The sequence below is a fragment of the Gordonia sp. ABSL11-1 genome (assembly GCF_030315685.1).
In the GTDB taxonomy this organism is placed as follows: domain Bacteria; phylum Actinomycetota; class Actinomycetes; order Mycobacteriales; family Mycobacteriaceae; genus Gordonia.
Map to the genome: position 1 here is coordinate 1 of NZ_JASXSI010000031.1, position 45,934 is coordinate 45,934.

The window sequence follows — 45,934 nt, forward strand, 5'->3', positions numbered from 1 at the left end:
GGAGAAGAACAACAACTGGCTCCACCACCGCGCAGCCGCCCTGAACCTGCGCCGCCTGATCACCCTGGGACTGACCAACACCGCCAACACCTGGACACTGGCACCAGCCTGACCCGGGGGCCCGGGCCCACCCGGGCCCGCACCCGATGCAACGTCAACCAACCCGGCAACCCCAACACCAAAACAACAAACCCCGACGGCCCCTATTTCAGCGGCCTCCTAGAGCTTGTCGCCGGGGAGGCCGCCCGCGGTCAGGAGTGTCACGCGCCCGACCTTGCCACCGAAGTCGAACGTGATCCGCTCGGTCGCCCCGTTGCCCTCTTTCTGAACCGCTTTGCCGAGGCCGTATTTCGGGTGGTTGATGCGGTCGCCGACGTCGTAGTTCACCTGCTTGTTGCGGCCACGCGTCGGATCGGTCGAGTACGACGATCGCCCGAGACGTTCTCGACCGAATCCCCCGCCGGAATCGCCGCGACCGAACACACCGCCCGACGACCCCAGATGGCGACTCGCCGACCGACGCGGCTCGGTGCGACGCCAGTCCACCAGGTGCTGCGGAATCTCTTGCAGAAAGCGGGATTCCGGATTCGAGACCGGCTGACCCCACGACGCGCGGGTCACCGAACGCGTGACATACAACCGTTCCTTGGCGCGGGTGATGCCGACGTAGGCGAGCCGGCGTTCCTCGCTCAGTTCGGCCGGGTCGCCGAGCGCCCGCATATGGGGGAAATGTCCGTCTTCCCAACCGGTCACGAAGACGACCGGGAACTCCAGCCCCTTCGCGGTGTGCAGCGTCATGAGGGTGACGACGCCGTCCCCCTCATCCGGCACCTGGTCGGCGTCAGCCACCAGTGACACCTTCTCCAGGAAGGCGGCCAATGAACCCGGCTCGGGTTCACCGTCGTTGTCGGGCACCTCGTCGAGGTCCTCCAGATCGTCCAGGTCGGCATCCACGGCAGCGAGTCCGGCTGCATCTGCACTGAACTCCCTTGCGACAGCCACCAATTCGTTGAGGTTGTCCAGACGGGCACCGTCTTGTGGGTCCCGGGAGGCCTCGAGTTCGGCGCGGTAGCCGGTCCGTTCGACGATGGCGTCCACCAGTTCCCCGATGTCGGCGCCCTCCTCGGTGGCGTCGACGACGGCGACATCCTCTGCCGCCTCCCCGGCCGCGCCGAATGTGGCGAGGAAATCGTTGCGCAAGCCCTCGATGAGTTCGACGAATCCACCGATCTGCTTGACCGCTCGGGTGTTCAGCAACGGCACCTTGCCCTCGGCGCCCTCCATCAGGGATTCGTAGAAGCTGATCCCGCGATTCTCCGAGTGCACCGCCACACACGCTTCGGCGCGGTCGCCGATGCCGCGTCGGGGGGTGTTCAGAATTCGGCGGAGGCTGACCGTGTCGTCTGGGTTCGCGACGACGCGCAGGTACGCGACCACATCGCGAACCTCTTTGCGCTCATAGAATTTCGTCCCGCCGACGACCTTGTACGGGATACCGTGCCGGACGAACACCTCTTCCAGCGACCGCGAGCCGGTGTTCGTGCGATAGAACACGGCGATGTCGGAGTACGAATGGCTCGACGACCCGCCGATCGAATAGTCGGCGAGGTCCTCGATCTCCTTGGCGATGAACAGCGACTCCTCACGATCGGAGTCCGCGACGTAACCGACGATCAGCTCGCCGTCGCCGGAGTCCGTCCACAACCGCTTGTCACGGCGATTCTCATTGCGCGCGATGACGGCGTTGGCCGCCGACAGGATCGTCTGAGTCGACCGGTAGTTCTGCTCGAGCAGGATCGTCTCGGCACTCGGGAAGTCGCGCTCGAACTCCTCGATGTTGCGGATCGTCGCACCACGGAACGCATAGATCGACTGATCCGCATCGCCGACGACACACAGCTCCGACGGTGAGACCGGCGACTCCGACTCCTCGTCGCCGACGAGCTCACGAATGAACACGTACTGCGCGTGATTGGTGTCCTGGTACTCGTCGACCATGACGTGGCGGAAGCGGCGGCGGTAGTACTCGGCCACCTCGGGGTGACGCTGCAGCAGCGACACCGTCTCGCCGATCAGGTCGTCGAAGTCGAATGCGTTCGCCGACTGGAGCCGACGCTGATACTCGGCGTAGATCTGCGCGACGACGAGCACCGACGGTTCGCCGTCGGTGGCGGCCGCCAACGCCTCGTCGGGGCCGATCAGTTCGTTCTTCAGATTCGAGATGCTGACCGCGACCCCGCGCGGGCTGAACTTCTTCGGGTCGAGTTCCAGATCACGGATGATCATGCCCAGCAGGCGTTTCGAATCATCCGAGTCGTAGATGGAGAAGTTCGAGTTGCGCGCACCCAGCAGCGCCGACTGGGCGCGCAGGATGCGCACGCACGTCGAGTGGAACGTCGAGACCCACATGAAGTTGGCGCGCGGACCCACCAGGTCGATCACCCGCTCACGCATCTCCGCGGCGGCCTTGTTGGTGAACGTGATCGCGAGGATCTGGCCGGGCGAGGTGTCCCGCTCGGCCAGCAGGTAGGCGATCCGGCGCGTCAGCACGGCCGTCTTCCCCGACCCCGCTCCCGCGACGATCAGCAGGGGGGACCCCGCATGCAGGACCGCGGCACGCTGCTGCGGGTTCAGTCCGTCGAGCAGGCGGGCGGTGCGGTCGTCCGACGACGCGGTCGTGGAGGCCGGCGGGGCGGGGTGAGAGGTCTCGCGGGTGGGGCTAGTCATCAGGAATCAAGGCTACTACCGCGTCACGACAGACTCCCTGCACGCTCCCGGCGCGGCCACCACCGACTCCGACGACTCGGGCGATGCCCGGGTGTCGTCCGCTGCGGTTACGATATGCCCGAATCGGGAGGATCGGCGGGGGGTCATTCAGTCGGGCCCATGTCGCCGACCGCACCGGGCATGATCTCCTGTCCGTGCACGGTCGCCGTGGTCCTCCCGCCCGGCATGTCGAGAGGGTCCGCGATGCAACGTCAGTCCGTCGCCGTTCCGGCGTTCGTGTTCGGGGCCGGGCTCCTCGCACTGGTCGTCGCCGTCATCCTGTCCTTCGTGCCGTTCCCCACCAGCGGCGCATCCGCACCGACGGCGGCGTTCACCGCCCAGCACAAGCTCGACGAGGTGGCGTTCGCACTCGGAGCCAGCCCGGGCGCACGGTACTCGGGCACGCTCACCACCACCGATGAGGGTGGCGGACAGCCACGCACGGTCGAGTTCACCGATCTGACGGTCGCGTCGACCAAGAACGCCGAGGGCACCATCACGGTCAACTCGACGCCCGCGCAGTACCTGCAGATCGGCAACTATCGCTATCTCAAGGGCCCGTCCCGGATCTGGACCGACCTGTTCGGCGGCGCCCGGATCGCCCAGCAGATCGATCTCGCCGCGATCGAGAACAAGTGGACGAACCTGCGGTACTCGGGGCTCCCCGATCTGGGATATCTGCTCTCGCCGGTCCTGCTCTCCGGCCGGATCGGCAACACCGAGCGGGTGCGGGCACCTGCCCCCGGACTCGAGCTCCCCGCTCCCAACAAGGGGCTGCCGGATGCCCGGTACTGGCCCACGAGCGATCCGGAGATCACCGCCGTCGGCGACGACAAGGTCCGGGTCGGCACCCTCGACACGACGTTCGACCCCGCGAGCAAGAAGGTCACCCACATCACGGGCGACTTCAGCCGCGAGGGTTACAAGGTCAGCGTCGACACCGACGTCGACCTGCTCGCCTCCGCGGACCTGGCGGAACTCTTCGCCGGCGAACGCGCACTCGTGCCCGAGCTGACCAGCGTCCCCGCACCGGCTGTCCCGCTCGCGTCGAACGCAGTGTCCTCCCGGCCCACCGGAAGCTGCACCACCGACGCGTGCGGGTTCACCATCACCGCCAACGGCACCATCGATCCGGATGTCGCCAACGAACTCCGCGGTGTGACCGGGCACGTCAACTTCGGCCTGACGATCCGGTTCGCCGTCGACAACCTTCCGCCGGGTGCCCGCGGCGGCACCTGTACGCGGGTCGTCACGGCTCCGTTCGGCGGTCGCGCCGACACCACCTGCACGGCGACCGCCCTCCCACCGGGGTCGCGCAACGTCCGAACCGACCTCGCCATCGAGTTCCTCCCGTTCGTCGACGAGTCGGCCGAGAACCTGAACGAGTACATCTCCAGCCAGGAGAAGTCGAGCACGCTCCCGATCACGTTGGTGCGCACCGGATCGAAGAAGGCCGAGGCGGCGCGGTACAACGATCAGGTCGCCGGCTTCCCGAGCAGTTATGGGATCCGGCAGGGTGACTACGTGTTCGACGGCGTCGGACCCGAGGGCAATCTCTTCGTCGCATTCGCGCCCGGGTACGCGAGTCACATCACCGGGGCCCGGCTCGATCCGAGTTGGTCGGGTACGCAGCTGATCACCGACCAGCTCGGACAACAGCTGGCCGCCTCCGGTGAGCGCGAGATCACCTACATGACATCCGAACCCGAGCTCGCGACGGCACTGCGCCTGCTCGCGATCTCGCAGGGAGTGAGTCCCGACAAGCTCAAGGTGTTCTCCACTCCGCTCGACCGCGCCTGACTCGGTCTCGCGCTCAGCCCACCAGTCGGGCCTCGGCCACCTCGCCGACCCGACCTTCGCCGGTGTGCATCGCCAAGCCGTCGGTGACCGGCCGGATCCGAACCGCCCGCCCGCGCCCCTCGATCTGGACATAGACGACGTGGAGTCCGGCCTGCACCGGCACCCGCACGGGGCGGCCGCCGTCGAGCGACAACTCGATCTCACCGCCCGAGTTCGCGCAATAACTCACCGCGACGGTCCAGCGCCATTGGATCAACGGCCCGTTCAGCGTCAGTCGGCCCGGGCCGTCGAGCTCGGGCCGGGCGCAACTGCCCCTGCCCGGCCGGATGGTCCGCGCCGGTGTCACGGCGCCGGGCACCATGTTCCCGCTGCTGTCGAGCACCTGCAGACGATCGGTGGTGACGCCGAACCGCGGCCGCTCGGTGACCCGTCCGAAGGTGTGGCTGATCTGGTTGTTCGGATAGGCGACCGGGAGCAGGACCTCCAGCGGCAGCGACTGGTCGAACATGGTGATGTCGCGGTTCTCCGCCAGTGCGCGTTTCGCATTCGCAAGGTAGTCGCCGGTGGGGTCGTCGCGCCAGGAGTCCGCGAACGACACCAGCGAGATCATCGCGGAAGCGATCGCGAGAGCCGCCACGAGGACGACGCCGACCGGGTGCGCGGCCGCCGTACGCCCGGATGCCCCGGCATGACGTCCGACGACGGCCTGCGTCGAGGCAGCCGGGGCGGCGACGACAAGGGCGATCGCGATGGTGAACACCACCGCCGTGTCCGGCAGGTAGCGCATCGTCTGGGCGAGTTCCAGCGCCGTGTTCGCGCTCGACCGGTTCCACATCGCCGGTATCTGCGCGGCGATCATGTAGACGACCGCACAGGCGACGACGACGGCCGCACCGCGCCGGCGGGCCACCGCCCACCAGACCAGGAGCGCAGCGACCACCCAGCCGAGGACGATCATCCACACCGGCGGAAAGCCCATGGGCGGACTGGGCACCCAGCGCTCCCACTCCCAGGGACCACCGATCAGGGACGGGATGACCGCGTCGTTGATCGAGCGCCACACGAGTCGCGCCGTCTGGGCGATGGAGTGCTGCCCGGCCGTGGCGTCGGACACCGAGAAGAAGACGACGACCCACACCGCGAAGATCACCGCCATCGACGCCCACAGCAGACGTGCCCCGGTGAACGCACGGATCAGCGGACTGTCCGGCATCGGATGGCCGACGTCATCGGTGCTCGCGCTCTGCGGGCGTGCACCGTCGAACCGAACGGCCAGCACGGCCGCGGCGAACGCGACGGGAAGGATGAACAGCGACTTCTCGAAGAAGGCCAAGGCCACCACGAAGATCACCGACGATCGGACGATGATCAGTGTCGCGTCGGGCCGTCGCCCGCGCGAGCGCGCCAGCAGAACGGCGTCTGCCACGATCCAGGCCATCGCCGCCTGCATGGGCAATGAGTTCAGCGCGGCCGCCCACCAGGTGAACGCCGGCACCGTCATCGGGGTGAAGAGGTAGAAGGCCAGTGCGGCCAACGCCCCGATCCCTGCTCGCGGGCCCACCAGGACACGGATCATCCGCCAGACCGCGAGCGAGGCCAACGCCTGCATCACGATCAGCGTGATGGCGGGGACGATCCAGTTGACCGGCGCGATCACCGTGGAGACACCGGCGACGAGAAACGCAGCGGGCATGAAGTGGCCGTCGTGGCTGTGACCCAGGTAGTCCCAGCTCAGGATCGGGTGCGATGAAGCACGACCGATGAGCACCAGGTCGTCCCAATAGAAGTTCCCGGTGACGGCCAGCCATCCGCGGATCACGAGTTGCGCGGTGATCAGCGCAAGGGCCACCGACCACAACGTCCCCCTGCTCAGCATGCGGTCCAGTCTCACGGCCGGTGGGTCCCGTGGCAAAATCGGTCGCGTGACTGACGCCAACAGCCCTGACGAGAAGTCCGGTGCCGCGCCGCCGTTCGACGTGGATGCCTACGACCTGTCCTCCGACGTGGCCGGGCTGACCGACGACATCGACGACCTGCGCAAGGAGATCGATCGGCTCGACGCGATGATCCTCGCGTCCATCAAGCGGCGGTCCGCAGTGTCGAAGAAGATCGGTGCGGCGCGCATGGCGTCGGGTGGCCCGCGCCTGGTGCACAGCCGTGAGGTGAAGGTGCTCGATCGTTTCGCCGAGCTCGGCCAGGAGGGACACACGCTCGCGATGCTGCTGCTGCGGCTGGGGCGCGGCCCGCTCGGGCGTTGAGGACCGGCACAAGCGAAAAGTATTGGTGCAGAGCATCCTTTCTCACCTGACGCAGCCCTGTCCGGTGGCCGGCGGTCGACACGATTGACCCCGCACACCCACCGGAGTTGAGTGGACCTCATGTTCACGTCACCGGCTGACGGCTACGACCGCTTCATGGGTCGCTACACGCAGACGCTCGCGCCCGAACTGGTCGACGCGGTCGGGATCGATCGGAAGGCCCGAGTCCTCGACGTCGGATGCGGTCCGGGCGGCCTCACCGGGGTGCTCGCGCGATACGTGGGCGCACCGAGCGTCGCCGCGATCGACCCGGCACCCCAGTTCGTCTCCACCTGCCGCGAGCGCCACCCGCAGGCAGACGTCCGTGAGGGCATCGCCGAGGCGCTGCCCTGGCCCGACGACACGTTCGACGCGGCATTGTCGTGCCTGGTCGTCGGGTTCATGACCGACGCCGACCAAGGCCTGCGGGAGATGGCACGGGTCACCCGATCGGGTGGTGTCGTCGCCGCGTGCATGTGGGATCTCGACGAGGGCGGGATGACGATGCTGGAGACGTTCTGGGCTGCGGCCCGCGAACTCGACCCCGGCGTCGTCGGCGAGCGTATGCGGGTGGGTGTCAGTCGCGGCGACATCGCCACCCGCCTGCGCGCGATCGGGCTGCGAGATGTGGTCGACGGCGCTCTGACAGCACGGGTCGACTACATCGACTTCGACGACTTCTGGCAGCCGTTCACCTTCGCCGTCGGGCCTGCGGGCGCTCACCTGGCGGCACTGTCCGCGGATGAGCAGGAGCAGGTGCGCGAACTCTGCCGTCCGCTCCTACCGGATGGACCGTTCACGCTGGAGGCTCGCGCCTGGTTCGGCAGCGGTGTCGTCTCGCCGACGCTCCCTGACCACTGAGGTAGCCCCACGTGTGACGCGCCGACCACATAGGGTGAACGTCATGAGTGACGTCTCCGGCAGCGACTTCGACACCAGCGATCACGACGACATCACCGCAACGCAGTCCTGGCAGGCGCTCGCCGCCCACCAGCCGCACGTCTATGCGATGCATCTCCGCGAAGTCTTCGCCGTAGACCCCGACCGCGGACGGGAGCTGAACGTCAACGTCGGCGACCTGCACATCGACTACTCGAAGCATCGGGTCCTGCGCGAGACCCTCGAACTACTCTTCAGCCTCGCCCGCGAGGTAGGCATCGAGGATCGCCGCGACGACATGTTCGCCGGTGAACACATCAACACCTCCGAGGACCGCGCCGTCCTGCACACCGCGCTGCGACTGCCCGCAGGCGCCACCCTGCACGTCGACGGACAGGACGTCGTCGCCGACGTGCACGAAGTCCTCACGGCCATGGGCGAGTTCACCGACCGGCTCCGCAGCGGAGAGTGGAAGGGTCACACCGGCAAGGCCATCACCGACGTCGTCAACATCGGGATCGGCGGATCGGACCTCGGGCCGGTCATGGTCTATCAGGCGCTGCGCCACTACGTCGACGCCGACATCCGCTGTCACTTCGTCTCCAACGTGGATCCGGCCGACATGGTCGCCACCCTCGCCGACCTCGACGCCGAGACCACCCTGTTCATCATCGCCTCCAAGACGTTCACCACGCTCGAGACGCTGACGAATGCGGCGGCCGCACGACGATGGCTCCTCGACGAACTCGCCGGCGACGGCGAGACCCCGGAGGGCGCGGTCGCCAAACACTTCGTGGCCGTGAGCACCAACGCCGACGCAGTCGCGAAGTTCGGCATCGACACCGCCAACATGTTCGGCTTCTGGGACTGGGTCGGCGGCCGGTACTCGGTGGACTCCGCCATCGGCCTGTCGGTGATGGCGGCGATCGGCAAGGAACAGTTCGCCGAGTTCCTCGCCGGATTCCACCTCGTCGACGATCACTTCCGGACCGCTCCCCTCGAGCAGAACGCACCGGTCATCCTGGGTCTGATCGGCCTCTGGTACAACAACTTCTGGGATACACAGTCCCGCGTCGTCCTGCCGTACTCGAACGACATGGCGCGATTCGCCGCGTATCTGCAGCAGCTGACGATGGAGTCCAACGGCAAGTCCGTGACCGCTCACGGGCATCACGTCACCACCGAGACCGGCGAGGTCTTCTGGGGCGAGCCCGGCACCAACGGTCAGCACGCCTTCTACCAACTCCTGCACCAGGGCACACGGATGATCCCCGCGGACTTCATCGGTTTCGCCGAGCCGACCGACGATCTGCCGACCGCGGACGGCACCGGCTCGATGCACGACCTCCTCATGAGCAACTACTTCGCGCAGACGAAGGTCCTGGCCTTCGGCAAGACCGCCGACGAGATCTCAGCCGAAGGCGTGGCACCGAACGTGGTGGCGCACAAGGTCATGCCCGGGAACCGGCCGACCACATCGATCCTCGCGCCCGAACTGACACCGTCGGTGATCGGTCAGCTGATCGCACTGTACGAGCATCAGGTCTTCGTCGAGGGCACGATCTGGGGTATCAACCCGTTCGATCAGTGGGGTGTGGAACTCGGCAAGACCCAGGCCAAAGAGCTTCTCGGTATCATCGTCGACGCACAATCACCTGCGCCGCAGGACGATTCGTCGACCGACGAGTTGGTGCGCTGGTACCGCGAGCACCGGGGACGCAAGGCCTGACCCTTCGAGACGCTCGCAAGCTCGCTCCTCAGGGATCGGGAGACGCCTATCCCCAGCGCGACTCGTCGAACACCTCGTCGGGAATCTCGTCGCCGGGTTGCACGCCGAGTTCTTCGAGGCGACCCATCAGGGCTGCGGACACTGCGATGAAGGTGACGAGATCCTGTGTCTCGGTGGATCGTTCGGCCGGGTCGCCGCCCATGAACTCGTGCAGCGCAGGCGGCACGCAGTCGCCCATGTCGATCGAACGCCGACCCGTCGCCGTCCGCCACGCGTCGAAACTCGCGGAGTCGACCGCCTCGGCGATGTCGCCGGTGCGGACCGCCTCGAGCACCTCGTCCACCGACGTCAGCGGACCACTGCTCCCGCTGGACGGGTCGAACCCGACGACGGTGTCCGCGTCGAGTTCCGGATCGTCGTCGAGCGTGAAGTAGACGATGCCGCGCCAGTCGGCGCCGAGTGCCGTCACGTCGCCGCGACCGAACACATCGATCAACAGCTCGCTGACCTCGCCCCGACGGCGCTCGGAGAACAACTGAAACGCGCCATGGGCCACAACCTGCCCTTGCTTGGTCGACACATCGGATACCTTACGCAGGGTGAGTTCCTCCGCGAGGGTGCCGGGTGCGGCCCGGCGTGTGTGTCTGCCGATCGGCGTGTTCGTCGTTCTGGCAACAGTCGCCGCGTGCACCGGTTCCACCCCGACCGACGACGTGACGCCCACGTCCGTCCCGACCAGTGCGGCGGTCACCGTGCCGGCAGGTCAGCCCGCTCGTTCGTCACCGGGAACAGCCCTGACGTTCGGTCAGAGCGCGGTGTTGCCGGCCAACGCGTTCGCCGCGAACGGATCGCCCGCGATGTTCACCGTCACCGGGATCACCCCTGCCGAGGGAGTCCCCGAGGACACCGCCCAAGGCGGCACGCCGTACTTCCTCTACGTGACCGTCACCTCGTTGGCGTCGCGTCCCGCACCGGCGCCACGCGTCGTCGGTCTCAGCGGCAGCGCCGACGGCCGTACGCCGGCGCTGACCCTCGCACCCACTCCCGGCCTCACCGCGTGTCCGGTGGCGACGCCGCCGGAACGAATGCGGCGCGGACAGTCGTACTCGGCGTGCCTCGTCTCCGTCGCCGACCAGGGTCAACGGCTGCAGCAGGTCATCTACTGGGCAGACACCACCGGCGACCCGGCGCTCGACTACAAGTCGACGCCGGTCGCCTGGTCCCTCCCCGGCCCTGCATCGACACCGGCGGCGCCGAGTACTCCGGCCGGCTGACCACCCGGCAGTCTGTGACACGACCGGCGATCACACCAGCCGGCGACTGATCTCCGACGGCAGGAACCGCAACGCCGTGGCGATAAGCCACCACGGCCAGCGTGGGACGGGCGCCCATGACGATTCCTTCTCGATCGCCGCCACCATCGCGTCGACGCCGGTGTCGGTGTCGGTCATCATCGCGGTCTTCACGCCGCGGTTGATGTCGGTCTCGATGTATCCGGGGAGCAGAACCGAGATCGTGATGGGTGATGTCGCGAACTCCGCCTGCAGCCCCTGCCCGAGCGCGGACAGCCCGGCCTTCGACGCGGAGTACGCCGCCTGCGATCTGGGCAAGCCGCGAATGGCACTCATCGAACTGATCAGCACGAGGTGACCGTGCTCCTGCGCGCGGAAGATCTCGAGTGCCGCCTCGATCTGCGCGAGCGCACCGACGAGATTCGTCTGCACGGTCTCGATGTTCGCCGCCGCCTTGCCGGTGCCGATCGGCGCACCCTTGCCGAGACCGGCGTTCACGATCACCCGATCGAGCCCGCCGAGCTGATCCGCGAGCGATGCGAAGACCCCGGAAACCGAATCGGTGTCCGTGACGTCGAGCCGCGCCGTCGCGATCCGCGCTGCGGCGGGACGGAGTTCGTCGGCCAATGCGTCGAGCCGGTCGGTGCGACGGGCACAGAGCGCGAGGGCCCGTCCGTCGGCGGCGAATCTGCGCGCCATGCCCTCGCCGAGTCCCGAACTCGCGCCGGTGATCAGGATCTTCTGCCGTGTCGTCGCACCCATGGTGGACCAACCTACCGGTCCGCGGTCGGCCGCCTCGCGCGAGCACGCGGTGCGGTGGTGCGGCGGTGCGGTGGTGCGCATCCACAACCTGGCACGTCCCGGAGATGCGCGCCGACAAAGCGCCCGCACGAGCGACGCCGTCGACAATGCGTGCGCGAATCCCGTCGACCGGGCGCTTTCCCGGGGCGTGTTTCCGGGACGTTCAGGCAGTCTGTGAGGTCAGGCGCAGGGCCTGCATCACACGGTCGGTGCCGGCAGGGTCACCGACGGTGATCCGCGTGCCGGCATCGCCGCACTGCTTGGTGTCGATCCCGCAGACGCGCAGCAGCTGTCCCAACGCCACACCGTCCGGTCCCGGGAGGAACACGAAGTTCGCGTGCGCCTGGACGGTTGCACAACCGATGGCGTGCAGCATCCCGACCAGCCGGTCCCGCTCCGCGCGCATAGCCCGAACCCGTTGCGCGAGTTCGACGTCGGCCGCGAGCCCCACCGGAACAGCGGCGATTGCCGCGGGGCTCACGGCGAAAGGCACCTCATGATTGCGCAGCTCGCCGACGACGTCCGGACGACCCAGCCCGTAGCCGATCCGCAGGGCGGCCAACCCGTACGCCTTCGAGAAGGTCCGCAGCACCACGACGGGATTGCGATGGCCGATGAGCCGGTCCAGGTCCGGCTCTGTCCCGGCGAACTCGATGTAGGCCTGGTCGACGATGGTGACGATGTGCGACGGAAGTTCGTCGACGAAGCGATACAGCTGGTCGTGCTCGACCACCGTGCCCGTCGGGTTGTGCGGTGAGCAGATGATCACCACGGAGGTATCGGACGTGATGGCGGCGCGCACCCGGTCGAGGTCGACGCCACCGTCGTCGGCCAGCCGAACGGGTGTCACCCGCATGCCGACCATGTTCGCCAGGATCGGATAGCCGTCGAAGGTCGGCATCGGCGTCACCAGCGTCGGAGAGGTGATCCCCGACGACTGTGCGTGGCGCATGGCGCGGTGCAGGACGCCCAGCGCGACCCCGGTGGCTCCCGGGCCTACGGTGACCTGACCGGGCGGGAGGCCCAGGTGTCCGGCGATGGCCGCTCGCGTGTCGTCAGGCAGAAAATCGGGGTACCGGTTCGCCCGGGAGATCGACCGTCGGAGTGCGTCGGCGACGGACGGGAGCGGCGGGTAGGCCGATTCGTTGAGGTCGAGACGAAGGCGGCCCGACGATCCGCTGCCGGAACCGCGCAGGCCGCTCATGGGCGCCCACCCCACCGCAGCGCCGCTGCCGCCGAGAAGTCACCCGCATGTGCGAACGCGGCCGTCATGACGATGTCGCCCTTGCGAATTCGACCATCGGCCACAGCCGTGTCGAGGGTGACCGGAATTCCGACGGCGAAGAGGTTGCCGCATTCGTCGAAAGTGTCCGGGTGTCGTGAATCGGGTAGCTCCATCGCTTCCCGCCAGTTCCGCAGGAAGATCCGATTGGGCTGATTGGTGATGAACCAGTCGAGATCGGACGGCCTCACCCCGATGGCGTCGGCGACCTCGATGGCGGTCTCCGGCACCATCCGGTTGCCGCGGGCGAGCACCTTCGCGATCTTGGCCTCGGTGAAGCCGATGTGGATCTGTCCGGCGCCGGCCTCCCAGTATTTCCGCGGAGGCGACGACACCCCGGTCATGTCACCCGCATACTGCCCGTAGGAGTGACAGGTCAGTCCGAGTACCGGGCTGCCGTGATCGTCGGAGAGCGTGAGGACCGCGACCGCCGCGCCGTCTCCCGGGATCGACGCCTGCGGCTTGCCGCGCACCTGTTCCTGGGTGAAGACCTGGGCGGCGCTGTTCTGGGCCAACCCCAGCAACGCCTTTCGGCCTCCGCCAGCCCTCAGCAGTGCGCCGGCGACGTCGATCATGTGGATGAAGGCGGCGCACCCGCCGTTGTGGACGTCGAGGACCGTCGACGGTCGCAGGCCGAGTCGATGTGCCACCTCGCCGCCGCATCCCCGAACGGGTACCTCGGGCAGCTGGCTGTGAGTGAGGACGACGTCGACGTCGTCGAGGAAGTCACCACCGTTCCGGTCGGTCAGGACCCGCGCCGCCTCGAGGATCATGTCCGCCGACGTCTCGCCCTCGCCGGCATGGTGACGAAAAGCGGGCGCACGGAACATCACGTTGTCGATGAGGTCGTCGTCGGCGGCGTACTTTGCGAAATACTCTGCGGGGACTCGATTCTCGGGAAGGTAGGCGGCGAGGTCGATCAGGCAGGTCGGGGTGGCGGTCATCGTCGCATCCAATCGGGGGTGATGGGCAGGCCGTGGTGATGCCGGTACTCGGCGATCGCCGTGAGGTTGTCGAGTTCGATCTGATGTCCGGCCGAGAACGTGTCCCAGAAGTCACCCACCCACACCGGGCGTTCGGGCGGAGCGGTCTCCGGGTACGGGTTCTCGTCGTAGAACGGATGACGGCAGTTCACCCACAGCACGACCGATCCCGGCTTGTCGAGTACGACCTGGGCGTCGACGACGCGCATCAGGTAGATCATCCACAGATGGCGCCCCTGGTCCCAGGCGCAGTGGTAGTCGACGGTCATCGCATCGGGGTGCGCGACCGTACGGGTGTAGATCGCGGTGTCGGACCCGAGCCGATCCTGCGCCACCCAGAGTCCGTCCTCGTCCGTCTCGACGAAACCGCGCAGGCTGTAGGTCCATTCCTCCAACGACCGAGTGTCGGCGAGCCACTCGTACAGCTCGCGCGGCGGGGCGTCGACATAGCCCTGGACCGGGCAGAAGTCGCCGTAGATCGAGTCGTGCGGATAGACCGATCGCAATCTGTCCATCAGGATCGGCGTCGCGACCTTCCGCGGATGAGACTCGATCCGGGTGAGACCGTCGAGCGTGGCGATGGCGTCGCCGAGGTCGGAGAGGGCGGGCAGCACAGCGGTCATGGGTGATCTTCTCTCTCGAGGAGCGGTGCGAACGGGGGGATCTCATCGGGGTCGACATCGACCACGAGACAGTTCGGCCCGGCCCGCGACAGCAGATCCGCCGCCGCCGGGCGCAGCGACGCGCGATCGGCGAGGTGGACGACCATGAGTCGGTCGAACATGGCCGCGAGACCTCCGGCGATGTCGGTGTAGCGGAACCGATTGATGCTGGGAGTGCTTGGGAAGAAACGCTTCTCGCGGGTGATGCACATGGCGTGGGCGTTGTTGTTCAGCACGACGACGGTGACGGGTGCGTCGTGTTCGATCGCGGTGTGCAACTCCATGCCGTGCATGAAGAATGCGCCGTCTCCCGCGATGACGACCGTCCGGCCGGGATCGTCGTCGGCCGCGGACCGGATGGCGTTGCCGATGCCGGCGGCGACACCGTATCCCATGCCGCCCATGCCGAGTGCCACCACGAAGCGGCCGTGCCCGAACGGGAGGTGATGGATGGCTGCGGCCCCGGCATTCCCGGCGTCCGCGAACACCGCTGTGCCGGCCGGGAATGCGGCGCCGATTTCGTCGATGACCGTGCGCATGTCGAGGCTTACGGTCGCCGGCGCAATGCCCAGGTAGGTGACCTCCGTCGCCATCTGCCGACGAGTGTTGCCGCGCAGCCGTTCCCGTATCGCCGATGTCAGGTGGTCGACCGTCGAGCCGATCGTGCCGCAGTGGAGGTGGTCCACGGTTCCCGGTATCCGCGGCGGTTCGGAACCCAGATGGATGACCCGCATGTGTGTGAGCGCTCCGTCGAGGCCGGCACGATCTGTCATCGACATCCGGCAGCCGATCACGAGGCAGACCGTGGTGGCGGCAAGCGCCCGATGGGCCGACGGATGGCCCATCACCCCCGTGACGCCGGCGTATCCGGGGGCGTCCCGCAGGAGGTCCCGTCCCCCGGGCGCGGCGACCACCACAGCCGACAGCGCTCGCGCCAGTGCATCGATCCCCGATCCGACACCGGCCACCGACGCTTCGTCACCGACCCAGATCGCTACATCGCCACCGGATTCGACCGTGCTGCAGAGCTCGTCGGCGACAGCAGCGAGCAGCGCGGCCGGCACGTCGTCGACGCGCGGGGGTGACATCATCGCAGGGTGGATTGCCACGTGTCCCTCGGGCAGCGGCGCTGACTGGACGTCTTTCGGGAGCAGCACGGCTGCGGGCAATCCGCGTCGTGCCGTGGCGAACGCGGTCGCGAGTGCCGCGGGGACCTCGTCGGGGCGTGTCACGACCGAGCACGACCCGGTGATGGCGCCGAGGAGTCCGGCGAGGTCGACGGTGTCCGGTGGAGACAGCATGTCCTGGAAGGCTCCTTGCCCGACGAACGACGTCGGCGCGGTGCCGATCAGGGCGATGACCGGCACCCGGCTGTCGTATGACTCGGCGAGCGCAGGGACCACGTTCATCGCACCGCCGCCCGAGGTGGTCATCACCACCGCGGGATGACCGGTGATGCGGGCCGTGCCGTCGGCCATGGCTCCGGCGGCGAACTCGTGCTTGGCGATGACCGGGGTCATGCCGTCGACGCGCACTGCCGCGTCGAACAGATCCTCGATGTTGGCGCCGTGCACCCCGAATACGGTGGTGACCGACATCGAGACGAGCTGTCGGACAACGTAGTCGGCGACCGAGTGTCGAGTGGCGGCCTCGTCGTGTCCCGACGGTCCCGCCGGGTGCGCGGGATTCGCGAGCGCGGTCATGGTGCAACAGTGCGTCGTCGAACCTGAAGGTCCGCTGAAATCCGCGGCCCGCCGACCCCTGTCCTGTGTTCGCACGACGACCTACGATGAAGCCCACAGCAGGTGCGGTCGTCGGGGCCGGCGTGGCGTCGGGACACGGAGCACCGCGAGGAGTTGTGATGTCTGGGCGGTCCGACGCGACGAACGGTTGGCGGGCACTGTTCCGCCGTCGACAGGGCGTCCGCATGCGCTCGACGATCGTCGGAACCTTTCTCGTCGCGATCGCACTCGTGATCGGTGCTGCGGTGATGCTGTTCATGCTCCACCGCGCCGACAACCGGTCGATGTACGACTCCACCAGCTACCGCGCCTACGAGATGGCCGATTACATCCGGCAGGGCGGGATCGCCGGCATTCCGGCCGAGGAGCTGATGGTCGGCTCGGGCGTCGACATCATCCAGGTCATCGACAACGACGGACGGGTTGTCGCGTCGTCGCCGGGAGCTCCGGCGGTCCCGTTGACCTCGGAGCGACCGGCGCCGTGGACCTCCACCGCGGTCGAGGGCCGGTTGGTCCCCGAAGACGAGGACGAGTTCTGCGCGACGATCGCCGGCGCGCGCCACGGCGCCGATGAGTTCACCGTGTTCGCGGCGGTGTCCACCAACGCCTACCGGCAGGGCTTCGTGAACACCGCTCTTCTGCTGGCACTCGAACTCCCGATCCTGGTGATCCTGTCCGGGCTGGCCATCTACTTCTTCGTCGGGCGCGCTCTGCGGCCGGTCGGCAAGATCACCGAACAGGTCACCGCTATCACCGGTTCCGATCTGTCCCTGCGGGTTCCGGTGCCGAGCACCGATGACGAGATCACCCGGCTCGCCGACACCATGAACGCGATGCTCGCACGGCTCGATCAGAGCCACGACGCGCAGCTCCGGTTCGTCGGGGACGCCTCCCACGAGATGCGCAGTCCGCTGACCACCGTCGTCGGTATCCTCGACCTGGCCGACGACACCGACTCGGCGGTCGACCTGCAGACCGTACGCACGATCCTGCTGCCGGAGGCGCGCCGACTGCAGAACATGGTCGACGACCTGCTGTTGCTGGCCCGGGCAGACGAACACGGTGTGCCACTGCGTATCCGGGATGTGGACCTCGACGACGTCGTGGCGGCGGAGGCGCATCGTCTCCGATCGCTGGGCCTGGCACGCGTCGAGACGTCGATCGTCCCGATCAGGATGTCCGGTGACGCCGACAAACTCGGCCGCGCACTCCGCAATGTCGCCGAGAACGCGGTCCACCACGCGGAGTCGACGATCCGGTTCGACATGGCGTTCGACGAGGCCACGGACACCGCCGCGATCAGCGTGACCGACGACGGGCCCGGGGTCCCGGAAGAGCAGCGCGCCATCATCTTCGAGCGGTTCACGCGGCTCGACGTCGATCGCCGTCACCGAGGTGGTTCGGGACTCGGCCTGTCGATCGTGTACGAGATCGTCCGCGCGCACGGTGGGACGGTGACCGTCGTCGATCCGCCGGCCGGATTCGCGCACGGGGCGACCTTCATCATCACGCTGCCGACGACGAATGCACAGCCTGACGGCACCCGGGACGGCGCGGTCAGTACCGCACTCGTCCTGCCCCCGTCGTCATGAGGCGATGGTCGATCAGTCGAGTCGGATTCGGTAACCCGCGCCCCGGACGGTCTCGATGCTCCGGACGCCGAACGGTGCGTCGACGCGTTTGCGGAGGTAGCCGACGTAGACCTCGACGATGTTGGGATCACCCTCGAAGTGCTCGTCCCACACCGAATGCAAGATGTCGGACTTGGAACAGACGGTCCCGGCGTTGCGGATCAGGTACTCGAGCACGGCGAACTCCCGCGGCGTCAGCGTGACCGGTACGTCCCCGCGGCGGACGAGATGTTCCGCGGGGTCGAGCACGAGGTCACCCGCGCGGAGCCGGGCGGGCCGTTCCGGCGCGCCACGACGCAGCAGCGCCCGGAGCCGCGCCTTGAGCACGACGACCGAGAACGGCTTGACGAGGTAATCGTCGGCGCCGTAGTCGAGAGCCTCCGCCTCGTCGTACTCGCCGTCCTTGGCGGTGAGCATGAGCACCGGCGTCCACACCTCGCGCTCACGCAGACGCTGCAGGACCTGATATCCGTTCAGCCCCGGCATCATGATGTCGAGCACGATCACGTCGAAATGCGCCTCGGTGGCACGCCACAGGCCGTCCGTTCCGTCGTGTGCCACGGTCACCGCCCAACCGTCACTGACCAGCATGCGCCGGACGGTTTCCGCGGCCCGGGTGTCGTCGTCGACGACGAGGGCATGCACGGCAGCTACTTCAGCAGTCGCGACATCCGGCGATCGGCCAACACCTTGCCGCCGGTCTGACACGTCGGGCAGTACTGGAATGACCGGTCGGAGAAGGACACCTCGCGGATCGTGTCCCCGCACACCGGGCACGGCAATCCGGTTCGCGCGTGCACCCGCAGCCCGGTTCGCTTCTCCGACTTCAGGCGGGCCACCTCTTGGCCCTCGAGGCGCCCGATCGCGCCGGTCAACACGGACCTCGCCGTGTCGAACAACGTGTCGACCTGCTCGGCCGACAACGACTTCGCGGAGGCGAACGGTGAGAGCTTGGCGGTGTGCAGGATCTCGTCGGAGTAGGCGTTGCCGATCCCGGCGATCGTGCGCTGATCGGTCAGCACGTTCTTGATGCGGCCCGTCGTGCCGGCCAGGATCGCACCGAACTCCTCGCGGGAACACGACAACACGTCGGGTCCCAGACCGGCGATCCGGTCGATCTCGCCGACGTCACGCACGATCCAGACGGCCAACCGCTTCTGTGTGCCCGCCTCGGTGACGTCGAATCCCTCGCCCGGCAGGCCACAGTGCACGCGGATGGCGATGGGCCCCTTGCCTCCCGGTCGCGGCGGCGTCTGTGAGAGGTGATCGCTCCACCGCAGCCATCCCGCGCGGGACAGGTGGATGACGAGGTTGATCACCGGTTCGGCGCTCGGGGTGTCGGGTCCGGGAATGGTGCGGATGACCAGGTATTTCCCCAGTCGACCGGCGGATTCGACAATACGTCCGGCCAGCGCCGTGTACGGCGGGTCGGCGGTCTTCAGCACGGCGAGCGACGCGACATCGACTCGTCGGATGGGGAAGCCGGCCGCGCGCCCGTCTACGTACTCCGCGATGGCCGCCACCTCAGGAAGCTCAGGCATGACTCCAGTGTGCTCTAGTAAGAGGATGATCTCGCGTCTTTCCGATGCCGACCTGGCGGCGCAGCTCGCGGACGGCGCCGGTCAGATCCTGCTCGGCGTGCGCCACGGCGGGCTCCTGCGGGGTCGCCACCTCGGTGATGTCGGCGATGCCATGGCGCAGGCGTGGATCTCCAATGTGATCGTGCGCCATCGACCGAACGACGCCGTCCTGTCCGAGGAGGGCGCCGACATCGGCGACCGGTCGACCGCGGACCGGGTGTGGATCATCGATCCGCTCGACGGGACCAGTGAGTTCTCGTCCGGGACGGCCGACTGGGCGGTGCACGTCGCGCTGACCGAGCACGGTTCGGTGACCGAGGCGGCTGTCTCCCTGCCCGCCGTCGGCGAGGTCTTCCGATCCGACACCGTGAAACCGCCCAGCGGACCGCTCACCCGCCGGATGGCCGCCTCGCGGCGCGGTGGGTCATACGAGAGTGCGTGGGTGTCACGCCGGTTGTCGCTGAACATGATCGGTATCGGTTCGGCCGGAGCGAAGGCGATGGCGGTGGTGCGCGGAGATGTCGACGCCTACGTGCACGCGGGCGGCCAGTACGAATGGGACAACTGTGCACCCGTCGGAGTGGCACTCGCCGCCGACCTGCACTGCAGCCGCCTCGACGGCTCCCCCATCGTCTACAACCAGCCGCAGCCGTACATGCCGGATTTCGTCATCTGCCGCAAGGAGATCCGCGACGATCTGCTCGCCACGCTCGACGAGGTGTGGTGAGGCCGGTGGCCGTCCGGCAGCGTCACCGCCATCACCGCCGGGCGTGTCCAACTTCTCGCCGATCGTGCCCCAGAATTCGCCGATCGTGTCCAACTTCTCGCCGATCGTGTCCTTGAATTCGCTGACCGTGCCCAACTTCTCGCCGACCGTGTCCACGATGTGCGCTGGCGGGCACGATCGGCATGATTCAGGGCACGATCGGCGAGAGAGGGCGTCGGATCGGCGCTTCTGGTCAGCGCTTTCGGTGGGGTGGGGGTTTTGGGTGGGGGCTTCTGGTGGGGTGCGTCAGGGCTTGCGCAACAGGTAGATGTCCATGATCCAGCCGACACGTTCGCGGGCCTCCGACCGGAGTCGGGCGATGCGGTCGGCGACGTCGCCGACGCGGCCGCTGACGAGGATCTCCTCGTCGGCGCCGACGTAGGCGCCCCACCAGATGTGGTCGTCGGCATCTGCGGTCCGGCGGAAGGCGAGGTCGCCGTCGAGCATCACGATCTGATTGGTGTCCGCGCCGTCTGGGGTGTCGGCCAGCCGACGACCCGTCGTGATATGGATCGGTTCACCGATTCGGTTGGCCGCGATCCGGTGTGCCGCGGTGAGAGCACTCGCGCTGGTCACGCCGGGGATCACCTCGACGTCGAGGTCGAGGTCGGAGTGTTCGGTCAGGTCGTCGACGATACGCAGGGTGCTGTCGTAGAGGGCCGGGTCTCCCCAGACAAGGAACGCGACGACCCCTCCGTCGGGCACCTCCGCCCGCAGCGCATCGCCGAATACGGCCGCGCGGGCGGCATGCCAGCGTCGGACCTCGGCGTCATAATCGGCCGGGTCGCGGTCCCGGGTCGGGTCGACGATCTCGATGACGCGATGATCGGGCGACGCGTGCCGATCCAGGATGCCGCGGCGCAGCGCAACGAGGGAGTCCTTGTCGCCGCCCTTGTCGAGGACGAGGAAGGCGTCGACGTCGGCGAGTGCGTCGATCGCCTCGAGGGTGATCTGACGTGGGTTCCCGGGCCCGATGCCGATGACCCGCAGCGTGATCCGCATCGTCGGATCAGACCCGCACCTTGCGGAGACCGTGCTTGCGCGCGGTCATGTCGAGGATCAGCTGACGCGGCATCAGCCGACGCAGCAGGAAGACGATTCCGGCTTGGTTCCCCTTGGCGTAGAACGGCTTCGGGTTTTCGGCCAGCGCAGCATCGACGATCACGCGCGCCATCGTGGTGGCGTCGATCCCCGCGTCCTCGTTCGACCGCGTCGCGGCGGACAGGGTCTCGTACTCCTCGCGATACGGCGACGAATCGCCGATGTGGATGCTACGACGATCACCGATTCCCGTTGCGATGGTGCCGGGTTCGACGGAGATCATCCGCACGCCGTACGGGGCGACCTCGCGACGCGTCGCGAACGCGAACGCTTTGAGCGCGGATTTCGTTGCCGCGTAATTGGATCGGAACGCGACGGGAAAACTCGACAGCATCGACCCGACCATGACGACCGTGCCGCGACCACGTTCGCGCATACCCGGCAGCACCGCCTTCGTGAGCGCGATGGGTCCGAACACATTGACCGCGAACAGCTTCTCGATCGCATCCATCGACGTGTCCTCGAGCGCACCGGCCTGACTCTCGCCCGCGTTGTTGATCAGGATGTCGACGACACCGATCTTCTGCGCGCACTCGGCGGCGCTGCCGTAATCGGCGTTGTCGAGGGCGACGTAGTTCACGCCGCGAACGGGATTCGCGACCGACTCCGGTGTACGACTGGTGCCGTACACCGTGTGTCCACGTTCGACGAACAGACGGGCAACCTCGGCACCGATCCCGCTCGACGCACCCGTGACCAGAACGACCTGGGACCTTGCAGTATCAGCCACGTCGAACACCGTAGCGTGTCCGTCGCCTGGGACCCACTATCAGGAGGGACCCGGCTCGCGGCCCGCCTTGTGGAAATGCGCCGACTCCGCGGCGGACTCGCTGGCGAACCAGATGTCCGGGGCGAGATCGTCGTACGTCGGCTGGTCCGGCGTGTGATAGGTGCCCGACTCGGCGTCTGCCTTGATCGAATACCCGTCGGGCGGTTCGCCCGAGCCGGTCACCGGTAAGTGTGCGCCGATGGGCACGGGCACCGACTCACCGCCGCGACGATACGAACCGACCCCGTCGCCGTGGCCGTGCTGATCCGCGGGCACGGAGAGGTCGGGACTCGTCATCACGTCGTCGGGGAATTCGGGAATCGGTGGGATGTCGGCCGGTACGTCGGCGGTCGCCGACGACGACTCCTCCGCGACGATGTCGGTCGGGCCATCGGAGTCTACCGACGGCGCCGGCGCCCCGGGCGGAGCGGCAGCAGAAAGGGTCACCGATGGCGCAGGCTCACGGACCGGCGGACGCAGAGCACCGTCATCGGCCGACGACCCACCCCGAACCTTCCGGAAGATCCAGATCAGTACCAGTCCGACGAGGATCAGCACGAACGGGACCAGGAGCCACCACCAGTCGGACTCGTCACCCTCCCGGGCCGTCACCGTCCGTGTCGTCGCCCCGGCCGACGGCACCGACAGCATCGTCGCCGTCGTCGCCGCGAGCACGCCGAGCGTGACCACCGTGCGTCTGGTCGATGTCGTCATGTTCCCCGTGACCTCGTGTCATCAACAGGCGGATGAATCCGCGCGAAACACCGTTTCGTCCTCAATAGAACACCCGGCGACGACGAATCGGACAACGAAACGCGGAGAAGGGGCCCAATCGGTGGCAAACCGCGGTGATGACGGCCGACGTACCAAGTCCGTCGGAGTCCCAGTGCTCCCGCGTGAATCTCTTTCAAACCACACATTGGGCGCACACCAGCCGGAGGCTGGCAAGGATGTCACAGTGCTCCCGGCAGGATTCGAACCTGCGACACCGGCTTTAGGGGTACTCGTAATTCCTGGGGTCCTCCGTCCTGGGGATATAAGCCCTGTTCGTTTGAGAAAACCCAGCTTAGAGTGCATTCTCACTGGCCTCCAGAGGCCCCTAGACCCCTGTGGGACTCCGCCGAAAAAGTGGAGTAAGTGGCGGATCGGCGCCGAAAGTGGCGAGTAAGTGGCAGATGGATCGCGCTCGAAAGCATCTGTTGAGTGTTCGATTCTTTCGAATTACAGTGGAGGCATGAGCGCACCTGTCGACCACACCGTCCTCCCCTCGAAGGAGGAGGACTACGTCTCTGCGCTGAAACTGCTGGCCGGGATCTTGTCCTCGGACGCTCCATTGAGACTGTCAGCAGATGGCGGCGGCGAGTCAGTTCCGGTGCCGGACAGCGTGCGCAACGTGCTGCAACAAGCCGTCGCCTCACTCGGCGAACTCAAGGCCGTCACGGTGTCGGAACAGAACACGCTTCTCACCACCCAGGAAGCTGCTGAGTTGCTCGGGATCTCTCGCCCAACGCTCGTGCGCCTGCTCAAAAGCGACGCAATCCCCTATACCCAGCCGAATCGACACCGTCGCATCCGTCTGGAGGACGTCCTCCAGTACCAACGAGAGTCATCTGCTCAGCGCCGAGCCATCCTCGACCAGATGACCGACGATGCCCAGGACGACGACATGTATCGAACCGTCAACGGCTTTGTGAAGACACGGTAGGAGCGGGTCAGAGTCAATGCCGATTCGTGTCGTACTCGACGCTTGTGTCCTTCTGCCATATCAACTCTGCGACACCCTGCTCCGACTAGCCGACGCTGGACTCTTCGTGCCGCTGTGGTCCACGGAGATCCTCGACGAGGTCGAGCGAAACCTGACTGGCACATTCGACGTAGAGCTGTCCAAGGCACGTCGTCGCGTCCGGCAGATGCAACAGGCGTTTCCGGATGCGATGGTCGATGGGTGGCAGTCTCTGGAGCCCGCGATGACGAACGATCCGAAGGACCGCCATGTGTTAGCAGCGGCAGTGCAAGGTGGGGCGGATCTCATCGTCACCGCCAACCTCAAGGACTTCCCCGCGTCTGCTCTTGAGCCTCACGACGTCGAAGCAATCCATCCCGACGACTTCCTGCAAGACCAGTACGATCTCGATCCCGAAGCCACGTTGCAGGTTCTGCGAGACCAGCGTGCGGCCTACACTCGCCCGGCGATGTCGTTCGAAGAGTTCCATCGAGCGCTCGCGGAGACGGTCCCACGCTTCGCTGAGACAGTTGCTGCAGACCAAAGAGCCCTAGCCGCCGACCAATTGGGCATGCCGCTCCCGTTGGAAGCGACCAGCGACGAAGAAGCCATGGCGGCGTTCTTCCCCGACGGCGACCCATCTTGGTTCACTCCACTCGGGGCAGCTTGGCTGTGGTGGTCTGCTCTCCTCAATCTGGATGAGGCCGAGGAGGCGGTGCGCGCCCTCACGTGGGTGCCCGATGCCTGGGATTTCCAGGCGGTTGCGACCGAACTAGAGGACTGGGCGATGATGCAGTTCGTCGACAAGTGCAAGGATGCCCCCGACGAAATTGCCTATGTGAAGCTCATGCCGAGCACAGGCCACTCCATGAGGTCGTTTGGGGAAGGGGCTCTGTCCGATGTAATGGTGCTGACCGTCATCTTCGACGGAGATCGATGGTTCGTCTGGGGGCTGTCAGACAACTATTTCCCATCGCTCGATGACGTCAGCGGGCAGTAACTGATCAGCACAGTCAGCTCGCCGCCATGTCCCCCGCCACGATCCACTCATTGGTCGCCCTCTTGCGCAGTGTCAGGACCGAGAACGCAGCCCGGGTCTTTGAGGGTCCCAGCGGTCCGCAGAGTGACTGCAGATCCTGCGACAAGAGTCACCTGACCGTTTCCAGCCTGCACCAGTTCAATGACCGTGCCGACGGGGAAGGCGACCGAGCTTCTAGGTGGCACGGTGACCTGCGCCGGACTGATGTTGCTGACCTCGACCGCCCTACTCGCATCACCGAGAACCAGGGTGTAGGAGCTGGCCAGCGTGACGGCGGTCGTACCGACAAGCTGAGCTGCTCCTAGTGCGGTCGAGATGGCGCCGTCCATCTGCCACTTGGGCACCGCGTGAGCGCTGTTGGTGGCCTCCCAGCCGAGCTGCACCTGGTTGATGGCGGCCTCGCCAGAGGGCCACACCTGCAGCACCGGGGTGTCCGAGAGCGCCCAGACCTTGGTGCCGGTCGGGGTCACGGCGGATCCGGTGAACTCGGCATCGACCTCGGCGGAGTTCCACGCGAGATCGAAGGCGAAGTACTGGTCGGCCATCAGTTGCCCGAAATGCACCAGCACCTTTGACATCCCTGTGCATTCAGCGCTGGCAACTGAGCACAACTCCGAGGTCGGCATCGGTGGTGTGGTCTACGTGCTGACCCCTGACACCGCCGAGCTGGAGCAGCACATGAAGGAGCACTCATAGCAATGCGAGTGACCATCTACCTCGCCGACGGAGACACCGTCACCGTCGAGTCCATGCCCGATGACGTTGTCGCTGGCGGGCACCGGTCTGCGGCGCTCGGAGCTGCTGGCGCTGCAGTGGTCGGACTACGACTCCGAGGAGCGCACCCTGACGGTGCGCCACCATCTCGTGCGGGCTGGCCGCACGGGCTCCAGCGCCCTGCTCCTGGAGGGCGGAGGCAAGACGGCGGAGTCGTCGCGGACCATCGCGGTGCCTCGGTTCGTCGCCGAGGCTCTCGACCGCCGTCGGCAGGAGGCACCCTCGGTGAAGTCGGGAGAGCTTGACCTCGTCTTCGCCACCCGGCTGGGCACCCCGGTGGACCCGGACGTGTTCAACGGTCGCTGGCGGCGCATCCGCGACGTAATCGGATTCGGCTGGGTCTCGACCCACACCTTCCGGAAGTCGGTGGCCACCCTCATCGACGGTGCCGGACTGTCTGCCCGCATCGCTGCCGACCAGCTGGGCCACGCGCGGATCTCGATGACTCAAGACACCTACATGGGGCGCAACACCACCCACGTGGCGGTCGCCGACATCCTCGATGCCGCCCTCTTGGGCGAAAAAGGTGAATAAGTGGTGGATCGCGCGTCTCGGGGGCCTTCTGGGCGGTTCGCTTACCCTGTCTGACCTGGTCTTTAAGTGCTCCCGGCAGGATTCGAACCTGCGACACCGGCTTTAGGAGAGCCGTGCTCTATCCCCTGAGCTACGAGAGCGGAAGCCGGCCACCACGCGGCATTCGGCTCACCGGCAGTCTACGACACGCCTCGCGCGCTGCCCGCAGAGCGCCATCCACATGGGGAACTGTCATCCACGGTGGGGAACCCCCATGTGAATGGGGGTTCCCCGTGTGGATGGGGCCGGAGGCGGTCGTGGGTGCACACAGGACCGGCGATCCGTAGGCTGTCCGTCGACAGCTGTCGACGTCACGGACGTACACAGCGCACAGACAACACCGCACAGACGACGACCCGAGGGAGACATGGCGAAGAACGGTCGGACACCAATCGTGGATCCGCGCGAGGCCGAGAAGCGACGGTCGCTGCTGATCAAGATCGGCGCTGCCGTGGTGCTCATCGCACTCGCCGTCGGAATCGGGGTGTGGGTGGTGCAGTCGAACAAGTCGGCCACGGGCTCCTCCGCCGACGTCACCGTCGCAACCGACAACGCGTACCGGATCACCGCGGCCCCGCAGGGCACCGAGCCGCCGGTGACCGTGAACATCGTCGAGGACTTCCAGTGCCCCGCGTGCCGCCAGTTCGAGGAACAGTTCAGCGATGTGCTGGGCCAACTGCGGGCCAACCCGAAGGTTGCCGTCGACTATCAGCCGATCGCATTCCTGGACCGGATGTCGTCCACCGAGTACTCCACCCGATCGGCGAACGCGTCGGCATGCGTCGCGCAGGCGACCGCCGGGGGCGGCAACTTCGACACCTGGCTGAAGTTCCACAACCTGCTGTACGCGAACCAGCCGGAAGAGGGCGGCGCCGGGCTGACCGACGGCCAGCTCAACGACTACGCGAACCAGGCCGGGGCTCCGAATGTCCGGCAGTGCATCGAGGATCGGCAGTACGCCGACTTCGTGCAGGAGACCACGCAGAAGGCCCAGCAGGCCGGTGTGACCGCGACGCCGACGGTGTCGATCAACGGCAAGCCGGTACAGCTGTCCACGCCGGAAGCGCTGCTGCAGGCGGTCGACCAGGCCGCGCAGAGCTGATCACCACCCACCGCAGGAAGTACCGCTCGACATGACCGTCAGCCCGAACATCGAACCGCCCGTCGCCGACGACCCCGCCGACGACGACTCCGCTTCCGCGCCCGCCGAGCGCAGCGGGCCGTGGTTCACGGCCTTGTGCCGGGTCGGGCCGGGCGCATCGATCGCGGTGCTGCTCTCCGGGATCATCGGCCTCGTGGCGTCGGCCACACTGACCGTCGAACGGTTCCATCTGCTGACCGATACGAACTACACACCGAGTTGCAGCATCAACCCGATCATCTCGTGCGGGTCGGTGATGGTGAAGCCGCAGGCGGCGATCTTCGGATTCCCCAACCCGCTGATCGGCATCGCCGCGTTCGCCGTCATCGTCGTGACCGGAGTCCTGTCGGTCGCGCGCATCGAACTCCCCCGCTGGTACTGGTTTGGCCAGAGTCTCGCCACCGCAGCGGGTTTCGTGATGATCAACTGGCTTGCCTTCCAGAGCGTCTACAACATCCATGCGCTCTGCCCGTACTGCATGGTGGTCTGGACGGTGACGCCGATCATCCTCGTCATCAGCATCGGGCGTCTCGTCGACGACACCCGGCGCGGTCAGGAGATCCGGCAGTGGCTGTGGGTACTGTTGCCCGTCTGGTACGCCGTCGTCATCGTCGCGATCGGCGTCGAGTTCTGGGACTACTGGTCCACCCTGATCTGACGTCGGGGCCTGAAGAGCGGCATGAGGGTCACGAGAGAGCAGACACACGTGGATTATCCACTCGACGGAGCACTGGGGTGACCCTCATGCGGAGCGTGGGTAACACACCACCCTCTCCATCCAGTGAGCATCATCACGGCGTGTCCGCCGCTGAGCTGGAACGACGTCTCCACGAATCGGGGGCGGTCAGGTTCTTGCCAGGAACGGTCCCTAGACTGCCGGGCGCGAGATAAGAGCGAACCGATCACCCGGGGGTGTTGTGCAGTCTGTCGCCGAGTCCGAACGCGGAACCGAGGATGCCGCGCAGTCGGTCGACGAAGCCGCGGCGGTGGCCGCCGCACCGTCGGCTGCCGAGAAGGCCGCTTCGAAGAGCAGGGCGCACACCGCCGACTTCCTGCGGGTCCTGCTGTTCACCGGGGTCGTCATCGCTCATGCGGTCAACTCGATCAACACGTCGCCGGACGTGATTCGGTCGGCCAACCTCGTCGGCACCCTCCTGCACCTGACCCGCTACGGCTTCGTCGCGGTCACCCTCTTCGTGCTCGTGCTCAGCACCCGCGGCCGGTCGATGTCGCCATTGGCGTTCTGGCGACGGCGCTTCGGTCTCGTCGTCGCGCCCTACCTCGTGTGGACGATCACCTACGCGATCACCGACCACGTCGTCATCGACGGCAACCCCTTCCCCTCCCCGGGGTCCTTCCTCGGCGTCCTCGGCCATGACATCGTGACCGGCGAGGGCAAGTATCAGCTCTACTTCCTGCTGATCTCGATGCAGATCTACCTGTTCTTCCCCGCGATCTCGTGGCTCCTGGACCGCACGACGCAGCGACCGTGGCACGTCCTCGGTGGTGCCGCCGCAATCCAGATGGCGATGTTCGTGCTCTATCAGTACGTCCCGCGACCGTCGGGCCATGCATGGGACGTCGCGTTCGACAACCTGTGGAAGACGCTGCCGATGTACGCCCTCTTCGTGACGATCGGTGCGCTGGCAGCCGTTCACCACGAGGCCGTCGAGCGGCAACTGCGCGCGCATGCGATGTCCATCGTCGCGGCGTGCCTGGTCGGTACCGCGTTCAGCGTCGGCGCCTACGTCGTCGCGACGTCACCCGGGAACGTCCCGTTGCAGTCGAACACGCCATGGAACCCGCTGCTCCTCCCGTGGTTGATCAGCGGGCTGATCATGCTGTGGATGCTGGCCATGCTGTGGAACGATCGTCGTTCGGCGAACAAACGCGCGGCCGCCGGGGCCGTGCAGTACGCGACGTTCCGGGCGTTCGGTGTGTTCGCCGTCCACCCGCTGGCGCTCGACGTCCTGGCCCGGGTGGGCTTCTTCGACGACCTGAATGACTGGTTCCCGCACTCGGCGGCGGTCCGCACCACCGTGTTGGTCGCGGTGACCCTGGCGGCATCGCTCGTCATGGTCGACATCGCGTTGCGCACCCCGATGAGTCGTTGGCTGGTCGCCCGTTCGCGGGTCCCGATCCGGCGGAAGCGAAACGACACCCCGGCCACCCCGGAACCGGCCGCGGCCTCGGCACAGGTCGCCTCGTCAGGCCAGCTCTGAGACCTGCTTCGACAGATTCGCCTCGGTCTGCCGGATGGCCTGACCGAGCAGCGGCTCGATCACCGCGCCGAGTGCACGGCCTGCGATCCCACCCGGCAGGGTGTATTCGAACTCGACCGCGACAGCGGTTCCGTCACCGTCGTCGGCGAACCGCCAGGTGGTGTTCGCCGAGAAGCCTTTGACCGACTCGAGTCGGATGAACTCGTTCTCCACCCATTCCACGGTCTCCACGGTCGACTTGAGGGTCTTGGGCCCGAGGTCCATCGCCACGTCGAACGTCGACCCGATGCCCGCTGTCTTCTCCGCCGTCGGCGCGAACCGCGTCACACCGAACATGAACTTCGGCACGTTCTGATAGTCGTTGACGTACGCGAACACCTGGTCGCGTGGAACGTCGACGGTCGACCGCTGATTGATCGTCCCCATGTGGTCCTCCCGTCCGTATCGTCCCGGGCGCACGCCGGCCGGGACACCTGACCGAGACCCTATCGGCTGACCGTCTCAACCACCGGGATACCGCGCGGCAATCGATTTGACCCCGCGCCCGTATTCCGACGATCCTCGGAATATGGCCGAACGAGCAACCCCGACACCGGGCACGTGGGGCGACCTGTTCGCCCGCGATCACCGCGCAGCCGTCTCGGTGTTCGCGGGAGGCATCGCGGTGTACGCCGTGAGCACCTATCTGACAGCCGCGTCGCTGCCCAGCGCCGTCGCCGACATCGGCGGCCAGCGCCTCTACGCCTGGGTGATGACCGTCTTCCTCATCACGTCGGTCTTCGCCTCGATGCTCGTGACCCGATCGCTGGGACGCTTTGGTGCGCGCGGCGCCTACCTGATCGCCTTCGGCCTGTTCGGCGTCGGTTCGCTCGTGTGCGCCCTCACCCCGACGATGTCGATCATGCTCGCCGGCCGCGCGGTGCAGGGTCTGGGCGGAGGTCTGCTCACCGGCCTGGCGTTCGCGGTCATCCGCGTCGCGCTGCCGGAACGCCTCTGGGTCCGGGCCGTCGGCCTCACCTCCGCGATGTGGGGCATCGGCAACCTGATCGGCCCGATTCTCGGCGGGCTCTTCGCCCAGATCGGCTTATGGCGCGGTGCCTTCTGGCTGCTGGTCGTGGTGACCGCGATCATCGTCATCCCGGCCACACGCGCGCTGCCGTCCCGACGATCCGCAACCGCCGACGTCAGTCCCCTGCCCGTGCTGTCGCTGCTGCTCGTCGCCGCGGCGACGGTCGCGGTCTCGGTCGCCGCGGTGCTCGCCGGAACGGGAACGGTCGTCGTGCTGGTCTGCGTCGCGGCACTCACGATGGTCGGTTTCGTCCTCGTCGACCGGCGACGTGAGGCCGGCCTGCTGCCTCGACTCGCCTACACGAGGTCCAACCCGCTCAAGTGGCTGTATGCGTCGCTGGCCCTGCTGGCCCTCGGATCCACCACCGAGGCATTCGTCCCGCTGTTCGGGCAGGAGATCGCCGGCATGGGACCGCTGGTCGCCGGCATGCTCGGCGCGGCACTGTCATGGGGATGGTCGAGCGCTCAGATCGCCAGCACCACATGGGCCGACGGACCTACCACGTCGCGTCGGGTGCGCATCCTCGGGCCCGGCCTGCTCACCGGCGGTCTGGCCGTCTACGGCATCCTGCAGATCTCCTCGGGTCCGATCGCCGTCGCCGGGTGGTTCGTGGCGCTCTTCGTCGCCGGCACAGGAATCGGTATGGCGTTCCCGCACATCGCGACGGCCGCGATGACGATCACCACCGACGACGCCGAGGCCGCACGAGCGTCGGCGGGCGTGAACACCGTCCAGATGGTCGCCAACACCTTCGGCTCGGCGATCGCCGGACTGCTGGTGTCCGTGGGCGCGATCGTCGGCGCCGACGATGACCCCGAGGTGGTGTCGGCCCGCTTCCTCGCGTTCGGCTTCGCCGCGCTCGCCGCCGTCGGGATGGCGACCGCACTCGCGTCGCTGCGACGCCCGAACCGGCCGACAGCTCCCGCCGACGACCCGCCGCTGTTCACGACGTCGACCCGAGGCCGTCATGTCTGACCACGTCAGCGATGACGGATTCCCGGAACTCCGCATCTACACCGAACTCGGCCGTGTCGGCAAGGCGCTGGCAAGTCCCGTCCGACTGCGGCTCCTCGACATCCTCGAAGAGGGAGAGCGGACCGTCGAGGATCTCGCCGCCACAGCGGGTTTCGGCCTCAAGAACACCTCGTCACAGTTGCAGATCCTACGCGCGGCCCAGCTGGTCGCCAATCGACGCGACGGCGTCCGCATCCACTACCGCATCGCGTCGTCCCAGGTGTCCGCACTCCTCGGGACGTTCGCACGGTTCGCCGCCGACAACGTCAGTGCGGTCCGCGCCGAGATCGACGCCTATTTCGTCGATCACCGCGATCTGATCCCGGTCACTGCAACAGATCTGGCCACGATGCTCGACGACGATTCCGTGCTGATCGTCGACGTCCGCGACCGCGAGGAGTTCGAGCGGGGGCACATCCCGGGCGCCATCTCCGTACCGCAGGACCAGATCCGCGAGTTGCTCGACGCACAGCCCGCCGACGCGAGGATCATCGCCTACTGCCAGGGGCCGTACTGTCTCGCGTCGCCGAACGCGGCACGCACCCTCGTGGAGGCCGACCGCGACGCCACGGTCGTCGAGGGTGGCCTCACCGCCTGGATACGGTCGGGCGGCGCCCTGAGCACCTCGTGACCAGACTCGACGGATTCGATCGACGAGGGAATCAGACTCCGAAACCCTTACCCGAGAACGACTCTCGCGTGACGAACTCCTCGACCGGCTGTCGGCGGAGTCGTGTCAGCTGCTTCACCGGCCTGCCGAGCGGCACCACCGCGGCGAGCGCGAAGGTGTCCGGGATGCCGAGCAGTTCCCGGACCTGATCCTCCTCCAGGACCGCCATCGTCGTGATGGTCCCACCGAACCCTTCCTGACGCGCGCCCAGCAGGATGTTCCAGATCAACGGGTACACCGATCCGCCGCTGACGACGCCGACGCGGTCGAGGTCCTGGTCGACGGCGGCCACCCGGGTGAGATCGACCGCGACGGCCAGCACGACCGGGGCGGTACGGATGGGTTCGACGAAACTGGCCGGGACAGCGGTGTTCTCGATGACGTCGGCGGAGACGGAGGTGGGATGGACCGGGTTCCACGGATTCTCACCCGCTGCCTTCTGCGCGACATACCGGCGGACCGTCGGCTCCCCGAACTCGCTCAGCCGATGCTTGGTGGCCGGATCGCGGATCACGACGATGTGCGCTCCCTGGCGGTTCCCGCCGCTCGGCGCGAACCGGGCGTTGTCGAGGATGCGCGCGAGCACCTCGTCGGGCAGAGGATCGTCGGTGAACTCGCGTGCGGCGAAGGTGGTCCGCATGACGTCGTACAACTCCATGTCCCCACTATGCCCCGCCGGTCGGGCAACGCTGCGCGTCATCCCCCGAGGGCGCGGGACACCTTCTTCAGGAGCGCGGACAGCGCGTCGCGTTCGGCCGGGGTCAGACCCGACAGTGCGCGCTCGTCGTCGGCGAGCCGGCGCGGCAACTCGGTGTCGACCAGCGCACGCCCGTCGTCGGTGACCTCGAGGAGCACCACCCGGCCGTCACGCTCCGATCGACGGCGGCGCAGCAATCCGCGGCGGGACAGATTCTCGGTGATCTTGGTGATGGATGCGCCACTGAGCAGCGTCGTCGAGACGACCTCGCTGGCACGCAGCGGTCGATCCACCCGCGCGAGCGCGCTCAACACGTCGTACTCCGACCTCGACACCCCGAGCGGCTCGAGATCCCGGTCGAGCCGGTGGCTGCTCGCGGTGGCGATGTGCTGGATGCGTCCGAGCACACCGATCGGCCGGACATCGAGATCCGGGTACGAGCGCGCCCATTCCTGCTGAATCCGGTCGACGAGGTCGGGCGCATCTGGCGTGCTCACGCAGCCATCGTAAGGGCGCTCACATTTATTTCACTACTAAAATAGTGATAAAGTAACCTCTCATGGGCACCACTGTCGTCGAGCACGTCCGTCACCGCCGGGGCGCACTCGCGCATGCGGTCAGTCCCCGCGCCTGGCGGTCGACGATGTCTGTCGACATGAGCCGCGCGTCGGTCGGGGTCCCGATCCGGGTGGGCATTGCCGTCGGATTCGTCCTGGTCGTCGGCGGACTCGTCGGCGCACGCGACGTCGCCGGGTTCGCGGCACTCGGGGCGCTGGTGTCGGCGTTCTGCCGCCCGGATCCCTACTCCGTCCGGGTGGGACGCCTCACCGCGCTGGGCATCGGGATCATCGCGTCGGTGATCGTGGGCAGCGTTCTCGGCGTCGCCCACGCCTCCCCGGCGCTCGAGGTCACGACGATCGCGCTGTGGGGCGGCCTCGCCGCGCTGCTGATCGGCACCCTGCGGGTCGCGGGACCCGGTGCAGTGGTGTTCGTGTTCGCCGCGAACGGCGCAATGGGATTCGCCGCGGATCTGTCCGACCTCACGCGAGCAGCTGTCGCGACCGGCCTCGGAACGATCTGCGGTGCGGTGGCATCGCTCGCCCCCTGGCTGGCACGCGGAGCATGGAACCGCATCCGCAGCCACGTCGACGATGCACCCGAGGCCGGTTCGACGGCGGTACGGTACGAGTCGATCCGGGCGACGATGCGTCGTCGGCCGGATCATGCACTCCTGGTCAACGCGGTCCGCATCGTGGCGGCGATCGCCGCGAGCGCCGCGCTCGCGATGGCGGTCGGACTGTCCCACCCGATGTGGGCCGCGATGGGCGCGATGGCGGCCATGCAGGGCGTCAGCTATCACATCACCGTGCAGCGCGGGCTGCAGCGCCTGCTCGGCAACATCGCGGGCGCGGTGATCGCCGCCGCCCTCCTCGGCCTCGGACTCGGCTACTGGGGCGCGGTCGTCGCGATCGTCGCATGCCAGATCGCCGCCGAGATCTGGGCGCCTGTCAACTATGCGATCGCCTCGACCGCGGTCACCCCGATGGCGTTGCTGCTGACCGCGCTGAGTGCGGGGCTCACCCCGGAGGCGGCGGTCGACCGCGTCGCGGACACCCTCATCGGCATCGTCGTCGGGATCGTCATCGCAGCGGTGACCATCACCGGCATCGAACATCGGACCGTCTCCGACTGACGTCGACCGCCTGACCGTGGCGATGCCAACCCCGGGACAGGCGGAGTCCGCGCCGATAGTGTCGGAGCCCATGGAACGCTCAACACGAGCGGGACGTCGTCGGCGGTGGGCGGCGACCGCGCTCTGCACCGGCCTGATCCTCAGCGCTTGCTCGGACACCTCCGACGACCAGGCCGCGCCGGTGACCTGCGGCGAGATCCCCACCGGTCGTCAGATCGATTCCTCCGCAAGCGCTTCCGGGACGGCTGACATCGCGAACCGGCCGGAGGTCGCCACCGGTTACCGCACGGGGATGCAGCCGGTCACCACCGCATCGTATGCCGCGGCGACCGCCAACCCGCTGGCCACCGAGGCCGCCTGTGCCGTCCTCCGCGACGGCGGTACCGCGGCGGATGCTCTCGTGACCGCCCAGACCGTCCTCGGTCTCGTCGAGCCGCAGTCGTCGGGTATCGGCGGCGGGGCATTCGCCCTCTACTACGACGCGGCGTCTCGCACCGTCCGGGCCTTCGACGGACGCGAGACGGCACCGGCCGCGGCCACCGAGGACTATCTGCGCTTCGTCAGCGACACCGACCGCCGCGCGCCCGTGCCCGATGCGCGCGCGTCCGGTCGCTCGATCGGCGTCCCGGGGGCCGTCCGGATGCTCGAGATGGTGCAGGACCGCTACGGCCGACTCGACTGGCGGCAACTCTTCGATCGAGCAACCGAGCTGTCCGACAACGGTTTCGACATCTCCCCGCGCCTGGCGTCGGCGATCGCCGACTCCGCCGACGACCTCGCCGTCGACGAGGATGCGCGGGCATACTTCCTGAATCCCGACGGTACGCCCAAGGCCGCAGGCACCCGCCTGGTCAACCCGGCGTACGCGAAGACCCTCGGCGCGCTGGCAACCGACGGCGCAGACGCGCTGTACAACGGACCGCTCGCGGCGGCCATCGTCGACAAGGCCCGTTCGACGGCAGGCGGGATGACCCCCAGCCTCATGACGACCGAGGACCTCCGCGGTTACCGTGCGGTCGACCGGGATCCGGTCTCGACCCGGTACCGCGGCCACCGGATCGTGGCCATGCCGGGCCCGTCGTCGGGCGGCATCACGGTCGCGTCGACCATGGGCATCCTCTCGAACTTCGACCTCCCGTCGATGGGTCCGACCGCGCTCGACCGCGATGGCGGCCGCCCCGATCCTGCCGCCGTGCACCTGGTCGACGAGGCCGAACGACTCGCCTACGCCGACCGCGACAAGTACATCGCCGACCCCGACTACGTGCCGCTCCCCGGTCGTGGTGTCGCGACGATGCTCGATCCCGCTTACCTGAAACAGCGTGCCGCGCTGATCAGACCGAACACGTCGCTGGGCGAGGCCGAGCCCGGCGATCTCGGCGATGTCCCGCTGGGCAGCCATCCGGGAACCGAACACGGCACGAGCCATGTGACCATCGCCGACAAGTACGGCAACGTGGCGTCGATGACCACGACAGTCGAATCGGCATTCGGCAGCTTCCACATGGTCGACGGGTTCGTTCTGAACAATCAGCTCACCGACTTCTCAGCGGAACCGCGTGACGAATCGGGAGCACTTCTCGCCAACCGCGTCTCACCGGGCAAGCGTCCCCGATCCTCGATGGCGCCGACCCTGGTCATGGCGCCGGGCGCCGGCGGAGAGCCCGACACCGTCGTCGGCGCGTTGGGTTCACCCGGTGGTGCGGTGATCATCCAGTTCGTGGTGAAGACACTGGTCGGGGTGCTGGACTGGGGCCTCGATCCACAGCAGGCCGTGTCGATGATCGACTTCGGCTCGGCCAACACCCCCGAATCGAACGTGGGCGGCGAGCATCCGCTCGTCGACACCGCCGACGACGGCGCCCGCGACGCACTGGTGACCGGACTCCGGCAGCGCGGCGAGCAGGTGTCCGTCGACGATCAGTCCAGTGGTCTGAGTGCGTTGTGGCGCGACGGCGACGGCTGGATCGGCGGTGCGGATCCCCGACGCGAGGGCGCGGTGATGGGCGACGACGCATCCCTGCGCTGAGGCGCAGCTGTTTTCACGCACGTCACACAGGGGAAACGGTGCGGGTACGTGGCGACCATAGCGTCGTATCGCTCGCAACACCACGAATCGCCCTCGATGCACTCCCGACGCCGAGGACGAGGTGACGATCCCAGGAGTGACCCATGAGTGGCAGTATGTCCCGCCGTCAGGCCATCGAGGCCGTGACGACCTACGAGGTGGAGACCGACGGATTCCCGGAACCGCTGGCCGACACCTTCGGGCGCAACGTCTTCTCGCTGTCGGTGATGAAGAACCGTCTGCCCAAGCACGTCTTCAAGGCCGTCGCGGCAACGATCGACAAGGGCGCTCCGCTCGATCCGACGCTGGCCGACTACGTCGCCGTGGCGATGAAGGACTGGGCCATCGAGAAGGGTGCGACGCACTACGCGCACGTCTTCTACCCGCTCACCGGCTTCACCGCGGAGAAGCACGACTCGTTCCTCGAACCGGATTCCTCGGGGGCGTCGCTGGCCGAGTTCCAGGGCAAGACCCTGCTGCAGGGTGAACCGGACGCGTCGAGCTTCCCCAACGGCGGACTGCGCGGCACCTTCGAGGCCCGCGGATACACCGGATGGGATGTGACGAGCCCCGCCTACATCCTGGAGAATCCGAACGGCAACACGCTGTGCATCCCGACGATCTTCATCTCCTGGACCGGTGAGGCCCTGGACAAGAAGACCCCGCTGCTGCGCAGCCAGCAGGCTATGAGCAAGCAGGCCATGCGGGTGCTGAGCCTGTTCGGGCACACCGACATCGACACCGTCGTGTCCTATGCCGGCGCCGAGCAGGAGTACTTCCTGATCGACCGCCACTTCTTTTTCGCGCGTCCCGATCTCATGACGGCCAACCGAACCCTGTTGGGTGCCAAGCCCTCCAAGGGCCAGGAGTTCGACGACCACTACTTCGGCGCGATCCCCGACCGCGTGCTGGCCTACATGATCGAACTCGACCGCGAGCTGTTCAAGCAGGGCATCCCCGCCAAGACCCGGCACAATGAGGTCGCCCCCGGACAGTTCGAGCTCGCCCCCGTCTTCGAGAAGTCCAATCTCGCACACGATCATCAGCAGCTGATGATGACCACGATGAAGAAGGTGGCCGAACGTTACGGCATGGTCTGCCTGCTGCACGAGAAGCCGTTCGCCGGTGTCAACGGTTCCGGCAAGCACGTCAACTTCTCGCTCGGCAACTCCAATCAGGGCAATCTGTTGAATCCGGGTGACACCCCGCATGAGAACGAGCAGTTCTTGGTGTTCTGCGCCGCGATCATCCGCGGTGTGCACAAGTTCGGCGGGTTGCTCCGGGCGTCGATCGCCTCGGCATCCAATGATCACCGACTCGGTGCGAACGAGGCCCCGCCCGCGATCATCTCCATCTTCCTCGGCGATCAGCTGGCGGACGTGTTCGACCAGATCGCCAAGGGCGGTGCCAAGGAGAGCAAGCAGACCGGTGTCCTGGAACTCGGCGTGGACACCCTGCCCCCGCTGAAGGCCGACGCCGGCGACCGCAACCGCACGAGCCCGTTCGCGTTCACCGGCAACCGGTTCGAGTTCCGCGCACCGGGCTCCAATCAGTCGATCGCCGATCCGATGATCGCGATCAACGCGATGCTGGCCGAGTCGCTCGACTACGTCGCCACCTTCCTGGAGAAGCAACTCTCCGAGGGCATCGAGTTCAACTCCGCGGTGCAGAAGCTGCTCGAGGACATCATCGTCGAGCACGGCAAGGTCGTGTTCAACGGCAACGGGTACTCCGATGAGTGGCAGGAGGAGGCGGCGTCGCGTGGTCTGCTCAATCTGCGCACGACCGTCGACGCCATGGCTCAGCTGGACGAGCCCGAGATCAAGTCCGTGATGAGCGACTACGGCATCCTCAGCAACCGGGAACTCCTGGCGCGCAAGGAAGTCGTCCTGGAGCAGTACTCACTCGCTCTGCTCGTCGAGGCCAAGGAGACCCTCGAGATCGCCAAGACGATGATCCTGCCCGCCGCCAACCGCTATCAGGGCGAGCTGGCCGGAACCGCGGCCAGCCTCAAGGCGGCCGGCATCGAGACCGACCACCCGGTGTTGCTGGCGCTGACCAAGTCCACCAAGGACCTGTACGCCGCGATGCTGACCCTCGAGTCCGCCATCGACGGATTCCACGGGGAGACAGTCGAAGCGGAGGCCGAGTACGCTCTCACCTCGCTGATCCCGGCAATGACCGACGTGCGGACGGTCGCCGACAAGCTGGAGACCGTCGTCGCCGACGATCTCTGGCCGCTGCCGACCTACCACGAGATGCTGACGATCCTCTGATCCCGTCGCGGCCGGCCATCGCGGCGGAGCCTGTCCAGCCGCATCCACATGGGGAGCTGTACATCCACGCGGGCAATGCCCACCGTGAATGACAGTTCCCCATGTGTTTGTCGGTGGGCGCGTTCTGCGGTGGATCACCATCGCCGCGACGGATTCCGCATCGCGCAGCCGATGCACAACCGTGCGGCCGGGAGCACCTCCAGCCGCGCCTCACCGATCTCCCGCCCGCAGATCTCGCACCGACCGTACGTACCCGCGCCCACCCGGTCCAGGGCGGCGTCGAGCTCGTCGAGCCGGACGCGCGATCGCTCCAGCTGCGCGACCAGCTGGCCGCGTTCGACCGCGAGCGTCGAGCCCTCCGGGTCGTGCTCGTCGTCGGAGCTCGAATCCGCGGTCGCCTCGATCACCGCGTCCAGCCGCGACGACAGCTGTTCGATCAGGGCCATCGTCTCGGCGCGTTCATCCCGCAGCGCGTTCCGGATGGAGTCGACTCGATCGGTCACGTCAGGGTCTCCGCTCTCAGATGACTCGTAGGGACAGTGCGACGACGAGCCGCGTCGCCGGGTCGTCGAGGTCCATCCCGGTCAGGGCGCGCACGCGTCTGATGCGATAGCGCAACGTGTTCGGATGCACATGCAGGGCCGCGGCGGCGGACCGCACATCACCGAAGTGGTCCAGATAGGCCCGCAGGGACCCGGTGAACTCGCTGCCGGTGCGGTCGTCGGACTCGGCCAGCTCGACGACCCGGCTGTCCACGAGTTCCGGGTTGGCCGCGAGATGGGCGACGATCTCCCCCAGCAACACTCCGGTCCGCGATTCGTCGACGGTGGCCACGTCGCCGATCAGCTCGCCCTCCCGCTCGGCCGCGTCGAGCACACGGTCGACCTGGCCGCGCAGCGTCGGGACCGACGCCAGTCCCGCCGCGGGTCCGGCGACGACCGCCCGCAGTCGTGTGCCGAACTGGCGGTCCGCCGCGGCGAGCGCCGCGTGTGCCCAGGTGACCGTCGCTGCCGACGTCACCTGCGGGAGAACGACATACGCGCGCGCACCGTTCGTCGTTGTCACCGACAACGGACTGAAGGCACTGGCGTGCAGCGTCAGCGCCGACAGCTCCACCGTCCCGCCGGGTGTGGCCGGAGAACCGTCCGTCGGCGCCAGCCCGACGAGCACCACCGATGACTCCGCCGCGATGCCGAGACGGACGCCGAGGTGGTCGGCGTCGATGACCTCACCACGCACGCCGAGCAACCTGCGCACCACGTCGGCGTGGGCGTCCCCCCACGACCGGCCGCGCGAGATCATCCGCGCGGCGACGGCGGCCGCACCGACGAGGACCTCGTCGGTGTCGTCGGCGAAGTCGACGCCACCGCGCTGCAACCACAGCACCCCGAGGAACTCACCCGGCGCCGACGACCCCATCGCGGGTCCGCGGATCGCGACCGCCCGACGCGCCCGCACCCCGAGATCGGGATGGGCGGCGACCGTGACGATGTCCGGCGTCGTCCGCAGGATGTCCATCACACCCCACTGTCGCAGCCAGGCCATCATCTCCGGCGGTCCCTCACGCCCCAGGATGGAGAGCCTGCGCAGTTCGTCGGCCTCGTCGCCCGCGCTGCTGTAGGCCAGGACGTGCGAACGCTCGTCCTCGATGCTGACCAGTCCCCGGGTCCGTCGGGCGACCTCCCCGGCCAGATCGAACAGGTCGCCGGTCGCACCCGATCGCATGGACTCGCCCGCGCCGGGCAGCGCTTCGGCGTCGGCGGACTCCAGCACCCGCATGACCAGGTGATAGATGCGTTCCCAGCGGGCATGCGGATCGATCGCGACGACGGCGATGCCCGACGTCTCCGCACGCGCGACGACGTCGCCGGAAGGTGCCTTGCAGAAGATCGCGACCGGCACACGGGTCCCCAGGCCGGTCAGCCAGGTGAGGACGTCGGCATCGGGAACACCGACGACCAGGAAGAGGTCGGCGCCGCGCGCGGCCCGCCCGAGCCCCAGCCGGACGTCGTCGACGTCGAGGAGCGCGGGCGCCGCGACACGCACGTCGAGGCCGGCCGGTGCGACCGCGAGAGTGGCGAGTGTCCTGTCGAGCGCGAGCAGCAGCCGACCGAGTGTCACTCCCGCCGGTGCCGTCATCCAGCCAGTATCGGCCTCCGTTGTCCGATCGGACAAGAAAACAAGCACGTTGATGACCGATCTGACATGTCGTCCGCGCCGCTGACCCGGTGGACTGAACCCATGGACGCGATCACCTCTCCCCCACAACCGTCGAATGAGCCGGTGCACACCTATGCGCCCGGCACCCCCGAACGCCGTCGTATCCGTGCCGAACTCGATCGGCAGAGCACGGCTGGTCCGCGTGAGCTGCCGCACATCATCGGAGGCCGCGAACACCGGGGTGCGGGCGAGGCCATCGACGTCGTCCAACCGCACTCCCACCACGACGTGCTCGGCACCGTCGCCAACGCCACCCACGACGACGCGCATGCCGCCGTCGACGCCGCGCGGTCGGTCGCACCGGGCTGGGCGGCTACCTCCTTCGACGAGCGCGCCGGCGTGCTCCTGCGAGCCGCCGACCTGCTGAGCGGACCGTGGCGCGAACGCATCGCGGCCGCGACCATGCTCGGGCAGTCGAAGTCGGTGCAGCAGGCCGAGATCGACGCCCCGTGCGAACTCATCGATTTCTGGCGCTTCAACGTCGCCTTCGCCCGGCAGGTCCTCGCCGAGCAGCCGGTGTCGTCGGCAGGTGTGTGGAATCGCCTCGACCACCGTCCGCTCGACGGATTCGTCTACGCCATCACACCGTTCAACTTCACCGCCATCGCGGCGAACCTGCCGACCGCGCCGATGCTGATGGGCAACACGGTGATCTGGAAGCCGTCGCCGACCCAGGCGCACGCCGCCGCGCTGACCATGGAGTTGCTGCAGGCGGCCGGATTGCCCGCGGGCGTCATCAACCTGGTCCACGGCGACGGGAAGGATCTCTCGGAGGTCGTCCTCGCCGACAAGCATCTCGCGGGCATCCATTTCACCGGTTCGACGGCCACGTTCCAGCACCTCTGGCGGGAGGTCGGCACGCACATCGACCGCTACCGCAACTATCCGCGTCTCGTCGGCGAGACGGGCGGCAAGGATTTCATCGTCGCGCATTCGTCGGCCGACCCGGATGTGTTGCGCACGGCGCTGATCCGTGGGGCATTCGAGTATCAGGGACAGAAGTGCTCGGCCGCGTCCCGCGCGTACATCGCGCGGTCGGTGTGGGACCGGATGGGTGACGACTTCCTCGGCGAGGCCAACGACCTGACCTATGGCGACGTCCGCGATCTGTCCAACTTCGGTGGCGCACTGATCGATCGACGCGCCTTCGACAAGAATGTCGCCGCGATCGACCGCGCGAAGACCGTCCCGCACATGACCGTCGCGGCCGGAGGGGCCTGCGATGACAGTGTGGGGTACTTCGTCCGGCCGACCGTGCTGCTGTCCGACGATCCGACCGACGAGGCGTTCTCCACCGAGTACTTCGGCCCCATCCTCTCGGTCCATGTCTACGACGATGCCGAGTACGAGAAGACGTTACGGCTGGTGGATTCCACCGCGCGCTATGCACTCACCGGGTCGATCATCGCCACCGACCTCGATGCCGTCGGCACGGCGTCGGATCTGCTGCGTCAGGCGGCGGGCAACTTCTACGTCAACGACAAGCCGACCGGGGCCGTCGTCGGACAGCAGCCGTTCGGTGGGGCCCGCGCGTCGGGCACCAACGACAAGGCGGGTTCGAAGGCCAATCTGATGCGCTGGACGTCGACCCGGACGATCAAGGAGACGTTCGTGCCGCCGACGTCGTCGGCGTATCCGCACATGCAGGCCGATCCGTCATGACGTTCTTCGACACCGCGATGCGGCCGATGATCCTCGCCGCATCCCACAGCGACCGCATCAAGGACTCATCGCAACGGCTCACCGCGACCCGCCGTGTCGTCGAACGGTTCGTTCCCGGCGAGACGCAACGAGATGTGCTGGGCGCCATCCGCACACAACTCGACGAGGGGCTGTCGGTCAGCGTCGACTTCCTCGGCGAGGACACCACCGACGAATCGCAGGCCACGGCCACGGTCGAGGCCTACCTCGACCTCATCGGCGCATTGGGCGCCCTGCCGGAATCGGGCATCGCGACGGCCCGGCTGGAGGTCTCGGTCAAACTCACCGCACTCGGCCAGTCCCTTGCCGATCACGGAGCCAAGATCGCCGAGGAGAACGCGCGCACCATCGCCGCGGCCGCGCACGAGGCGGGCGTGCTCGTCACCGTCGACGCCGAGGACCACACCACCGTCGACGAACGCCTCGCCATCGTCCGTGCGCTCCGACGCGACTTCCCGGACGTCGGCACCGTCTTGCAGGCCTACCTGCGGCGCACCGAGGACGACTGTGCGGAGTTCGCCGGCTCGGCGGCACGAATCCGGCTGTGTAAGGGCGCATATGCCGAGCCGCCGTCGGTGGCCTATCCCACGCGCGAACTCGTCGACGAGGCGTACCTGCGGTGTCTGCGAATCCTCATGAAGGGCAACGGATACCCGATGGTCGCCAGCCACGATCCGGTGATGATCGCGGCCGCGCAGACCATGGCCGTCGAGGCAGAACGATCACCCGATTCGTGGGAACACCAGATGCTCTTCGGTATTCGCGCCGACGAACAACGACGGCTCGCCGACGGTTCCCGGGTCCGCGTGTACATCCCCTACGGCGAGCAGTGGTACGGCTACTTCGTCCGCCGCCTCGCGGAGCGACCGGCAAACCTCGGGTTCTTCCTGCGGGCGTTGGCCGCTGGGCGGAGGTAGGTGGGGTCGGGATAGGCGGGCCGTCGCGATAGGCGGGCCGTCGGTCGTGCCGGAAACCGCCCCCCCCCGGAAGCGCCCAGAAATCTCCATGTCCCGGAAAACCGCCCGGCCTTTCGGCGTTGTCCCAGCTCGCGCGGTCGCGCCGACATCCACACGCTCCTCCCGGGCGCATCCCCGGGGCACTTTCCCGAGTCCGGGCGCATCCCCGGGGCGCTTTCCCAGAGCCCGGGCGCATCCCCGGGGCGCTTTCCCAGAGCCCGGGCACATTCCCGGGGCGCTTTCCCCAGAACCCGGGCACAGCTCCCGGTAGCGGTTCCGGCTGGTGCCGGCCCCGTCACCCTCACCCGGTCGGTTGCGCCCGCTTCACCTGATCGGCGGCGCGGGCGGCATCGAGTTCGATGTCAGTGATGATGAGCGCCGGTCCGATCCGCAGGACACCGGAGGTGAGGGGCTGTGCCCGCAGGCCGCCACGCCCGATCAACGCCTTGCGCGTGCCCTCCCCGGCCACGGTGTCCATCCACGAGCACGGATGCGCCGGACGACCGCCGCGGAAGGTAACCGGGCCGTCGCCGGTGTCGATCGAGAACTCCCGCCCGCGTAACGGATCCAGTTCGAGACCACGCACCACGACGTTGCGTCGCGCAAGGGCCGGGTCGGCGTCGCCCGCGGCCGACTGCCAGGCCTCGATGGCCAGAAACGTCACCGCCGCCTCGGTGTGCGCGCGGACGCCGTAGAACCGATCACCCCGGATCCCTTTGTCGGCGACTATCGCGACAGAATCCGGCGTGCTCGTCTCCACCTCGTCGGCCGGACCGTCCTTCGGCCGACCGAAATACGCGTGACGCGGTGACACCAGCAGCGAGACGATCTCGAACCGATACTCCACGGCTTCGAGGGTTGCACGTCCAGAGCCCGATTGCGACCGAACGCCGCGCATGAAAGTCACCTCAGCGCGTCGACAGGTGGATTATCCACTCGACGACGCTCTGCGGTGACTCTCATGCGGATCTCGTCCGGCAGTCAGACGCCGACGGTCCTGTCGGTCAGCGCTGCTCCGGTTTTCGCCTCGACGGTCGAGAAGTCGACGCCCGAGGCGAGTTCCACCACGTCGAAGCCGGAGCCGGTGACGTCGAAGACGCCGAGATCGGTGATGACCCGACTCACCACCGAACGTCCGGTCAGCGGCAGGGAACATTCGGCGACGAGTTTCGGGTCGCCCCTCTTGGTGGAGTGCTCCATGAGGACGATCACCTTGCCGGCACCGTTGACGAGATCCATTGCGCCACCGATACCCTTGACCATCGCTCCGGGGACCATCCAGTTGGCGAGGTCGCCATTGCCGGCGACCTGCATGCCGCCGAGAACAGCGACGTCGACGTGTCCGCCGCGGATCATCGCGAAGCTGGTGGCCGAGTCGAAGTACGACGCCCCCGGCAGGACGGAGACCGTCTGTTTGCCGGCGTTGATCAGATCCGGATCCACCTCGTCGTCAAAGGGATACGGACCGACACCCAGGATGCCGTTCTCGGCGTGCAGCATGATGCCGGAGTCGTCGGGAAGGTGATCGGGGATCAGGGTCGGCAGTCCGATGCCGAGGTTCGCATAGTCGCCGCCCTGCAGTTCGCGTGCGGCACGCGCGGCCATCTCGGTACGGGTCCAGGTCATGATGTCTCTCCTATTGGTCGGCCGGTTCGGCGGCGGTCTGACCGGGTCGCGGGCGGGTGGTGCGCTGTTCGATCTCCTTGCGCGCAGCCTGTTCTGGCGTCAGCTCGACGATCCGCTTGACGAAGATGCCGGGCAGATGGATCTCGTCCGGTCCGAGTTCGCCGACGTCGACGACCTTCTCGGCCTCGACGATGGTGGTGCGGCCCGACATCGCGGCCGACGGATTGACGTTGCGTGCGGCGGCGCGGAATCGGCAGTTGCCCGCCTTGTCCACGACGGCCGCGCGGATGAGCCCTTAGCCTCAATCCACCGATCGGGTTCTGCGGGTGTGTTGAAATGTGTTGAGCTGCTTGGGTCTGGTGTGGGGCGTGGGTGAGTCGCCGATCTCGAAA

The 45,934-nt window shown here is 67.4% G+C and carries 41 protein-coding genes, 1 tRNA gene and 1 pseudogene; 20 read left to right on the plus strand and 23 right to left on the minus strand.

Annotated features, from left to right (window positions below):
• Window positions 1-219 precede the first annotated feature (219 nt).
• A complete protein-coding gene (locus QSJ19_RS23750; RefSeq protein WP_286323488.1) occupies window positions 220-2,727 on the minus strand; it encodes a UvrD-helicase domain-containing protein in 2,508 nt (835 codons plus the stop codon).
• A 243-nt stretch (window positions 2,728-2,970) separates the two neighbouring features.
• Between QSJ19_RS23750 and QSJ19_RS23755 the strand changes: the two genes are divergently transcribed.
• Window positions 2,971-4,566 (plus strand): hypothetical protein, encoded by a 1,596-nt coding sequence (locus tag QSJ19_RS23755; RefSeq protein WP_286323490.1) that lies wholly within the window; start codon window positions 2,971-2,973, stop codon window positions 4,564-4,566.
• Between the two features lie 13 nt (window positions 4,567-4,579).
• On the opposite strand, the gene QSJ19_RS23760 is transcribed toward QSJ19_RS23755, so the two are convergent.
• Window positions 4,580-6,442 (minus strand): hypothetical protein, encoded by a 1,863-nt coding sequence (locus tag QSJ19_RS23760; protein WP_286323492.1) that lies wholly within the window; start codon window positions 6,440-6,442, stop codon window positions 4,580-4,582.
• Window positions 6,443-6,488: 46 nt separating this feature from the next.
• Here QSJ19_RS23760 and QSJ19_RS23765 point away from each other — a divergent pair, with 46 nt between their 5' ends.
• From QSJ19_RS23765 to pgi, 3 genes are all read left to right on the plus strand, one after another.
• Window positions 6,489-6,824, plus strand: coding sequence for a chorismate mutase (locus tag QSJ19_RS23765; protein WP_286323493.1), 336 nt, complete (start codon window positions 6,489-6,491; stop codon window positions 6,822-6,824).
• A gap of 120 nt (window positions 6,825-6,944) precedes the next feature.
• Window positions 6,945-7,724, plus strand: coding sequence for a class I SAM-dependent methyltransferase (locus tag QSJ19_RS23770; RefSeq protein WP_286323494.1), 780 nt, complete (start codon window positions 6,945-6,947; stop codon window positions 7,722-7,724).
• A 43-nt stretch (window positions 7,725-7,767) separates the two neighbouring features.
• Window positions 7,768-9,471: a glucose-6-phosphate isomerase gene (gene pgi / locus QSJ19_RS23775; RefSeq protein ID WP_286323495.1), complete on the plus strand. Its 1,704-nt coding sequence runs from the start codon at window positions 7,768-7,770 to the stop codon at window positions 9,469-9,471.
• A gap of 46 nt (window positions 9,472-9,517) precedes the next feature.
• Here pgi and QSJ19_RS23780 read toward each other — a convergent pair whose 3' ends face one another.
• Complete coding sequence (locus QSJ19_RS23780; protein WP_286323498.1) at window positions 9,518-10,051, minus strand: hypothetical protein; 534 nt, start codon at window positions 10,049-10,051, stop codon at window positions 9,518-9,520.
• A gap of 19 nt (window positions 10,052-10,070) precedes the next feature.
• Here QSJ19_RS23780 and QSJ19_RS23785 point away from each other — a divergent pair, with 19 nt between their 5' ends.
• Window positions 10,071-10,745, plus strand: a complete 675-nt coding sequence (locus tag QSJ19_RS23785) for a hypothetical protein (RefSeq protein ID WP_286323499.1) — start codon at window positions 10,071-10,073, stop codon at window positions 10,743-10,745.
• A 30-nt stretch (window positions 10,746-10,775) separates the two neighbouring features.
• Here the strand turns inward: QSJ19_RS23785 and QSJ19_RS23790 are convergent, their stop codons facing one another.
• The 5 genes from QSJ19_RS23790 to QSJ19_RS23810 form a co-directional block, all read right to left on the minus strand.
• Window positions 10,776-11,525 carry an SDR family oxidoreductase gene (locus QSJ19_RS23790; protein ID WP_286323535.1) on the minus strand — a complete coding sequence of 250 codons (750 nt, stop codon included), beginning with the start codon at window positions 11,523-11,525 and terminating at the stop codon, window positions 10,776-10,778.
• A 202-nt stretch (window positions 11,526-11,727) separates the two neighbouring features.
• Entirely contained in the window at window positions 11,728-12,768 is a 1,041-nt protein-coding gene (locus QSJ19_RS23795) for a pyridoxal phosphate-dependent aminotransferase (RefSeq protein ID WP_286323501.1), read from the minus strand.
• The gene (locus QSJ19_RS23800; protein ID WP_286323502.1) at window positions 12,765-13,790 is read right to left on the minus strand and encodes a 3-oxoacyl-ACP synthase III family protein; all 1,026 of its coding nucleotides are present in this window, start codon (window positions 13,788-13,790) and stop codon (window positions 12,765-12,767) included. Before QSJ19_RS23800 ends, QSJ19_RS23795 begins: the two co-directional genes overlap by 4 nt.
• Entirely contained in the window at window positions 13,787-14,452 is a 666-nt protein-coding gene (locus QSJ19_RS23805; RefSeq protein ID WP_286323503.1) for an SRPBCC family protein, read from the minus strand. Before QSJ19_RS23805 ends, QSJ19_RS23800 begins: the two co-directional genes overlap by 4 nt.
• Window positions 14,449-16,194: a thiamine pyrophosphate-binding protein gene (locus QSJ19_RS23810; RefSeq protein WP_286323505.1), complete on the minus strand. Its 1,746-nt coding sequence runs from the start codon at window positions 16,192-16,194 to the stop codon at window positions 14,449-14,451. The genes QSJ19_RS23805 and QSJ19_RS23810 overlap by 4 nt, the downstream gene beginning before the upstream one ends.
• Before the next feature lie 158 nt (window positions 16,195-16,352).
• Here QSJ19_RS23810 and QSJ19_RS23815 point away from each other — a divergent pair, with 158 nt between their 5' ends.
• Window positions 16,353-17,825 carry a HAMP domain-containing sensor histidine kinase gene (locus QSJ19_RS23815; protein WP_286323506.1) on the plus strand — a complete coding sequence of 491 codons (1,473 nt, stop codon included), beginning with the start codon at window positions 16,353-16,355 and terminating at the stop codon, window positions 17,823-17,825.
• Window positions 17,826-17,837: 12 nt separating this feature from the next.
• On the opposite strand, the gene QSJ19_RS23820 is transcribed toward QSJ19_RS23815, so the two are convergent.
• Window positions 17,838-18,509 carry a response regulator transcription factor gene (locus tag QSJ19_RS23820; RefSeq protein ID WP_286323507.1) on the minus strand — a complete coding sequence of 224 codons (672 nt, stop codon included), beginning with the start codon at window positions 18,507-18,509 and terminating at the stop codon, window positions 17,838-17,840.
• A gap of 5 nt (window positions 18,510-18,514) precedes the next feature.
• The gene (locus QSJ19_RS23825) at window positions 18,515-19,405 is read right to left on the minus strand and encodes a DNA-formamidopyrimidine glycosylase family protein (protein WP_286323508.1); all 891 of its coding nucleotides are present in this window, start codon (window positions 19,403-19,405) and stop codon (window positions 18,515-18,517) included.
• Between the two features lie 25 nt (window positions 19,406-19,430).
• Here QSJ19_RS23825 and QSJ19_RS23830 point away from each other — a divergent pair, with 25 nt between their 5' ends.
• Window positions 19,431-20,171, plus strand: coding sequence for a 3'(2'),5'-bisphosphate nucleotidase CysQ (locus tag QSJ19_RS23830; RefSeq protein WP_286323509.1), 741 nt, complete (start codon window positions 19,431-19,433; stop codon window positions 20,169-20,171).
• 285 nt (window positions 20,172-20,456) lie between these two features.
• Here QSJ19_RS23830 and cobF read toward each other — a convergent pair whose 3' ends face one another.
• Genes cobF through QSJ19_RS23845 form a run of 3 tightly spaced genes read right to left on the minus strand, consistent with a single transcriptional unit; the run spans window position 20,457 to window position 22,794 of the window.
• On the minus strand, window positions 20,457-21,212 hold the full coding sequence (gene cobF, locus QSJ19_RS23835; protein WP_286323511.1) for a precorrin-6A synthase (deacetylating): 756 nt from the start codon (window positions 21,210-21,212) through the stop codon (window positions 20,457-20,459).
• Window positions 21,213-21,219: 7 nt separating this feature from the next.
• Complete coding sequence (locus QSJ19_RS23840; RefSeq protein WP_286323513.1) at window positions 21,220-22,041, minus strand: SDR family oxidoreductase; 822 nt, start codon at window positions 22,039-22,041, stop codon at window positions 21,220-21,222.
• A 39-nt stretch (window positions 22,042-22,080) separates the two neighbouring features.
• Entirely contained in the window at window positions 22,081-22,794 is a 714-nt protein-coding gene (locus tag QSJ19_RS23845) for a sunset domain-containing protein (protein WP_286323514.1), read from the minus strand.
• Window positions 22,795-23,314: 520 nt separating this feature from the next.
• Here QSJ19_RS23845 and QSJ19_RS23850 point away from each other — a divergent pair.
• Together QSJ19_RS23850 and QSJ19_RS23855 are read left to right on the plus strand one after the other, a co-directional pair.
• Window positions 23,315-23,785 (plus strand): helix-turn-helix domain-containing protein, encoded by a 471-nt coding sequence (locus QSJ19_RS23850; RefSeq protein WP_286323515.1) that lies wholly within the window; start codon window positions 23,315-23,317, stop codon window positions 23,783-23,785.
• Window positions 23,786-23,801: 16 nt separating this feature from the next.
• Entirely contained in the window at window positions 23,802-24,803 is a 1,002-nt protein-coding gene (locus QSJ19_RS23855; RefSeq protein WP_286323516.1) for a PIN domain-containing protein, read from the plus strand.
• 47 nt (window positions 24,804-24,850) lie between these two features.
• On the opposite strand, the gene QSJ19_RS23860 is transcribed toward QSJ19_RS23855, so the two are convergent.
• On the minus strand, window positions 24,851-25,411 hold the full coding sequence (locus tag QSJ19_RS23860) for a hypothetical protein (protein ID WP_286323517.1): 561 nt from the start codon (window positions 25,409-25,411) through the stop codon (window positions 24,851-24,853).
• 187 nt (window positions 25,412-25,598) lie between these two features.
• Here QSJ19_RS23860 and QSJ19_RS23865 point away from each other — a divergent pair, with 187 nt between their 5' ends.
• Window positions 25,599-26,150: a site-specific integrase gene (locus QSJ19_RS23865; protein WP_286323518.1), complete on the plus strand. Its 552-nt coding sequence runs from the start codon at window positions 25,599-25,601 to the stop codon at window positions 26,148-26,150.
• A gap of 67 nt (window positions 26,151-26,217) precedes the next feature.
• Here the strand turns inward: QSJ19_RS23865 and QSJ19_RS23870 are convergent.
• A tRNA-Arg gene (locus tag QSJ19_RS23870) sits at window positions 26,218-26,290 on the minus strand.
• A gap of 266 nt (window positions 26,291-26,556) precedes the next feature.
• On the opposite strand from QSJ19_RS23870, the gene QSJ19_RS23875 reads away from it, so the two are divergent.
• The 3 genes from QSJ19_RS23875 (at window position 26,557) to QSJ19_RS23885 (ending at window position 29,552) form a co-directional block, all read left to right on the plus strand.
• A complete protein-coding gene (locus QSJ19_RS23875) occupies window positions 26,557-27,291 on the plus strand; it encodes a DsbA family protein (RefSeq protein WP_286323519.1) in 735 nt (244 codons plus the stop codon).
• Between the two features lie 31 nt (window positions 27,292-27,322).
• Window positions 27,323-27,988, plus strand: a complete 666-nt coding sequence (locus QSJ19_RS23880) for a vitamin K epoxide reductase family protein (RefSeq protein WP_286323520.1) — start codon at window positions 27,323-27,325, stop codon at window positions 27,986-27,988.
• Window positions 27,989-28,247: 259 nt separating this feature from the next.
• Window positions 28,248-29,552, plus strand: coding sequence for an acyltransferase (locus tag QSJ19_RS23885; RefSeq protein ID WP_286323521.1), 1,305 nt, complete (start codon window positions 28,248-28,250; stop codon window positions 29,550-29,552).
• Here the strand turns inward: QSJ19_RS23885 and QSJ19_RS23890 are convergent.
• Window positions 29,538-29,978, minus strand: coding sequence for an SRPBCC family protein (locus QSJ19_RS23890; protein WP_286323522.1), 441 nt, complete (start codon window positions 29,976-29,978; stop codon window positions 29,538-29,540). The two genes, QSJ19_RS23885 and QSJ19_RS23890, sit on opposite strands and share 15 nt — an antisense overlap.
• 142 nt (window positions 29,979-30,120) lie before the next feature.
• Between QSJ19_RS23890 and QSJ19_RS23895 the strand changes: the two genes are divergently transcribed.
• Window positions 30,121-31,596 (plus strand): MFS transporter, encoded by a 1,476-nt coding sequence (locus QSJ19_RS23895; protein WP_286323523.1) that lies wholly within the window; start codon window positions 30,121-30,123, stop codon window positions 31,594-31,596.
• The gene (locus QSJ19_RS23900; protein WP_286323524.1) at window positions 31,589-32,266 is read left to right on the plus strand and encodes an ArsR/SmtB family transcription factor; all 678 of its coding nucleotides are present in this window, start codon (window positions 31,589-31,591) and stop codon (window positions 32,264-32,266) included. Before QSJ19_RS23895 ends, QSJ19_RS23900 begins: the two co-directional genes overlap by 8 nt.
• Before the next feature lie 31 nt (window positions 32,267-32,297).
• Here the strand turns inward: QSJ19_RS23900 and QSJ19_RS23905 are convergent, their stop codons facing one another.
• Entirely contained in the window at window positions 32,298-32,963 is a 666-nt protein-coding gene (locus QSJ19_RS23905; RefSeq protein WP_286323525.1) for a nitroreductase family protein, read from the minus strand.
• A gap of 38 nt (window positions 32,964-33,001) precedes the next feature.
• A complete protein-coding gene (locus tag QSJ19_RS23910) occupies window positions 33,002-33,499 on the minus strand; it encodes a MarR family winged helix-turn-helix transcriptional regulator (protein WP_286323526.1) in 498 nt (165 codons plus the stop codon).
• 62 nt (window positions 33,500-33,561) lie between these two features.
• On the opposite strand from QSJ19_RS23910, the gene QSJ19_RS23915 reads away from it, so the two are divergent.
• The 3 genes from QSJ19_RS23915 to QSJ19_RS23925 all read left to right on the plus strand — a co-directional run bounded on the left by QSJ19_RS23915 (window position 33,562) and on the right by QSJ19_RS23925 (window position 39,039).
• The gene (locus QSJ19_RS23915; RefSeq protein WP_286323527.1) at window positions 33,562-34,695 is read left to right on the plus strand and encodes an FUSC family protein; all 1,134 of its coding nucleotides are present in this window, start codon (window positions 33,562-33,564) and stop codon (window positions 34,693-34,695) included.
• 70 nt (window positions 34,696-34,765) lie between these two features.
• Window positions 34,766-36,724: a gamma-glutamyltransferase family protein gene (locus QSJ19_RS23920; RefSeq protein ID WP_286323528.1), complete on the plus strand. Its 1,959-nt coding sequence runs from the start codon at window positions 34,766-34,768 to the stop codon at window positions 36,722-36,724.
• A gap of 143 nt (window positions 36,725-36,867) precedes the next feature.
• A complete protein-coding gene (locus tag QSJ19_RS23925) occupies window positions 36,868-39,039 on the plus strand; it encodes a glutamine synthetase III family protein (protein ID WP_286323529.1) in 2,172 nt (723 codons plus the stop codon).
• A gap of 134 nt (window positions 39,040-39,173) precedes the next feature.
• Here QSJ19_RS23925 and QSJ19_RS23930 read toward each other — a convergent pair whose 3' ends face one another.
• On the minus strand, window positions 39,174-39,485 hold the full coding sequence (locus QSJ19_RS23930; protein WP_286323536.1) for a TraR/DksA family transcriptional regulator: 312 nt from the start codon (window positions 39,483-39,485) through the stop codon (window positions 39,174-39,176).
• 73 nt (window positions 39,486-39,558) lie between these two features.
• Entirely contained in the window at window positions 39,559-41,178 is a 1,620-nt protein-coding gene (locus QSJ19_RS23935; protein ID WP_286323530.1) for a PucR family transcriptional regulator, read from the minus strand.
• Between the two features lie 102 nt (window positions 41,179-41,280).
• Between QSJ19_RS23935 and pruA the strand changes: the two genes are divergently transcribed.
• Together pruA and QSJ19_RS23945 are read left to right on the plus strand one after the other, a co-directional pair.
• Window positions 41,281-42,921 carry an L-glutamate gamma-semialdehyde dehydrogenase gene (gene pruA, locus QSJ19_RS23940; RefSeq protein ID WP_286323531.1) on the plus strand — a complete coding sequence of 547 codons (1,641 nt, stop codon included), beginning with the start codon at window positions 41,281-41,283 and terminating at the stop codon, window positions 42,919-42,921.
• Complete coding sequence (locus QSJ19_RS23945) at window positions 42,918-43,877, plus strand: proline dehydrogenase family protein (RefSeq protein ID WP_286323532.1); 960 nt, start codon at window positions 42,918-42,920, stop codon at window positions 43,875-43,877. The genes pruA and QSJ19_RS23945 overlap by 4 nt, the downstream gene beginning before the upstream one ends.
• Before the next feature lie 340 nt (window positions 43,878-44,217).
• Here the strand turns inward: QSJ19_RS23945 and QSJ19_RS23950 are convergent, their stop codons facing one another.
• From QSJ19_RS23950 to QSJ19_RS23960, 3 genes and pseudogenes are all read right to left on the minus strand, one after another.
• Entirely contained in the window at window positions 44,218-44,763 is a 546-nt protein-coding gene (locus tag QSJ19_RS23950; protein ID WP_286323533.1) for a molybdenum cofactor biosysynthesis protein, read from the minus strand.
• A gap of 134 nt (window positions 44,764-44,897) precedes the next feature.
• Entirely contained in the window at window positions 44,898-45,542 is a 645-nt protein-coding gene (locus tag QSJ19_RS23955; protein WP_286323534.1) for a 3-oxoacid CoA-transferase subunit B, read from the minus strand.
• 10 nt (window positions 45,543-45,552) lie between these two features.
• A pseudogene (locus tag QSJ19_RS23960) lies at window positions 45,553-45,834 on the minus strand (CoA-transferase); the annotation flags it as partial.
• Between the last annotated feature and the right edge of the window lie 100 nt (window positions 45,835-45,934).

Bases quoted from the DNA above. Each gene is read 5' to 3' on its own strand.
- QSJ19_RS23750 (WP_286323488.1), bottom strand. From the start codon at position 2,727: ATGACTAGCCCCACCCGCGAGACCTCTCACCCCGCCCCGCCGGCCTCC.
- QSJ19_RS23755 (WP_286323490.1), top strand. From the start codon at position 2,971: ATGCAACGTCAGTCCGTCGCCGTTCCGGCGTTCGTGTTCGGGGCCGGG.
- QSJ19_RS23760 (WP_286323492.1), bottom strand. From the start codon at position 6,442: ATGCTGAGCAGGGGGACGTTGTGGTCGGTGGCCCTTGCGCTGATCACC.
- QSJ19_RS23770 (WP_286323494.1), top strand. From the start codon at position 6,945: ATGTTCACGTCACCGGCTGACGGCTACGACCGCTTCATGGGTCGCTAC.
- pgi (WP_286323495.1), top strand. From the start codon at position 7,768: ATGAGTGACGTCTCCGGCAGCGACTTCGACACCAGCGATCACGACGAC.
- QSJ19_RS23790 (WP_286323535.1), bottom strand. From the start codon at position 11,525: ATGGGTGCGACGACACGGCAGAAGATCCTGATCACCGGCGCGAGTTCG.
- QSJ19_RS23795 (WP_286323501.1), bottom strand. From the start codon at position 12,768: ATGAGCGGCCTGCGCGGTTCCGGCAGCGGATCGTCGGGCCGCCTTCGT.
- QSJ19_RS23800 (WP_286323502.1), bottom strand. From the start codon at position 13,790: ATGACCGCCACCCCGACCTGCCTGATCGACCTCGCCGCCTACCTTCCC.
- QSJ19_RS23805 (WP_286323503.1), bottom strand. From the start codon at position 14,452: ATGACCGCTGTGCTGCCCGCCCTCTCCGACCTCGGCGACGCCATCGCC.
- QSJ19_RS23810 (WP_286323505.1), bottom strand. From the start codon at position 16,194: ATGACCGCGCTCGCGAATCCCGCGCACCCGGCGGGACCGTCGGGACAC.
- QSJ19_RS23815 (WP_286323506.1), top strand. From the start codon at position 16,353: ATGTCTGGGCGGTCCGACGCGACGAACGGTTGGCGGGCACTGTTCCGC.
- QSJ19_RS23825 (WP_286323508.1), bottom strand. From the start codon at position 19,405: ATGCCTGAGCTTCCTGAGGTGGCGGCCATCGCGGAGTACGTAGACGGG.
- QSJ19_RS23830 (WP_286323509.1), top strand. From the start codon at position 19,431: ATGATCTCGCGTCTTTCCGATGCCGACCTGGCGGCGCAGCTCGCGGAC.
- cobF (WP_286323511.1), bottom strand. From the start codon at position 21,212: ATGCGGATCACGCTGCGGGTCATCGGCATCGGGCCCGGGAACCCACGT.
- QSJ19_RS23845 (WP_286323514.1), bottom strand. From the start codon at position 22,794: ATGACGACATCGACCAGACGCACGGTGGTCACGCTCGGCGTGCTCGCG.
- QSJ19_RS23850 (WP_286323515.1), top strand. From the start codon at position 23,315: ATGAGCGCACCTGTCGACCACACCGTCCTCCCCTCGAAGGAGGAGGAC.
- QSJ19_RS23855 (WP_286323516.1), top strand. From the start codon at position 23,802: ATGCCGATTCGTGTCGTACTCGACGCTTGTGTCCTTCTGCCATATCAA.
- QSJ19_RS23865 (WP_286323518.1), top strand. From the start codon at position 25,599: ATGACGTTGTCGCTGGCGGGCACCGGTCTGCGGCGCTCGGAGCTGCTG.
- QSJ19_RS23875 (WP_286323519.1), top strand. From the start codon at position 26,557: ATGGCGAAGAACGGTCGGACACCAATCGTGGATCCGCGCGAGGCCGAG.
- QSJ19_RS23880 (WP_286323520.1), top strand. From the start codon at position 27,323: ATGACCGTCAGCCCGAACATCGAACCGCCCGTCGCCGACGACCCCGCC.
- QSJ19_RS23890 (WP_286323522.1), bottom strand. From the start codon at position 29,978: ATGGGGACGATCAATCAGCGGTCGACCGTCGACGTTCCACGCGACCAG.
- QSJ19_RS23895 (WP_286323523.1), top strand. From the start codon at position 30,121: ATGGCCGAACGAGCAACCCCGACACCGGGCACGTGGGGCGACCTGTTC.
- QSJ19_RS23900 (WP_286323524.1), top strand. From the start codon at position 31,589: ATGTCTGACCACGTCAGCGATGACGGATTCCCGGAACTCCGCATCTAC.
- QSJ19_RS23905 (WP_286323525.1), bottom strand. From the start codon at position 32,963: ATGGAGTTGTACGACGTCATGCGGACCACCTTCGCCGCACGCGAGTTC.
- QSJ19_RS23915 (WP_286323527.1), top strand. From the start codon at position 33,562: ATGGGCACCACTGTCGTCGAGCACGTCCGTCACCGCCGGGGCGCACTC.
- QSJ19_RS23920 (WP_286323528.1), top strand. From the start codon at position 34,766: ATGGAACGCTCAACACGAGCGGGACGTCGTCGGCGGTGGGCGGCGACC.
- QSJ19_RS23925 (WP_286323529.1), top strand. From the start codon at position 36,868: ATGAGTGGCAGTATGTCCCGCCGTCAGGCCATCGAGGCCGTGACGACC.
- QSJ19_RS23930 (WP_286323536.1), bottom strand. From the start codon at position 39,485: ATGGCCCTGATCGAACAGCTGTCGTCGCGGCTGGACGCGGTGATCGAG.
- QSJ19_RS23935 (WP_286323530.1), bottom strand. From the start codon at position 41,178: ATGACGGCACCGGCGGGAGTGACACTCGGTCGGCTGCTGCTCGCGCTC.
- pruA (WP_286323531.1), top strand. From the start codon at position 41,281: ATGGACGCGATCACCTCTCCCCCACAACCGTCGAATGAGCCGGTGCAC.
- QSJ19_RS23945 (WP_286323532.1), top strand. From the start codon at position 42,918: ATGACGTTCTTCGACACCGCGATGCGGCCGATGATCCTCGCCGCATCC.
- QSJ19_RS23955 (WP_286323534.1), bottom strand. From the start codon at position 45,542: ATGACCTGGACCCGTACCGAGATGGCCGCGCGTGCCGCACGCGAACTG.